The organism is Sphingopyxis sp. A083 (assembly GCF_001468495.1).
Taxonomy (GTDB): Bacteria; Pseudomonadota; Alphaproteobacteria; order Sphingomonadales; family Sphingomonadaceae; genus Sphingopyxis; species Sphingopyxis terrae.
Genome location: NZ_LNSK01000001.1, coordinates 334,037 through 391,707, shown reverse-complemented (window position 1 = coordinate 391,707; position 57,671 = coordinate 334,037). Strand labels below are relative to the sequence as shown.

Below are 57,671 nucleotides of genomic sequence, written 5' to 3'. Positions count from 1 at the left end.
CGGGCGCCGCTTGACGACGAGTCCGCCCCATGCGCATATCGCCGTGGTTAATCGATCGAGGACCGCATTCCGCATGGCAAGCCGCAAGGCCGCATCGGCGAAGGCCGACTGGCGCACCGTTTTCAGACAAAGCATCGCGCGATCGCTGGTGATCGCCGCGGCACTGGCGCTCGCCGCCTTCACGCTGTTTTTCGCGCTCGCCCTGCTTACCTACGACAGCACCGACGCAGCGCTCAACACCGCAGCGGGCGGCAGCGCCGCCAACTGGATGGGCCATGCGGGCGCCTGGTTCGCCGACCTTGGCCTGTCGGTCGGCGGCGCGCCGATCGCACTGCTCGTCCCGCTGTTCGGCATCATGGCGTGGCGGCTGTGGGCGGCGGAGCCGCAGCCCTATTGGCTGCGTCAGCTCGCCTATTGCTTTGCCGGCATCCTGCTCGTCGGCATGGGCGCCGAGCTTTGGTCGCCGGCGTCGGGTTCGCCGATGCCCGCGGGGTGGGGCGGCCTGCTCGCCCTGCTCGCGGGGAGCGCGATCACCCCGCTGTTTGCGCTGGCGGGCGACCCCGCCGCGGCGCTGATCCGCTTCGGAACGATCCTGCTGCTCATCCTTGTCGGCCTCTGGCTCGCGATGCGCTCGCTGCGGCTCGAAAAGGGCTGGCTCGGGCGGCTCAGACTGCCGGCGGCCGAAGGAAGCCGGGTCGTCGAACCAGCGCGCGCGGCCCCGGCCGATGCGCCGCGCCCCGCCAATCTGGTCGAGCGCGTGATCCGGCCGCGCCCGCGCGCCGAACCCAGCGACCGCGCCCCGCCCGAGATTGCCGACCCGGCGCAGCGCTCGGCGCCGTCGAAGCCGCGCGCGAAGCCGCAGACCGAGCTGTTCACCAATTACCAGCTTCCCTCGATCGACCTGCTTGCCCCGGCCCCCGACACGCCGGCGGGACAGATCGACAAGGCGGCGCTCGAACGCAACGCACGCTTGCTCGAATCGGTGCTCGAGGATTTCCAGGTCAAGGGCGTGATTACTGCGGTCCGCCCCGGTCCGGTCGTCACCATGTACGAGCTCGAGCCCGCGCCCGGAACCAAGGCGAGCCGCGTGTCGAACCTCGCGGACGACATCGCGCGCAACATGTCGGCGCTGTCGGCGCGCATCGCGCCGATCCCGGGGCGCACCGTCATCGGCATCGAATTGCCCAACGCGCACCGCGAGGCCGTCGTGCTGCACGAGATCATCGGCAGCGGGCTGTTTCAGGAACATAGCGGCGCGCTGCCCATCATCCTCGGCAAGAATATCAGCGGCGACGCGGTGATCGCCGACCTCGCGCCGATGCCGCACCTGCTGATCGCCGGCACCACCGGGTCGGGTAAGTCGGTCGGCCTCAATGCGATGATCCTGTCGCTGCTCTATCGCCTCGGTCCCGATCAGGTGAAGATGATCATGATCGATCCCAAGATGCTGGAACTCAGCGTCTATGACGACATCCCGCATCTGCTCGCCCCGGTGGTGACCGAACCCAAGAAGGCGGTGCGCGCGCTCAAATGGGCGGTCGAGCAGATGGAGGATCGCTACCGGATGATGTCGTCGCTCTCGGTGCGCAACCTCGCGTCCTACAACGACAAGGTGCGCGGCGCGCTGGCCAAGGGCAAGTCGCTCGGGCGGCGCGTCCAGACGGGCTACGATCCCGACACCGGCCAGCCGGTCTATGAGGAAGAGACGCTGGATTATCAGCCGCTGCCGCAGATCGTCGTCGTCGTCGACGAGCTGGCCGACCTGATGATGACCGCGGGCAAGGAGGTCGAATTCCTGATCCAGCGCCTGGCGCAAAAGGCGCGCGCGGCGGGCATCCATCTGATCCTCGCGACGCAGCGGCCGTCGGTCGACGTCATCACCGGCGTCATCAAGGCGAACCTGCCGACCCGCATCAGTTTCAACGTGACGTCGAAAATCGACAGCCGCACCATTTTGGGCGAGGCCGGCGCCGAACAACTGCTGGGCAAGGGCGACATGCTTTACGTGCCCGGCGGAAAGCAGATCACGCGCATCCACGGTCCTTTCGTGTCCGACGACGAAGTCCGCGCGGTCGCCGATCATTGGCGCGGCCAGGGGCGCCCCGACTATGTCGAAAGCGTCACCGAGGATCCCGAGGACGGCGGCTTCGCGATGGAAGGCGCACCTGCGGGCGGCGACAGTGCCGAGGACCGCATGTATGCCAAGGCCTGCCAGATCGTGGTCGAAAGCCAGAAGGCATCGACCAGCTGGCTGCAACGCCAGCTGCGCATCGGCTATAACAGCGCGGCGCGCCTGATCGAGCGGATGGAGGACGAAGGGCTGGTCAGCCCGCCGAACCACGTCGGCCGCCGCGACGTGCTGACCGACCAATATGGGCAGCCGCGATAGGGAACCTTTCGCTCCGCCAACGACTTGAACAGCGTCTAAAGGCCGGGTTCAGGGCGGGTTCAATGCCGCCCTGCAACAAGCCGGCATCGACCGAAACAGACAAGAGAGCCCGATGACCCTGACGATCGACCGCCATATCCTGACCCGCGCCGCCGCGCTGGCGCTCGCGCCTGCCGCCGCCCTCGGCCTGACGCTCTCCGCACCCGCCATTGCGCAATCGGCGAGCGCGCTTACCGCGGTGCAATCGCACCTCAAGTCGACCAGTTCGATGACCGCCGACTTCGTGCAGACGGATCGCAACGGTCAGCGGCTGAGCGGACAGCTGACGCTGAAGCGTCCGGGCAAGATCCGCTTCCAGTATCAGAAGGGCGTCCCGCTGCTGATCGTCGGCGACGGCAGCCGCCTGACGATGATCGATTATGAGGTCAAGCAGGTGCAGAGCTGGCCGGTGAAAAATTCGCCGCTCGGCGCGCTGCTCGATCCCGATCGCGATCTCGCCAAATATGCGAAGGTCGTCCCGACCGGAAACAGCGATGTGCTAAGCGTCGAGGTCAAGGATCCCAAGCGCCCCGAATATGGGACGATCACCATGGTGTTCATCCGCGATACGGGGGCGCCGGGCGGATTGCGACTGCGCGGCTGGGTCGCGCTCGATTCGCAGAACAACCGGACGCGGATCGATCTGTCGAACCAGCGCTTCAACGTGCCGGTCGCCGATTCGGCCTTCCGCTGGACCGATCCGCGCCCGAAACAGCGCGGCCGCGTCTGAGGCCAGCGCGACTTTTATGAACAGGGCGCCGTTTCCCAAAGGGGATTCGGCGCCCTTTTTCCGCCCAACCGACGTTCGGCATCGACGAACTGCAAATGTCGCCGACAGCCGCCGATTTTCGTTCAGCTTGGCGACAGGGAAGAGGGGCTATTTCATCTCTCGAAGGCGCCGACACGGCCTCCGGATTTTGGGTTTCCCCCTGTTGCCCCAACCGGATTGCCAGGTGTCTTCATTCAAGAGCGTGACGAACGCTGACCTTGAACCCCCGTTCCACCGCCCCTGGAACGGGGGTTTATGTTTATGCGCGGCGTGTCCGGCGCGTCGGTGCAGGCGGCACCAGCCCGCAACGATTGCAGTGAAGGCTTCGCACCGATAGAGCCGGACTCCATGACCCAAACGAGCATTGCTTCCTGGAACATCAACAGCGTGCGTGCGCGCATCGGCATCGTCGAGAAATTCCTGCGCGAAGAGGCGCCCGACGTCCTCTGCCTGCAGGAAACGAAGGTCGAATGCGGGCTGTTCCCGAAACAGATGTTCGAAGACCTGGGTTATCGTCACATCGTCACCAACGGCCAGCGGATGCACCATGGCGTCGCGATCGTCAGCAAGCTGCCGCTCACCGATGTGCGCAAATATGATTGGCAAGCCAATGGCGAGGCACGCCATGTCGGCGTGACGCTGCCGTCGGGGGTACGGCTGGACAATGTCTATATCCCGGCCGGCGGCGACATCCCCGATCGCGCGCTCAATCCGAAATTCGGGCAGAAGCTGGATTTTCTGGGGCGCATGACCGAATGGGCGGGCGCGCTCGCCGATACGCCGACGGTGCTGACGGGCGATTTCAACGTCGCGCCGCTCGAAAGCGACGTATGGAACCACAAGGCGCTGCTCGACGTCGTCAGCCACACGCCGATCGAGGTCGATACGCTCGCCCGTCTGCAGGCCGCGGCCGGCTGGATCGATCTCGGCCGCCAGTTCGTGGCGCCGCCGACCCCGCTCTACACCTGGTGGAGTTACCGCGCGAAAGATTGGGAAGCGTCGAACCGCGGTCGCCGGCTCGACCATATGTGGGTCACGCCCGACATACGGAACGCGGCGCAGAGCCACCGCGTCGTCCAGCCGGCGCGGAGCTGGGAACGCCCGTCAGACCATATTCCGCTCGTCACGGAGTTCGCATTTTGAGCGACGCGCCGGCCAGCGACCGCGGCGCCCGCCGCGCCGCGCGTGCGATCGACGCGCTGCGCCGCGGCTGGCCCTTTCGGATCGAAGGCGCCGACGGGGCTCTCGATCTGCTGGCCGTCGAAAGCGCGCGCGATGCGGCGCTGGCCGAATTCGGCAGCGCCGACCTGCTGATCTCGGGCGAGCGCGCGGTCACGCTGAAGCTTACCAACCAGCGCGCCGCCGCGACGCCGGGGCCGGTGCGACTGGCGGACGGCGCCGCGAGCGTTGCCGCGGCGCTGGCGATCGCCGACCCGGCGCTCGACCTTGCCAATCCGCTCAAAGGTCCTTTCCGCACGATCGCGAGCGGCGGCGAGGCTGCGGCGGCGACCGCGATGACGATGGCGCGCCACGCGGGCCTGCTCCCCGCCTTTTTCGTGCGCGCGGCCAAGGGGGAAGCCGAAACCGCCTGCTCCACCGCCGACGTCGCCGCCCTGCTCGACCCGTCGCGGCTCGAAATCGCGGCGCGCGCCCGCCTGCCTGTCGCGGCAAGCGAAACCGCCGAGATCGTTGCTTTTCGCAGCCCCGAGGAAGCGTCGGACCATGTCGCGCTGATTATCGGCAAGCGCGACGGCAATCCGCCCGTGGTACGCCTGCACAGCGAATGCCTGACCGGCGACGTGCTCGGCAGTCTCAAATGCGATTGCGGACCGCAACTGCATGCGGCGCTCCACGCAATGGCCGACGCCCCATGGGGGGTGTTGCTCTATCTGCGCCAGGAAGGCCGCGGCATCGGCCTCGTCAACAAGCTGCGCGCCTATGCGCTGCAGGATCAGGGCTATGATACGGTCGATGCCAATCTGCGGCTGGGTTTCCCCGTCGAGGCGCGCGATTTTGCGATCGCCGGCCAGATGCTCGCGCTGCTCAACATCCCGCGCATCCGCCTGATGACCAACAATCCCGAAAAGGTCGCGCGACTGGAAAGGGAGGGCGTCGACGTCGTCGAACGCATCCCGCTCGCGCTGCCGACGAACAAATATAACGAGCAATATCTCGCGACGAAGCGCGACCGAACGGGGCATCAATTGTAAAACATCGTCATTGCGAGGAGCCGAAGGCGACGCGGCAATCCAGAGCAGGCAAAACCGCTCTGGATTGCTTCGCTACGCTCGCAATGACGATGTTTGGGTCGCTGGGTTAGTGCACGAAACGCGCGACCACGTCGCGGTAGCTGCGGCTGACCTTCACCTGCGCGCCCGAACCGAGCACGAGGAAACACTCGCCGTTGGTGTGCGGCTTGACCTGCTTCACCTGGCTGAGGTTGACGATGGTCGAGCGATGCACGCGCTGGAAATTGCGCGGGTCGAGCCGCTTTTCGAGATCCTTCATCGTTTCGCGCAGGATCAGCGAATTGTCGGCGGTGTAGATGCACATATAGTCGCCGGCAGCGTCGATTCGTTCGATGCTGTCGACATCGACGCGGAAAATCTGCCCGCGATCCTTGATGTTGATCATCTTTTCGTAGCGGTCGGCGGCGGGCGCATCGGCCGCCGTTTCGGCATCATATTCCTCGACCGCGTCGGGCGCGACTTCGGCAAGCACCGTCTTCAGCCGCTCAACCTCGGCCACGCCGCGCTTTTCGGCGAGGCGCTGGCGAACGCGGTCGAGCGCATCGGCGAGCCGCTCGGGCTCGACGGGCTTCACCAGATAATCGACCGCCTGCGCCTCGAAGGCGCGGATCGCATGGTCCGAATAGGCGGTGACGAAGACGACGAGCGGGGGCTCGACTTCCATCAGTCCCTGGATCACCGAAAAACCGTCGAATCCGGGCATCTGGATATCAAGGAAGACGAGGTCGGGCTTGTGCGTCTTGATCTTGCGAATGGCCTCCCGGCCGTTCTGCGCGGTGTCGACGACTTCGACATCGCTATGCGCTTCAAGCCGCAGTTGCAGGCCTTGGGTCGCCAATTTCTCGTCATCCACCAGGATGGTTCTGATCGTCATGTGCGTTCGGTTCCAATCGTCGCTTGTCCATCGGGCTGAAACGGAATCTCGATAATCACCGTGAATCCGCCATCGGTGCCCGATTGCACCTCGAACCGTTGCTGGTCGCCATAGGCCTGGGCCAGCCGGTCCCTGATGTTGGCTAAACCCACACCGGTCGATTCCGTTGCAATCCCGGTGGTGGGGTCGACGCCATCGGCTGACAATCCCGTGCCGGTGTCGGACACGGTAATCCGAACATTTTGACCGGCAAGCTGAGCCGTCAGCGTAATGTCGGCTCCTTCTTCCTGCGGTGTCACCGCATATTTGATCGCATTTTCGATCAGCGGCTGAAGCAGCAACGAAGGCAGGCGCGCGCGCTGCGCCGCCGGATCAATCTGGAAATGCGGCCGCAGCCGGTCCTCGAAACGCATCTTCTCGATGTCGAGGTAGAGCTTCAGCGTCTCGACCTCCTGCGCCAGCGTCACCTGTGCGGTCGGTTCGTTGGCGAGCGTGTAGCGCAGAAATGCCGACAGGCGCGACAGCATCGCATTGGCAGGCTCGGTCTGTTTCAGAAGGACGAGGGTCGAGATGCTGTTGAGCGTGTTGAACAGGAAGTGCGGGTTGAGCTGGTAGCGCAGCATCGCGAGCTGCGCCGACGCGGCCTGCGCCTCGAGCCGCAGCACGCGGTCATTCTGTTCCTCGAGCTGCAGGAAATAGTTGATCGCGAAATAGAGCGCCGACCAGGCCGCGAGCGTCGTCGCGTCGATATAGATCGACACCAGCAGCAGGCCGGTAAAGCTCGTCTCGCTGTCGGGCTTCAATATCTGGAAAAGCCAGGCGTCGATGAAGGCCCAGACCGCGGTGGCGAAGGCCAGGAGGCCGAAGCTTGCCCCCCACATCAGGATCGTGCGGCGGTTGATCAGCGCGCGGTAGCAAACCGAAAGCAGCAGCGTCAGCGAAAAACCCGTAACCGCCGAAACAACGACAAGGACAAGGAAATCGAAGGATTGGCCGCCCGCCAGCCCCGACACGACGCGCAGCCCGAACCAGCCGAGCCAGCCGAGGATCTGGAGATTCCAGAAGGCGCGGACCTTGTTGCCGAAAAACGGCCCGGGCGAGGAAAAGCCGAACAGCGGAATCGGGGAAGTCTGGCTTGCCATGTCAGCCGCCGAAATCAGGGGACGAGCGCGTCGTCCGCAAAGTGGGGATCATTCGGCCGCGACCGGTGCCATCCGCACGCGCGCCTGGCCGAGCGGCTGGAGTTCCGAACGATGTTTCCAGACAAGCTCGCCATATTCGAGCGGCCGGCCGTCGTGCGCGGTGATCGTCACCGGGCCGATCGGCTGTTCATCATGCGAATCGACGAGCACCGGGGTCGAGGGAACCCCCGCCCCCCATTTTTCGCCCCACTGGCGCAGCGCGATCATCGCGGGCAGCAGTTCGACGCCCTTCTGGGTAAGCTGATACAGAACCTTGCGGCGATCCTCCGCCATCACTTCGCGCGCCATGATGCCATGATCGACCAGCTTCGACAGCCGGTTCGACAGGATGTTGCGCGCGATATTGAGCTCCTGCTGGAACTCCTCGAAATGGTGGACACCGTTGAAAGCGGCGCGAAGGATCATGAAGGACCATCGTTCGCCCATCGCCTCGAGCGCGAGCGGCAAGGCGCAATTGCCCCCATCAAGATCGTTCAGTTTTTCGCGTAATTTTCCCATAGGCCATGCCCTAACGTAAAATCGCCGCCGTGCCAAAAAAATATAGGGCCTCGGTTGCATTTCGCAACGGACGCACCAGATCGCGAAGCGCAACCTTCCGGTTGTCAAAAAAAGGAGGCTCCCATGTTCCATTTCCGGCTTTCCCCCGGCACCCCGATACTCGCCCTGGCGGGCGCGCTGTCGATCGGCGCCGCGGCGCTCCCCGCTGTTCCCGCCGCCGCCGCTGGCGGCCCTTTCTATTTCGCCGAACTGGCCGACGCGGCGAAGACCGCGCGCTTCGTCGCCCGCGATGTCGTCTGGGTCTGTGAGGGCACGACCTGCACGGCAGGCCGCGGCACCAGCCGTCCGCTGATGATGTGCGCCGCGCTCGCCAAGAAGGCCGGCCGCGTTACGAGCTTCACCGTCGATGGCAAGCCGCTCGAGGACGCCGACCTCGCGCGCTGCAACGGCGAAGGCTGACCCTTCGCCCGCAAGAAGGGCCGCGCCGGCTCTCCCCCCTGCACCGCGCGGCCCTTTTCTTGCCTTGGCGAAGCCCCGTGGCTTCGCTGCTCCACCGATACAAATATATTGCAATTGGCCTCGCATGAACGACATTGGATGCGATGCTGAGGCAGTATGAACTTGTCGAGCGCGTGCGCGCTTATGATCCCGACGTCGACGAGGCGCTGCTGAACCGCGCCTATGTCTTCACCGTACAGAAGCACGGGAGCCAGAAGCGCGCGTCGGGCGACCCCTATTTCAGCCATCCGGTCGAGGTCGCGGGCATCCTGACCGACTTGCATCTCGACAGCGAGACGATCGTCACCGCGCTGCTCCACGACACGCTGGAAGACACGCTGACCACGCCCGAAGAGATCGAGCGGCTGTTCGGCGCCGACGTCGGGCGACTGGTCGACGGCGTCACCAAGCTCAGCAAGATCGAGGCGCAGACCGAGAATGAGCGCGCCGCCGAAAATCTGCGCAAATTCCTGCTAGCCATGTCCGACGATATCCGCGTGCTGCTCGTCAAGCTCGCCGACCGGCTGCACAATATGCGCACGCTGCATTTCATCAAGAATCCGGACAAAAGGCGCCGCATCGCCAAGGAGACGATGGACATCTATGCCCCGCTCGCCGAGCGGATCGGTATGTATGAATATATGCGCGAAATGCAGCTTCTGGCCTTTCGCGAGCTCGAGCCCGAGGCCTATGCGACGATCACCGGCCGGCTCGCCAAACTGACCGCAGGCGGCAAGGACAAGGTCGCCGGGATCAGCCGCGAGTTCAAGGAACTGCTTGCGAAAAGCGGGATCGAGGCGGACGTGTCGGGGCGCGAAAAGCATCCCTATTCGATCTGGCGCAAGATGCAGGAACGCCATGTCAGCTTCGAACAGGTCACCGACATCATCGCCTTTCGCGTCATCACGCGCAGCGATGCCGACTGCTATGCCGCGCTTGGCGTCTTTCACCGCAAGTGGAAAATGGTCCCCGGTCGCTTCAAGGATTATATCTCGACCCCCAAGCGCAACGGCTACAAGTCGCTGCACACGACGATCATGCACAATGAAAATATGCGGATCGAAATCCAGATCCGCAGCGAGGCGATGCACCAGCAGTCCGAATTCGGCTTTGCCGCGCACTGGGCCTACAAGCAGGGCGGCGGCTCACCCGACGGACAGGCGGGGTGGATTCGCGACCTGCTCGAAATCCTCGACCAGACGCACGATCCTGACGAACTGCTCGAGAATACGCGCATCGCAATGTATCAGGACCGCATCTTCGCCTTTACGCCGAAGGGCAGCCTGTTCCAGCTTCCCAAGGGCGCGACGCCGGTTGATTTCGCTTATGCCGTCCACACCGGGCTCGGCGACCGCACCGTCGGTGCCAAGGTCAACGGCCGGCTCGTGCCGCTGCGCACCCAGCTCGTCAACGGCGATACCGTCGAGATCTTGTCATCGGAAAAGCAGACGCCGCAGCCCGCGTGGCTGGGCTTTGCGGTGACGGGCAAGGCGCGCGCCGCGATCCGCCGCCATGTCCGGTCGAAGGAAAAGGTCGAGCTCGCCGCCCTTGGTCGCAAGATGTACGACGAGATCGCCCGCCGCCTGCCCAACAAGGTCGGCGACAAGGCGCGCGCCGCGGCGCGCGAGCGGCTGAAGCTCGAGGATGACAGCGCGCTCTATGTCGCGATCGCGCGGCGGCGATTGTCCGACGACCAGATCCTCGAAGCGCTCGTCCCCGGCATCACCGCCGAGATGAAATCGAAGCCCGGCAAGCTGCGCCAGGGCGCTGCGGTGTCGATCGAGGGGCTGACCCCCGGCGTCGCCTACAAGCTTGCCGACTGCTGCCACCCCGTTCCCGGCGACCGCATCGTCGGCCTCGCGCGGCCCGGCGAGGGGATCGAGGTGCATGTTATCGACTGCCCCAGCCTGGCCGACGGCATCGACGCCGACTGGATCGACCTCAGGTGGCAGGAGGACAGCGAAGGCGGCAATGCGCGGCTGTGCGTCGTCATCCTCAACGAAACCGGCACGCTCGCCGAAATGTCGGGCATCCTCGCCGCCAATTCGGCGAATATCACCAATCTGCGGCTGTCGAACCGCGAGGGCGATTTCCACACCTATGACGTCGTCGTCGAGGTGCGCGACGTTCAGCATGTCATGCGTATCCTGTCCGCACTCCGCGCATCGGACAGCGTCGTGCAGGCCGAGCGGCTCTAGCGAAACGTCAGTTCGGGTAGGCCAAGGGCGGCCGCCACGCCGCCTGATCGACGGTGTCGCTGACCTTGTAGACCAGCCCCTTGCTGTTCAGGAACAGCTTCTCCATTTCGGGCCGGGTGAAGGGGCGCGATCCCACGCGGCCGAACACCGCCATCTGCCCCCCCGTTTCGTCGACCGCCCGGTCGCGGTCGAGCCCCTTCGACAGCGCGAGCGCCGGCGACGGAGTTTTGGCCCAGGCAATCAGTTCGGGCGTCGGCGCGGGCGAGAAGCCATAGAGGCCGGGATTGTCCGGACTGGTAAGCTGAAGCACCTTGATGCCGTTCCGTCCGTCGGCGACATAGGCGAAGAGCGACGCATTGGTCGATGCGACGATCACATCCTCGGCATCGTTGAGCGCCCCCCCGAAGGTCATCGCGGGCCAGACGGCCGGCGCCATCGGCCGCGTCACGTCGACGATCACCAGACCGTCCTGCTTGGCCGCGACGTACATGAAGGTGCGCGCGAGATAGATCTTGCGCGCGTTGGCGAGCCGCACCGTTCCCGCCGGCACCGGTTCCGGCCGGTCCATATGCGTGATGTCGAACAGCTTCACGCCCTCCGCGTCGGTGACCCACAGGTACCGGAACTGCACGGCACTCGCGCGCGCATCGGTCAGCGGTAGCTGCGCCGTCACCTTCGGCTCGAGCGGCGTCGACAGGTCGAGCACGACGAGCCCGGCATCGGTGGTGACATAGGCATAGTCGCCGGCAAGCGTCACGTGGCGGGCACCGGCCAGCACATTATCGGGGTTCCACGTCAGCGCGCGGCTCAGCTTGTTGTTGCGGAATTCGCCGTCTGCCATCGTGTCGATGTCGACCAGGATCAGGCCTTCGACGCTGTCGGTGATGACGGCATAGCGGTAGAGCGGGTGCAGCGCCTGTTCGTGATTTTCGGGGAAATCCTTACGGATATGCTCGTTGCGCGCCATGCTGATCGGCTGGGTCGTGCCGATCGCCATGCAGGTCGCGTTCGTCGTTTTGACATGCGTATCGTGCCCCAGCGGCGAAAAAGGCGCGCGGGTGATGCGTTCGGAGAAGCCCTTGTTGCCGATCGATGCGACGTCATAGACACGAAAGCCGCCCCTGCCTTCGGCGACATACATATATTCGCCGCGCAGTTGCAGGCAGTTGACCCGGCCGCTCGTCCCCTGAACGATATTCGCGAATTCCTCGAGCGCATGGCTTTCGCCCGACCCCTTCTTGTCGAAGGTCTTGCCGCGCACCCAATTTTTGAGCTCGCGATGGTTCTGATCGACGTGCAGGCGCCAATAGTCGGGATAGGCATATTTCTGCAGATAGCTGCCGATCACCGCCTGCGGCTCGTCCCATTCGGTGACGCGCGTCGCCTGGAAGCCGTCCTCCAGCCCCGACCAGACATTGAGCCCGACGAAATTGACGAAATTGGTCCCCATCAGGAGCAGCTGCGACATGATCGCATTATTGTCGTCCGCCTGCGACAGATGGCAGTCGGTGCACTGTTTCGTCTCCTGACGCCGCACCGTATGTGGGAAATGCGGCGCGAAGGCCTGGCTCGAGAAGCCCGCAGCAGAGATCGGCGGCTGCTGGATATAGATGCGTTCGCGGTTGAGGTTCGTCGAGGACAAGACCAGCGCCGATGTCGACCGGATCGGCGCGATGATCCCGCGCGGATTGCTGTCGGCGTCGGGCTCGCCTGGCTTGGTCAGCATGTGCCGGCCGAGCTGGAACATTTCGTCGCGCGCGACCTGTGGGTTGTAGGTCGCGAAGTTGCGCGTCTCCTCCCCTTCGAAGTGGTGCATGCTGGTCTTCCAGTTCGCCTCGATCGGCAAATGGCAGCCGCCGCAGCTCGTCGTCCACGACAGGTGGCAGGTGAAGCAGGCCATCTTGTCGTCGCCGTGCGCGCGATCTTCCCTTGCCACGCCCGGCCCCCATGCAAAGCTGCCGTCGTCGGCGCCGCTGCGCGACATCAGTTTGGCGCGCGCCGCTTTCGCGTTGAAATGCGGCCCCGGCGTCACCGCCTGCTTGACCAGGCTGACCTGCCACTGGAGCTTCGGATCGACGATGGACCGCTGGATCAGCCCCGTGATTTCACCATTGTCGTCATATTGGAATTCGAACCGGCGCCGGCCGTCCGAATTGCGAAGCAGCGCAAGATTGGTCCCTTGCGGCCGTGCCGCGACGTTCGAGGTGAGCAGATTGGGATAGGCATCGGCGGTGCCATGGCAATCCTTGCACCCGATCTCGACCGCGTTCGCGACTTCGCCCTGGATATAGCCATTGCCGTGCGCATCCTGCGCGAAGTGGCAGTCGGCGCACTGCATCCCCTTTTCGGCATGAATGTCCATCATATGGACCGCCTTGCCGGGGTTGATGCCGGGCGGCACGAACTTGCCCTCGACACCGGGTTTGGCGGGATCGGCGCTGGCGAGACACAGGTCGCGCTGCGCCGGGTCACTGTAGCTGGCGCAGCTCTTGCGCCATTTTTCGGGATCCTTGGGATCGACGATGTGCGCCTTGTCGGTGCCATAGGTCGACATATTGCCGTCGGCGTCGAGCAGATTGCCGCTGCGGTCGCGCTTGAAGATGCCGCGGAAGTTCCAGCCATGGCCGTGATAGTCGGCGAACTGGGTGTCCTTGTTGCTGTCGTTCACGTCATAGACGTCGCGCAGAAACTCGACGTCGGCCCACAGGCCGCGCGGGCTCGCGCCTTCGGGATTGCGTTCGAGAACCTTGTGGACTTCGGCGGCGGTCGGATAGCGTTGTTGCTTGTATTTCTTCTGATATTCCTCGTCGCTCATCCCCGGTGGGCGCGGCGCGGTGTTGTCGGGGCCGGGCCATAGCTGCGGCGCGTCCGATTCATAATCCCACATCGTGTAGCCGAGGTAGGAGTTCAGGAAGATATTGGGCTGGTGCATGTGGCAATTCATGCACTGCGCCGTCGGGATCGCGCGGGTGAAGGCGTGGTTGATCGGATGCCCCGATTCGCGCCGCTCCTTCGCGGGTACTGCTTGCGGTCCGGCTTTTGCGGCTTCGGGGTCGATCAGCGCGCCATGGCCATCGGGCGACGGCGCATGTTTCGCCGGATCGCCATGCGCGTCGCCAGCAGCGCCCCCACCATGTCCGCCGCCATGCCCGTCATCATCGGGTTTCCATTTCTTCCCCGCGATCGTCGGATCGATCGTCGCGCTTTCGCCGTCACGGCCATATTGCGCATAGGTCAGGCTGTGCCGCGGTTCGCGGTCGTTGGCATAGATGACATGGCAGCCGGCGCAGCCCGACTGGCGATAATCGCCCGGCTGGTCGTTGGTGCCCATGAACCACATGAAGGGGTCGTTGAGGCGCGTCTTGTGGATGTTGAGCACGGGGATCGCGACACGCAGCCCGGTGCCGGGACCGCGGTTCGACTGTTTGAGGTCGGGACGTCCGGGTTCCTCGAGCCGCTGGATGCTGCCGGTCGGGTTCGGCAGGCCGATTTCGGCGAACTGGGTGTTGATGTTGCGGCCGCCGCGTTCGAAGACGCGGAAGACGTCGCCGGGCGGGATCACGCTCCAGCGCGGCAGCGGGTACATTTTGGCAAGCGCGCCGCGCTTCTTTTCGGCGTCGGTCAAAATCTTGTCGAAGCCGAACTCCGGCTTGCACGCCTCGGCATATTCCTCTTTCGTCAGCCGCGACGAGGGCGACAGGATGCAGGCGGCCTTGCCGTCGCGCGTATAGGCCTCGCCGAAGATGTAATTCTTGTAGGGAACGATGCCGTTGTTGTACGCGGCCCCGCCCCACAGCATCGCGCCGGTCGACATCAGCGACCGCTCGGTCGCCTCGATGATCTCGAGGTGGCATGACCCGCACGCCTCGCGCGCCACGCGGTAGTCGCTCGGGTTGACGAAGCGGATATATTCGGGCGCTTCCTTGTTGAGCAGCGTATAGCTGCGCTTCGGGTTCGCCGATGTGCCACCCCACGCCCCGGGCAGCGTCGGCTGGGGATGCGCGAGTTTCATCGCCGCCAGATTATAGGGATTGTCGTAGCCGAGTTCGGGGCGCCCGAACGCCGCGGGCGATTGCGAATCGCCGCCGTGGCAGTCGGTACAGCCGAGGCGCACCGCAGGCGTCGCGTGCATCGACGGCCGGTCGGTCTGGGTGTGGCAGCTGTAACAGCCCTTCGACTTTGCCTCGACGTCGGCCTCGCTCTGTTTGCGCGGCGCCGGCGGCGTGAAGCGATAGGTGACGGCGACCGGCTTTTCGCCTTCCGACGCGCGCGCGCCCTGCATACCGGCGGTCATCGCCATCAACAGGAAGATCAGGAGGGCGAGGAGCCTGCGCATCATCGTCTAGAAACTCACGATCAGATTGGCGAGGACCGAGACATAAGCCCGGTCGCGCTCGCGATTCTCGAACAGATCCTTGAACCCGTCACCGGGCAGCAGCACCGCGGCGCTGAGGCGGCCGACGATATTCTGCGTCGCCTTGGGTCGCCAGATGCCTGCCACCGACAGATCCCAGCCGATATCCTTGGGGATCGACCCTTCGCTGCGCAGCACCTGCAAACCCGCGGTATTGTCGAACCACAGATGATTGGCGTTCACGCTGACGCGCGTTTCGGGTGACAGGTCGAAATCGGCGCCGGCGCCGACGAATACGGTGCCGGGGTTGTTGAAATTCGACTGCCCCTCTTCTTTCGACGAGCGCAGCGAATTGAGGATGCCGTTGCGACCGCTCAACGAAATGACGCGCCCGCCGCCCGCAAAGGGAATCGTCTGACGAATCCAGTAGCTGGTGTCGGCGCCACCGAAGATCGGATTTTCGAAAATCGCGTCGAAGCCGCCCTCGACATCGTTATAGGGATCGCTGTCGCCGGTGGCGTAGAGGCCCGACAGGCGAAAGCGCATCCAGTCGTGATCGTAGCTGAGTTCGGCGGCGCCGAAGCCCGCGCGGATCTTTGCCGGCTTGCTGGTGAAGAAGCTGTTCCGGTCCTCGCCCAGCGCCGCATAGAAGCTGGCGGTCAGATTGATCCGTCCGATGCGCCCGTCGGCGCTGTAGCCGAGGTAGGTCACGTCATATTCGCGGCCGCGCAGATCGCCGAGAAGCGCCGGGCGCACCGGAAAGCCGTTGTGGTCGATCTGGATGTCGTTCTTTTCGCGGTTGCGATTGTAGGTGACGCTGACCTGGCTCGTCAGCCCGACGAAGGGGAAGTCCTGACGATAGAGGTTCGCGGTGAAGATGAAATCGTCGCGCGGGCTTTGGGTGATGTCGTTGAGCCCGCTGTTGGTGTCCTTTTCGAGCCGCCAGAAGGCCGCGACGTTATATTGAAAGCGGTTATTGTCGCGGTTGCCGAACAGGCGGATGCCAAGTTGGCTGTCGTTGAACAGGAAACCGCGAAAATCGCTCTGGAAGGGCTGGATGCCGATGCGGATCGAGTGGAAGTCGTAACGGTCGCTGTCGTTGCCCAGATGCTTGTCGACGAACAATTCCTGCACCCCCAGGAAATTGTCGTAACGATGGCTCGGCCGCGACGGGCGCACGTCGAGCACGCGCCGTTCGGGCACGTCGACATAGTTGAAATTATAGGCCAGCGTAACGCGATATTCGACGTCGGGCGGCTTGAAGGCGGTCGATCCCTTGATGAGCGCGGCGCCCGCGATCAGCGTCTGCGACAGCACGAAGCTGCGGTTCTTGCCGAACACGTCGAGGCTGCCCGGCCGCTCGGTGGTCTGGACGCCGACCGGAATCGGAAAGGTGCGCGGTTCGAACACCGTGTCCGACACCGCACTGGCGACGAAAAACCAGTCGTCGCCCCTGATCGGCAGCCACGGCACCTTCGACCGGTCGATCGGCCGGTCGCCCTTCAGCGTATTCTGATGATAGGGGTCGAACCAGCGTTCCTTGACCACGCCAAGCGATTCGATGAGGCGCCAGCGGTCGGGCACCGGCAGTTGATCCTCGATCCCCGGAAAGGCCTGCGGCGGCGGCGGACGCAGCGCGCCGACATTGTCCTGCCGCATCTGGTCGGGCAGATCGGGCGTGTAGCCGGGGCGGCGGCGGCCTTCGATAATCTGGGTGACCAGATCGTCCTTCAGTACATCCTTCCAGTCGACCGGCGGCGGCGGCGGGATCAGCGCTTCGCCGTCGGGTGCCGGGATCGCAGCCGGCGCCGCGTCCGGCGCGGCGCCATCGGTCGCGGGCGGTTCGGGCGGCGGCGGGGGTGGCGGCAGCGCCTGACCCGCCGCAGGCGCGCCCTGCGCCGCGAGCGTCGCGATGATCGGCAGCAGGCTGCTTCCAAGCGCGCTCATCGCCTATAGCCCCTGGCAGACATTCTGCTGGCTGGTGTCGAGGAAAGGCGCAAAGGGGCAGCTGATGTAGCGCAGACGCACCGTCTTTCCATCGGACAGCGTGACGACGATATTGTCGGCACGCTTGTCGATCGGGGCGTTACCGATCGTGCCGACGCGCGCGCCGCCGTTATGCGTCCCGAGGAAGCTGATCATATCGTCCTGGTCGATGCCGTCGCCCGACACGCCGATCGCGCCGACAAGCTGCGTCCCGCGATAGATGGGCACCGAACCCGGGAAAATCTGGATACCGTTCTGCAGGCGATTCTGCCCCGCCGCGACGTCGGGCAAGGTCGTGCAGCGTTGCGGCGTGTCGGTCGCGCTGGCGCCCGACACGAAGCCGAGGTGCACGCCGATATTGCCGATGACAAGGGCGGATTGCAGCCCGGTCGAAAAGGGATTGAACTGCGCGATCGGGCGCGACAGCGGGCCATTGGGCCGCCCGACCTCGCCGTCGGGGAAATAGGGGCGCGACAGATTGCCCCCCGACCGGTCGGCAAAGGCAAAGGTGCCGGTCAGCGCGCTCGGATCGTTCAGGAAGCTGCGCACCGCGGGGACGAAATGCTGCACATCGGCGCTGGCGTTCGCGCTGAGTTCCGTCCCGGCGTTGGCGCCAGAGAAAAAGGCCGCGGTGCGCGCCTTCTGCAGCGACACGTCGGTGCCGAAAATCGGCGCGTCGGGCGCGCGCACGATGCCGAGCACGGCGCCATGCGTATCGACGAGGCTGATCGTCACCTGCGCCCGGCTGTCGAGCGGGCGGCGAATCTGCGCGCGCGCGCGGCTCATCACCGCAAAGGCATCTTCGAGCACGGCGCGCACCTCGGCCTGGGTCAGCGGCGCGCTGTTGGTCGATGCATCGGTGCCGGCACGGATCGGGAAGCGGTTGGTGCCGCTGCCATTGGTCAGGACAAAGGCATCGCGGTTGGAAAATTCGGCTGCGGTCGAGGCGCGGATTCCCGACGCTTCGCTGCCATATGCGGTGCCCGCGACGATCGCCGCGGCGGCATAGCCGATGACCGCGACCAGATTGCCGGCCGTGCCGTTCAGACTGGCGAAGCTCGCGCCGCCGCTCGTCTGCAAGCCGCCATAGGTGGCGTCCGAAAAGCGCAGCGTCGTCCCGTCGACGGTGATCTTGTCGGCGGTGATCGCCGCCGGCGCCTCGAACCCGCGCGTCCCGGCGAGCGCGATGAACTCCTCGGCATCATTGTCGATGTCGAGGATGTTGGGATCGCTGCCATAGACGCCGTCGCCCATCACCCCGATGCCGCCGACGAGCACGCCATTTTTGTAAAGCGGCAGACCGCCCGGATCGGCCGCGAGGCCGAGCGGCGAGCGCTTCGGCCCGATCAGCGCGCCGCCGCCCATGGCGCCGAAGCGCGCGGCAAGATCGCTGCACGGAAGCTGGCTGAACTGCACCCCGAACAGCGGCCCGCTTTCCAGCCCCGCAGTCGTCGGCGCGGGCGGGAAATGCTCCTGGACGATCTGGCTCGCGGTACGCGTCGAAAAGGCATTGCCGCCGCTCGACAGATAGGCGCCGGTGATCGCCTTCGCGATCGCGCCCGCTTCTGCAGGGAAGGTGACGTTCTGCGCGTCGATATTGTCGCCGTTGGGCGCCGCCGAGGTCGTCGCGGTGGCGCGCGCGCCGTTCATGCGGAAGACGCCGAGAACATTGCCGACGCGGTCGGTCACCGCGATTACCGACGGCAGGCCGCGCGCCTGCGCCTCGGCAATCGCGCCGGCGAGTACGGTCTGGACGTCGGCGACGCTGAGCGACTGGCTCGCCGGCGGGGTATAGAGGCCGCCGGTCGGGGTGGGAGTCGGCGTCGGCGTGGGAGTCGGCGAGGGGGTCGGCGTGCCGCCGCCTCCGCCGCCGCACGAGGCGAGGAGCAGTGCCGGGCCGGCGACAAGGGCGGCGGTGCGAAAGAGGCGCGATCGGGTCCGCATCGGCTTACCGCAGCGCCTGAATCGCGCGCACCGCGCTGCCGAAGGAGGCTTGGAAGTCGCTGGGCTTATAGGCGTTGGGATCCTTGACCGAGGCATAGGCACGGTCGATGTCGGCGCGGATTCCCGCCGCAGCGCCGATGGTGATCCGCCCCGACGAAACCATCGCGTTGAGCAGCGTGTCGACCCCCATCACCGCCTGCGACGACCCCGCATAGTCGGTGAAGCGGTCGTTTACTGCCTTGCCCGCAATCGCATCGACCATCGCAAAGGCGTCGGTGCCCGAAAAGGCGCGCGCGGCGAAGGCGCTTTTGAGCGCCGCGACCGTCTGCGCCAGATCGGCGGCGGCGCGAACCGCCGCCGGCCGGTCGGTCGCGATCGCGCGGTGGAAGGCGGCGCTGCGCGCGCCGAGCTGTTCGGCAAGCGCGGGCGAGGCCATACGCGCGGCGGCCGAGAGCATGATCAGATTTTCGTCATTATAGGGCGGCATGCCTTCGGGAATGCCCGGCCGCGCCGGATTGTCGACGCTGGTCTTCACCGGCTTCGCCTGATCGTAGATCCGGCGGTGGCAACTGTGGCAGTCGAGGAAATAAAATTCGGGGAACATCCCCTCGGTCCCGCGTTTCGACTGAAACAGCGCGAGGCTGCGTTCGAGCGCGGTCGCCTGCCCCACCGCCCACATCTGCACATGGTCGGTGCGCGCGCCCGCCGCGCCGAACTTACGCCAGCCATAATCGGCATCTTCCTGATGATGCGCCTGGAGCGAGGAGAAGAGGTCGAGCTCGAACGAAATGCGCGGATGCCCCGCCGCCATGATGCGGTGGGTGACGAACTGCCCCTCGCCCGCGGCCCCGAAATGGCAGTCGACGCAAACGCCCGCGCGCACCACCGGATCCTCGAGCCGGCGCAAGCCGGCGCGCAAATTGGCGAGATGCTTCTCGCGCATTTCGCCGCCGGGGCTGGGGTTGTCGCCGACCCCGGCATAGTGGCTCGCGATCCAGCCCCCTGCAGGACCGTGGCAGGATTCGCAGGTGACCCCGTCCTCGATCGGCGCGGTACCGCGGCTCGTCGCCGCATCGCTGTGGCACCCGAGGCACATCGACGCGCGCGCCGGATCGCCGATGCCAAGGTTGCGGGCAATGAACTGGCTGCGGCTGGTGTTGAGCACCGCCCAGGCGCGGCTATGCGCGCCGCCGGGGGTCGAGGGTTCCTGCCAGCGCATCAACTCGTCCTGACGGACAACGACGCCGTCGCCCTCCATCCGGCCGTGGCAGGTCGATCCCGCGCAGGACGCAACACCCAGGAAACGCCCGCCGCTTTCGCCCTGCGAGCGCGCCGGAGGCGCCGAAAGCGTCGCGGCGATCGCAAGCATGGCAAGCAGCAGAGCCAGTGCCGCCACCGCCGCCCACGACCGATCGCCGCGCCCGATGCCAGCGTGCGTCGTCATTCCCACGAGTCCCCTTTTGCCCTGAGGGCCTTTTACCCTAAACGACCCCGAACGCCAGCATCGCGTCGGCGACTTTCTTGAAGCCGGCTATGTTCGCGCCCTTCACATAATCGATATAGCCGCCGCCCTGATCGCCATAGGTCAGGCAGCGTTCGTGGATGCCCGCCATGATATCCTTGAGCATCTGTTGCAGCTCGGCTTCGCTCCAGCTGCGCCGGCCGCTGTTCTGGCTCATTTCGAGGCCCGAAACCGCAACCCCGCCGGCGTTGGCCGCCTTGCCGGGCGCGAACATGATCTTTGCGTCCTTGAAGACATGAACACCGGCAAGGTCGGTCGGCATGTTCGCGCCCTCGCTCACCGCGATGCAGCCGTTTGCCACCAGCATCTTCGCGTCATCGCCATTCAGCTCGTTCTGCGTCGCGCACGGCAGCGCGACGTCGCACGGCACCGCCCACGGCGTTTTGCCAGCGGTAAAGGTGGCGCTCTTGAACTCGGCGCAATAATCCTCGATCCGGCCGCGCCGATGCGTCTTATGCGCCTTTACCCAGTCGATCTTTTCCTGGGTGATGCCGTCGGGATCGTGGATGAAGCCGCCCGAATCGGACAGGGTGAGTACCTTGCCGCCCAGCTGCACGATCTTTTCCGCCGCGTGCGTCGCGACATTGCCCGATCCCGAAATCACCGCGCTCTTGCCGACGAGATCCTGTCCCTTCGCCGCAAGCATGTTCGCGAGGAAATAGACGGCGCCATAGCCCGTCGCCTCGGTCCGGATCAGCGAGCCGCCCCATTCGAGGCCCTTGCCGGTGAGCACCCCTGTAAATTCGTTGGTAATGCGCTTGTACTGGCCGAACATGAAACCGATTTCGCGCCCGCCGACGCCGATGTCGCCCGCCGGCACGTCGACGTCGGCGCCGATGTGGCGATAGAGCTCGGTCATGAAGCTCTGGCAGAAGCGCATGATCTCGCGCACGCTCTTGCCCTTCGGGTTGAAATTCGATCCGCCCTTGCCGCCGCCCATCGGCAGGCCGGTGAGGGCGTTCTTGAACGTCTGTTCGAACGCCAGGAATTTGAGGACGCTTTCGGTCACGCTCGGGTGAAAGCGGATGCCCCCTTTATAGGGGCCGATGGCATTGTTGTTCTGAACGCGCCAGCCGCGCTGGACGCGGATATTGCCGTTGTCGTCCTCCCAGCAGACGCGGAAGGACACGACCCGGTCGGGTTCGGCAATGCGCCGCAATATCTGCTGCGCGTGATATTCTTCCTTGTCGGCGATGAAGTCGAAAATATCCTCGGCGACTTCCTGCACCGCCTGGACGAACTCGGGCTGCCCCGGGTTGCGCCGCTTCACACCTTCCATGAACGTCGGAAAATCGACGTGATCCGCTACCGCCATGCACCCCTCCCACGCAAAGACTTGGGAAAACCGGTGCGACCCCCTGTTTTACGATTTTATCGTTGACCGACCTCGCCCGACAGAGGCTACACCTTTGCCCGCCAAAGGCAATATGGCGCGGCACCGTCGCGCGCGATTTCGCCGCGGCGGATATTCGGGGGATGGAATGAGCGAAACCAAGGGTATGTCGACGACGAACCGTGCGATCCTGATCGCCGCCTTCCTCCTGCTAGCCGGCGCGATCGGCTATGCGATCTGGCGCGATTCCGCCAATAATGCCGCGGCGCCCGCGCCGACGGCCGCAGCGTCACCCGATGCCCAGCTTGCCGCAATCGAGGAACGGACGCGGCGCGAACCGCAGAGCGCCGACGCATGGATGGCGCTCGGCGCCGCGCGTTTCGACCTCGGCGATTATCCCGGCGCCGCCGCAGCTTATGAAAAATCGGTCGCGATCGCGCCCGAGTCGGCCGGGCTATGGTCGGCGCTTGGCGAGGCGCGCGTGATGGCGAGTCCGCGCGATCCGATGCCAGCCGCCGCGGCCGAAGCCTTTGACAAGGCGATCGCGCTCAATCCCAAGGATCCGCGTGCGCGCTATTTCATGGCGGTAAAGAAGGATATCGCCGGCGATCACAAGGGAGCGATCGACGAATGGTTCGCGCTGCTCGCCGACACGCCGCAGGGCGCACCGTGGGAGGCCGACCTGCGCCGCACGATCGAACAGGTCGGCGCGATCAACAAGATCGACGTCGCCCGGCGCCTCGCCGCGACGCAGCCGCGCGCGCTCAAGGCCGACGAGATGCCGGTCGCCGCGCGGGCGATCCCCGGCCCCAGCCGCGCCGATATGGAAGCCGCCTCGCAGCTTCCCAAGGGGCAGCAGGACGCAATGATCGCGGGGATGGTCGACGGGCTGGAGGCCAAGTTGAAAGCGAATCCGGCGGACGTCGACCGCTGGATCATGCTGATGCGCAGCCGCATGACGCTCGGCGAAACCGCAAAGGCGGCGCAGGCACTGAAGGACGCCCTCGCCGCCAATCCGGGGGCGGCACCGCGGCTGAAGGCGCAGGCGCAGATGCTGGGCGTGCCGGGGGCTTAGGCGTCGGAACAACCTGTGCGCCCCCGCCTTCGCGGGGATACGCCAATAACAAAAGAGGCAGGAATTACCCCGCCATCAGCGCTGCATTGCCGCCCGCTGCGGTGATGTCGGTCGAGATCGATTTTTCCTCGGCGAAGCGGTGCAGATAATGCGGCCCCCCGGCCTTCGGCCCCGTGCCCGACAGGCCGCGGCCGCCGAAGGGCTGCGATCCGACGATCGCGCCGATCTGGTTGCGGTTGACATAGACATTGCCGACCGCCGCGCGCGCCGCGACATGCGCCGCGACGCCGTCGATGCGGGTGTGAACGCCCAGTGTCAGGCCATAGCCCGAAGCGTTGATCGCGTCGATCAGCGCGTCGAGCTCGCCGCCCTTCCACGTCGCGACATGCAGCACCGGGCCGAAAATCTCGCGCTTGAGGTCGGTGACATGGTCGAGGCGGATCATTGTCGGCGGCACGAAGGTACCGCCCGCCGGCCAATCGGTGCGCGCCGCCTGTGCAATCACCCGGCCCGCGGCGCGCGCTTCGGCGATATAAGCCGCGATGTTCGCTTGCGCCTCGGCATCGATGATCGGACCGACATCGGTCGCGAGAATAGCGGGGTCGCCGATATTGAGTTCGGCCATCGCGCCCGCGACCATGTCGATCATGGTTTCGGCGACATCTTCCTGCACGCAAAGCACGCGAAGCGCCGAACAGCGCTGACCCGCCGACTGGAACGCGCTGGCGACGGCATCGCGCGCCACCTGTTCGGGAAGTGCGGTCGAATCGACGATCATCGCGTTGGCACCGCCGGTTTCGGCGATCAGCGTCGCGATCGGACCGTCGCGCCCCGCAAGGCTGCGGTTGATCGCGCGCGCAACCTCGGTCGATCCGGTGAAGGCAACGCCGATGATATCGTCATGACCGGTCAGCGCCGCGCCCACCGTTTCGCCGCGACCGGGGAGAAACGCCAACACATCGGCGGGCACCCCCGCCTCGAGCAGCAGCTCTATCGCGGCATGCGCTATCAGCGGCGTCTGTTCAGCGGGCTTCGCCAGCACGGCGTTACCAGCGGCGAGTGCCGCCGACACCTGCCCCAGAAAGATCGCCAGCGGGAAATTCCACGGGCTGATGGCAACGAAGACGCCCTTGCCTTCGAGGATCAGTTCGTTGCGTTCGCCGGTCGGGCCGGGCAGCGCGATGGGGTAGGTGAAATCGGCGCGCGCCTGGGCGGCATAATAGCGCAGGAAATCGACCGCCTCGCGCACTTCGGCCACCGCATCGACGAGCGTCTTGCCCGCCTCGTCGATCGCCAGCCCCAGAAAGAGAGCATCGCGCTCCTCGAGCAGATCGGCCGCGCGTTCGAGCCGTTCGGCGCGGAAGGAGCCACCGGCAAGGCTCCAGTCGCCCTGCGCCGCACGCGCGGCGGCGACGGCGGCATCGACCATATCGGCATCGGCCTCGATCACATGACCGACGACAACGCCGGTCGCGGGATTGCGCACCGCTTCGGCGGGGCCGACCCGCGCCATACCCCCGATGATCGGCGCCGCGATACGGCCGCTGTCCCGCGCCCCGGCAATCGCGGCCGCCAGCGCCTCGGGCACGCCGGGTTCGCCAAGGTCGTAGCCGCGCGAATTGCGCCGGACGGGATCGAAAAGCTGGAGCCCGGTCGGGATTTTCGACGGCACGCTCGCGATGCTGCGCGGGTCGACCGCCAGCTCTTCGGCGGTCACGTCGGGGTCCGAAAACTGGTGCACGAAGCTGCTGTTCGCGCCATTTTCGAGCAGGCGGCGGACCAGATAGGCGAGCAGGTCGCGGTGGGTGCCCACGGGCGCATAGACGCGCACCGGGCGCGGCGGCGGCGACAGCGCGACGATCGCATCATGCGCGCCTTCGCCCATGCCGTGCAGCCGCTGCAGTTCGTAATCGGCGCCGTCGAACAGCTCGGCGATAAAGGCCAGCGTCATCGCATTGTGCGTCGCAAAGGCCGGGAAGATGCAATCCTGATGCTCGCGCAATATCTGCGCGCACGCCATATAGTTGAGGTCGGTGTGGTTCTTTGCGGTGAAGACCGGAAAATCGCCCAGCCCCATCGTCTGCGCACGCTTGATCTCGGTATCCCAATAGGCGCCCTTGACCAGCCGCATCGACAGCGTGACGCCCCGCGCGCGCGCCTTGGCGGCAACCCAGCGGATCGCCTCGCTCGCGCGCTTCTGATAGGCCTGGATCACGATGCCGAGCCCGGTCCAGCCGTCGGCGAGCCCCGCGTCGATCAGCGCGCCATAAACGTCGAGATGCGGCTCGAGCCGGTCGCTTTCCTCGGCATCGATCATCAGCGGAATGTTGACGCCGCGCGCGGCGCGGGCGAGCGCGATGACATCGGGGATCAATTCTTCGCGAACGCGGTCGGCCTGCAGATATTCGTAATGCGGGTGAAGCGCCGACAGCTTGATCGAAATGCCGTGGTTGGCAAACGGGTCGCCCGGCTTCGCATCGCGGCCGATGCGCGCGATCGCCGCGGCGTAGCTGTCATAATAGCGCCGCGCATCCTCTGCGGTGCGCGCCGCTTCGCCGAGCATGTCGAAGCTGGCGAGTTCGCCCTTGTCCTTGTCGGCACGCCGCACCGCGGCGTCGATCGTTTCGCCCATCACGAACTGCTGGCCGAGCAGCTTCATCGCCGCGAGCGCCGCCTGGCGGATCACCGGCTCGCCCGAGCGGCGGATCATCGACTTGAGCAGGGTGAGCGGGTTCGCCTTGCTCCCCATCGCGCCCAGCATCAGCGTCGCCGACCCGAGCGAAAGGCCGCGCGCCGACAGCGCGACGACCAGCGGACTATCCTCATCCTCACCCTCGCGCCAATGGCGTCCGGCGATCTTGTCGCGGATCAGCGCATTGGCGGTCGCGCTATCGGGGACGCGCAGCAGCGCTTCGGCAAGGCACATCAGCACGACGCCTTCCTCGGTCGACAGGCGGTAGCGGTTCATGAGCTGCGCGACGAGCGTCTCGCGCTCGCCCTCGGCCTTCGCCTTGCGGATGAGCGCGAGTCCGCGCCGCGTCACCGCGTCGAGGGTGGCGGGCGAGCGGGCAAGCTGGGTCCGCAGATCGGCGACGATGTCGGCTTCGGAGCGGCGGGCGAGGGCGCGGATGGCGGCGCGGTCGGTCGGCTGGGTCATGGCGCATGATAGCATGCGGCGAAAAGGCAATCCGCCTTCAATCGCGCTCGACCGATTATCTTTTGACCTATTATCGGCGTCATATTAGGCAATCCGCATGGCAAATACGAAAATCTTGGTCGATCTGGACGAGTTCGATCGCAAGATCATCGCGATATTGGGCCGCGACGGGCGGATGACCTACACCGAACTGGCGCAGCGCGTCGGCCTGTCGAAGACGCCGTGCCAGCAGCGCGTCAAGCGGCTGGTCGACAGCGGGCTGATCACCGGCTTTCGCGCGATCGTCGACCCCGCCAAGCTGGGGCTCGACCATGTCGCCTTTACCGAGGTCAAGCTGTCCGACACGCGCGAGGAGGCGCTACGCCGCTTCAACGACGCGGTGCGCCGGATTCCCGAGGTGGAGGAATGCCACATGATCGCGAGCAGCTTCGATTATCTCCTGAAAGTGCGCACTCCCGATATCCGCCGCTATCGCATCGTGCTGGGCGAGAAAATCTCCAGCTTGCCGCATGTCGCTAGCACCTCGACCTTCGTCGCGATGGAAACGATCTGCGAATCGGCCCGCTGAGCCGCCGAATGTCGTTGGAGCCGCTGAAGCTCAAACCGCTGCGCTATCGCAGCCAACGGATGTCCTCCTGCAACTGCCAGCAATTTCCGATGGGCCGGAACAGCAATTGCCCATCCGAATCGGGATGTGTCCCGGGCGGGAGCGGTTTGCCCTCGGGGCCGATGATATTCCCCAGATCGTCACCGCCTTCCGACTGGCCATCATAGTGGACGCGCGCCCAATCGACCGAGAAATCGTCACTCTGGCTCTGGTTGAACTGGATATCGAGATACTCGTCCTCATCCCCGGGGGACCGGGGCTTGGCGGGCTTGTAATAGAAGTCGACCTGCCGGACCGGAAAATCCTCGTAGGAATTCGCGGGCACGTCGCGCGACGAAATTACCCTGCCCTGAGGGTCCAGCACGGCAGACGTGATGGTGGGCGCGCTATATTTGCGCCGGACGGCCGGTGATATCGCAATGGCCGTGAAAAGTTGCTGAAAGTCGCGATTAGCACAGGCGCGCTCGGCCATCTCCAGCGCGTTGCGATCTTGCTCGTCGAGTGATGTCGGTGCCGCAGTGCCCCGCGTATACTGCGCGGGCACCACCCTTCCCTGTTTCGGATGCGTATCGGCGCCATTTGCGCCATCGCAGGCCGCCAATGTGATCACTGCCATGATGCACAAGGCGAGCGCGTTCGTAACAGACTTGGGTCGCAAATCGGAACTCCCGTCAATTTCGTCGACATTACCCCGCCGATGATAGCGCACGAACGCGCGGGATGTACCGGTACGCGATTGCCTCCTCTCGCCTTCGGGGATGCTGGAGTAGGCTGACGCCCTTGAGATTATCAGCGCGAGGGATCATGGCCACCGACGATCATCTGAGCCGCCTTGAACGATTGACGCGGCTGCGCGAAGCCGGGGCGCTCAGCGCGGAGGAGTTCGACCGGGAAAAGGCGCAGCTTCTGCAATGGCATGAAGCGACAGTAACGACAGCAAGCTCGCCGGAAGACCCGGAAAACAAGGCCATGCCGGCCCAAGATGGCGAAGGGAGGGCGCCCGGCAAACGACGGTGGCCGTTTGCGGCACTCGCGGGACTGACGCTGCTGGGCGGGAGTGGATGGGCGCTGGCGCATTGGGGCGGCGCGACATCGTCCGTGGCCATGGCGGATGCGGCGCCGGGGGTCGCTCGCAAAGCGTCGGCCACCCAGTCGCCACCAACGGCCAAGCCTGCTCCGTCGGCCATTCGCAGCCTGCCGGAAGAGAAGCAGATGGATCTGGCGTTTGATGCCGTCTTCGGACTCGGCGAGCGGGAAATGCGCGTGACCGAAGACGCTGTCTATACCTATGCGAAGGGCAAACTCGTCTGGGCTTCATTCGGCCCCGTCCTGATTGTCGAAGGGAACGGCGAGCCTTATCCTGCGGGCCTCGGGACGCTCGGCATCTTCTATCTGCGCGAAATGCACGGTGCCAAATTCGCAGAAACCGGTCGATGGCCTGACGCCGTGACGGGCAGCATAATGGGCAATCCGCCGCAGTGGAAAATCCGGCGCGACATCCTCGATGGGCTCGTCATCGAATCCACCGCGGGCGGTGTTTGGCAGGGCTATGTCTGCGACGCCAAGACGCTGACCGAATTGACCCCGACCGGCCCGAGGTCTCTCGTGACCTTCGATTCCCATTATGACAGCAGCGGTGCCACCGAAGACGGTGGGCAGACCTATGATGGCACGATCGTCAACGTCGTGCGCAATCGCTCGTTCGATGTCCGCTTCGACGGCAGCCGGCTCATCACCCAGCATTTCGTCCGCAAAGGCACGCACTATGTCAGCTTGCCAGCCGCTGACGGCGAGGAGAGCAAAAGCGCGATCCCGACCTGCTGATCGCCGGGCCTGGCAGTATGGCGGGGCATCGATGGAAATTTGCACCTCCGGAGGCTCCGGCGCGCGCGAAAGCCCGATGGACCGAAGGGAACCGGTACATCGCAGCGCTTCGCCGGTGGGGGAAACAGGAACATTGATTGGTCCGACATTCGAAGCGCGGAGGAAATATATGGCGGGCAGGGTCACGCGGGCTGAAGGCGGCGCCCAAGCAGGTCCGGCTACGCGGGAATGCTTTGAAGGGCTGTCGCGAGGCGCGCTGGCAGGAATCGGCCTGTCGGCAATTCTGCTCTGTGTCGCCATGCCCTTGTCCGCCAGCGCAAAGCCCGGTGCGCAGTACGGCGTCGGCGAGATCGTCCAGCCCGCCACGGGCACCGACCGAGCGGTCTATGCCCCGATTGCGCCTTCGGCCATCCTGCCGCACTTTCTGGGCGACTGGGCTACCCGTTCGGGCAACTGCGTGGGCCAATCCTACAAGAACCGCATGGGATTGAAGCCCGATCTCGCAATTATCGCGGGAGAGGCGCTCACCGTCCGGACGGTTTACGTCGATACCGGCACGTCGCATGATCGCGACGATGATGCGCCGCCCCGTGCCGCAGATTATGCCGATGCGCGCGACATGCTCGCCAGTCTTGTTCGACCCGGAAGCGAGGCCGTCCACTTTGTCCATTTCCGCTTTTCGGAAGCCAGCGGTCGCCTGATCGTCGAGGAAGTAGGCAAACCCAGACGCGCCTATGTCCGATGCTCGATGTGATGTCTGTGCGATTTTGGGGCTAGCATGGCCCCCGACAGGCAGGGCGATTGCTCAACCGCGGTCGGGCTGTAAGGTCGGGGGTTCGGCCGTGCGTTTGGCAAGATAATCGGACACACTATCCAGAAGAGGACTGGCCGGATCGAGATTGCGTCCATAGAGCACCCATCGCGCGGCCTTGTCGGCGCCGCCAGCGGCATCGCGCTCGCCCAGCCACAGCGCCGCCAGCGCCGCACCGCCGCAGCTCGACGCATCGCCAATCTTGCAGCCTGCCGCAAACCAACCGAGCCCTGTATGCAGCTGCGTCGGCGCGCGATAGCCGATCAGGTACATAAGGCCGGCATTGTAGCAGGAGCGCCCGCTGCCAAGATTGCATCCCCGAACATAGAGGCCGAGGGCGTCGCGCTTGTGTCCCGCCGCCCTGATTCCGTCACTGGCAAGAATGCCGAGCGAACGACATCCCTCTCCCTCGCCGCCGTCGCAAGCCTGGCGATAGAGGCGCGCCGCTTGTTTCTTTCCCGCAGCCCCCGGATCGGCACGCTCGGCAAGATAGCCCAGGTTCTTGCACGCAATCATCTCGCCCTTGTCGCACGCCATTTTGAACAGGCCCTTGCCGATCGCGAAATCTTCCGGATTCCAGTCGTTCTGCACATATTCAAGCGCGAGGTTGCTGCACGCCTTCGCCGAACCGAGTCGGCACGCACGGTGATAATAGTCGAAACCCGCAAGCCGGTCAGGTGGACCGCCCGTGCCGTTCAGCGCCATCAGGCCAGCATTGAAACAATTGAGCGCGCGGCCGCCCCGCTCGCAGCCGAGGATAAAGAAGCGCCGGGCCGCTTCGAAGTCCTTCGCCGTACCCTCGCCCTGATGCAGCATTTCGGCCAGATCGCCGCACCCGTCCGCTTCCCAGGCTTCGCATGCCCGCCGCAACAGGACGAGCGCACGCGGAAGATCCTGCACCCCCGACAGAGCTGACCGGTAATAGCCAGCAGCGGCGACGCAACCGCGCTGAAAGCCGCCTTCGCACGCCCGGTCGAAGCTGGCGAGAGCCGTCGTCCGGCGCGTCTTGTCAGCATCAGTTTTGAACAAGTCTTCGTTCAGCAGCCCCGCATTATAACAGCTCTTCATATTTCCCATGGCGCAGGAGCGATCGAACGCAGCCAGCGCGATCACCGTCTCGCCCGCAATCAGCGCATCACGCCCGCGATCATAGTCGTAGCCGCCGATTTCGGAGGGGACGGTAACGGGAACGGGCGGACGCTCGGCGAGCGCCCGCCCGGAGGGAAGAAGAAACAGCAGGGCGAGCCCCATCGCCAGTCGCGCAATCATCGAGGACCTTTCCCTGCAGCTTGCCCCGCTGGATAAGCCACGGCTTTCGCTGCGACAAAGGCGTCGACGTACCAGTTCATCGTCGGGGCCGACGATCCGTCCCGTGCCTAGAAGGCCTGTTTGAGATTGACGGTCACCCCTTGGTCGGAACCCGCGCCGGTTGCCTGGCGATTATTATATTCGACGTCGAACGACGTCCGCTCGCCGATCGCCATTTCGAGGCCGAGGCCGAGCAGCAGCCGACTGCGCGCGTAGCCCGCGAGCGGAACGGCGTTGAACGGCCCGCCGGTCTGGTCGAAATAGGCGACCAGCGCGTCGCCCTGCCGTTCGACGTCGCGCTGATATTCGACGCGCACGCGCGGCAGGAAATAGCCGTTCTCGACCGCGATGCGATAATCAAGCCGCGCGCCGAGGCCGAGCGACGTGAACGCCACATCCTGATCGAGGAAGCGCAGGTCGAACAGCGAGCCGCTGCTTTCCACATAACCATCGAGCCGGCCGCGCTGCGCGTCGATGCGCACATAGGGAGTGACGCGCAGATCGCCCGTCTCGATATCGGCGCCGGCCGATATCGCGCCGAACCACTGCCGCCCCTTGCGCGACGAATTGACCAGCGCGCTCGTCGCGGTGACGTAGCGCCGCAGGTCGAAATCCAGCCACTGATAGCCGCCGAGCCAGTCGACGAAGAAGCCGCCGCCCAGCAGATGGCTACCGTAGAGCGCAATCGTCTTGGCCTCGCCCCGGCTTTGCGACCCGTTGCGCCCGACATCGGTCGTATCGCGGCCGATCCCGACCCCGATGCCGATCGCGAAATCCGGACCGAAACGATAGTCGGCGCCGAGCGTGATGCCTTCGGATTCGAAGCGCTCCGACGGCCGGCCGGTCGAGGGGTCGCGATCGCCATAGCGGATCGCGCCGCCCGCCCAGATCGCGAGCGGTGCGTCGATCGGGCCGCTCGACGCCGACGCGTTTTGCCCGTCGTCCGCATCCGCCGCCGTCCCGGTCCCCGCCCCGAAGCCTGCGCCGGCACCAAGCGGCGGCTGCCCTGTCCGGCCGGGGATGGCCCGCCCTCCGCCGGCCGGATCACTGCTCGCACACAGGCTGTTGGTCCAGGCCGTCAGCGTGTCGAGGCAGGGATCGGACGCGCTGATCCGCAGCCCGTTGCGGAATCCGCCGCCTCCGCCATGGCGGAGCCCTTCGAGCCGGCGGGAAAAATTGCCCACCTGAACGTCGGCGAAGCGCCGCGCCGAGGCGACCTGCGCCTGCACCAGACCGCGCACCTCGGGATCGTTCGCCGGATTGGGCCGTGCGGTCACGGCGAGCACATAGCTCACCGAAACGGTCGACGCCGTTCCGCCGGTGCTGTCAGTGACCAGAATGGTGAAGCTGGCGTTGCCCGAGCCGGTCGGCGTACCGCTAATAAGCCCCGCCGGACTTATGGTAATGCCCGCGGGCAGGCTGCCCGCCGACACCGCGAAACTGTAGGGCGCAACACCGCCCGCCGCGGTCAGTTGCTGGCTGTAGGCGATCCCCTGCACCGCGTTCGGCAACGACGCCGGCGTGATCGTGAGTGCTGCATTGGCGACGGTTAGCGTCAGCGCGGCCACGCTCGTCTGGCCATTGGCATCGGTCGCGGTCACACCGATCGCAAAATCGCCCGACACGGTGGGCGTTCCGCTGAATGTCCCGTCGCCTGCAAGCGCGATCCCGGCGGGAAGCGTTCCGCTCGCGAGCGCATAGGAATAAGGCCCGACCCCGCCCGTCGCCGACAGAAGCGCCGAGTAGGGCGCCCCCGCGGTGGCCGGGGGGAGTGCCGCAGGCGTCACGAGGATCGTCGGCGCCGCCACGGTCAGGCTGTAGCTTCCCTGCGCGGTGAAGGGCGCGCCGGCGCCGGTGGCGCCGTCATCTCTCGCCGTCACCGAAAAGGCGAAGCTGCCGACCGCCGTCGGCGTCCCCGCGATCACGCCCGTCGCCGGATCGATCGCGACGCCGGCGGGCAGGTTCCCGCTGACCGCATAGCGGTAGGGACCGACGCCGCCGGTCGCGCTGATCTGTTGACTGAAGGGGGCGGCATAGGCGGCGGCAAAGCTTGCCGAAGGCGGCGCGAGGGCGAGCGTCGGCCCCGCCACCGCCAGCGTGAATGCCTGCGACCTGGTAAACGGACCTGTTCCCGTCGAGGCATCGGTGCCCGAAACGGTCAGGACGAAGCTGCCCGCCTGAGTCGGCGTTCCCGATATGCCGACGCTGCCGGCATCGCTTGTCGAAACGGTCAAACCGGCGGGCAGCCCGGTGACCTGATAGGCCGAGAAAGGCTGGGCGCCGCCGGAAAAAAGGAAGCGCCGGTCAAAGTGCGTTCCGACAATGGCCGCCAGCGACCCGTCGGCGGCGATGGAAATCGTAGGCGCCGAAACCTGGATGGTCGCAGTTGCGGGCGCCGAAGTGCCCCCGGCATTGCTGGCCGTATAGGCAAAGCTGTCGGGTCCGGCATATCCCGCCGCGGGCGTGTAGTGGATCGCCGTCCCCGACACGCTCGCCGTGCCGTGCGACGGAGCGTTCGTGATCGCGACGCTTGCCGGCGTCCCTCCGCTGATAGCGAGGGCGATGGCCGTATCGACGCTGCCATAGGCAACGGTCGCCGACACCGCTCCGGCGACGGGCGTCTCTTCGACGATCGTCAGTGTATAGGCCTGCGACGTCGAATAGGGTCCGGTTCCGCCCGAACTGTCGGTCGCCGTGACGGTGAAGGAAAAGCTTCCGAAGGCGCCAGGCGTGCCCGTAAGCTGCCCCGTTGGCGAAAGCGTAACGCCCGCCGGTAGCGCACCGCCGGTAACGGCATAGCTGTAGGGCGCGGTGCCGCCGGTCGCCGCAAGGATCGTCGCGCTGTAGGCGGCCCCCACCTGGCCCTGCGGCAGGCTGGTCGCGGGCAATGTCAGCGCCGGAGCGGCGACGACCAACGTATAGGCCTGCGCACCGGCCTGACCATTCGCGTCGGTCGCGGTGATGGTGAAGCCGAAGCCGCCGCCGACGGTCGGCGTCCCCGAAAGCCCCCCGCCGCCCGACAGCGTCAGTCCCGTCGGCAAGGCGCCTGCGGTCACCGTATAGGCATAGCCGCCGACCCCACCCGACGCTGTGAGCGTCTGGCTGTAGCTGGCGGCGACCGTCGCGCCGGCAAGCGCCGCCGGTCCGATGGCGATCGTCGGAGCGGGCACCGACAGGCTGTAGTTCGCCGATACGGCAAACGGTGCCCCCGGACCGGTCGATCCGGTGTCGGTTGCCATCACCGTGATCGGATAGACGCCCGGCGCACTGGGCGTGCCGGTCAGCATATTGCCGCCGAACGCCAGTCCGGCGGGGAGCGTCCCGATGACCGAATAGCTGAACGGGCCAACCCCGCCGCTTGCTGCAAAGGCTTGCGAGAAGGCCGCGCCATAAGGCGCCGTGAGCGTCCCCGCGCCGGGCGCGAGCGACAGCGTCGGCGCATCGACCGTCAGCACGAAGGGTTGGCTGGCGGTGAAAGGGCCATTGCCCGTCGAACTGTCGATGGCCGATACCGTGAGGCTGAAGCTGCCCGATTGGGTCGGGGTGCCCGCGATCGTCACGCTGCTCGCATCCGAACCCGTGATCGCGACGCCCGCGGGCAGATTGTTCACCTGATAGCTGCCGAACGGCTGCGCGCCGCCGCTGAAGCTGAACGTCTGGCTGTAGGCCGTGCCGACGGTCGCGGCGAGCGGTCCGGTGGCCGCGACGCCGATCGCCGGGTCGGCGATAGTCAGACTGACGGTCGCCGGCGCCGAGGTGCCACTGGCGTTCGCGGCGCTGTAGGTAAAGCTGTCGGGGCCTGCATAGCCCGCAACGGGCTGGTAAGAGATCGTGGTTCCGGACGCCGTCGCGGTGCCGTGTGACGGCGGGGTAACGATCGCGACGCTCGTCGCCGCGCCGCCCGAAAGGCTGAGCGTGACGCCTGTCGCCCCGCTGCCATAGCCGATCGTTGCCGAAACGGCATTGGCGACGGGGGGCGCCACAGCGATGTCGATCGCATAATCGTTGAACGCCGAATAGGGACCGCTTCCCGTCGAACTGTCGGTGGCGGTAATCCGGAAGCTGAAGCTGCCCGCCGCGGTGGGGGTTCCCGAAAGCGAGCCAGTTGCGGGGTCGAGCGTAACCCCGCCGGGCAGGCTGCCGCCGGTCACCGCATAGCCATAGGGCGCGGTGCCGCCGCTCGCCGCGGTGATCGTAGCGCTGTAGGCTGTACCGACCTGCCCCGCCGCCAGCGGGGTCGCCGGCAGGACGATGGTCGGCGGCGCGATCGACAGGCTGTAAGGCGTCGAACCCGAAAATGGCCCCGGTGCCGCGCTGCTGTCGGTCGCGGTGACCGTGAAGTTGAAGGTGCCGCCTGCGGTCGGCGTTCCTGACAACAGGCCGCCAGGCGCCAGCGTCAGCCCCGATGGCAGCGCGCCCGCCGTCACCGAAAAGCCATAGGGTCCGGTGCCCCCGGTCGCCGAGACCGTCTGGCTGTACGGGGCCGCGACCTGTCCTCCGGTAAGCGCGCCGGGTGACAGCGTAACCGGAACATCGTCGTTGGTGATGGCGATGAACGCCGTCGGTATGGCGATCGTCGCGTTGACGGCGCTGAACAGGCCGAGCGAGAAGGCCTCGTTTGTTTCGGGAACGGTGTCGCCGACGACGGGAATCGCGATCGTCCGGCTGGTCTGCCCCGGCGTGAAGGTCAGCGTTCCCGACACCGCGCCGTAATCCGATGGCTGCATCGCCGAACCATTTGCCGTGGCGTAGTTTACCGTCACCGTCTGGCCGCTTGCCGTGTCGAGCGTGACCGTGACGATGGCATTGGACGAACCGCTGTTCCCTTCCACGATCGACACATCGGACGTGGAAATCGCCGGCAGCGGATCGTCGTTGGTGATCGTGCCGACCCCCTGCCCGTCGATGACGACCGCGTTGACGACATTGGTGACGTTCGCGAAAAATGTCTCGCTCGCTTCGTTCAGCGTGTCGCCGTTGACCGTCACCGTAAAGCTTGCGCTGCTCGCGCCCGCCGGGATCGTCTGGCCGGCCAGGCTGCGAGCGACATAGTCGCTCCCCGCGGCGGCAGTGCCGTTGGCGGTCGCGATATCGAAGGAGACGCCACCCGGTCCCGCTGGCGCCGACAGGCTGACCGTAAACGAAAAATTGGTTGTGCCACTATTGCCTTCGGCCGCGGTCACATCATTGATGCTCAGCGACGGAAGATCGTCGTTGAGGATCGTGCCCGTCGCGCTGTTCGGCGCGCCGACGACATAGCCGCCACCGGCGGCGAGCGACAGGATGACCGTTTCGTCGGTTTCGATGGACGCATCGGCGGTCGGATTGACCGTGACGGTCCCCGACATACTGCCCGCCGCGATGACGAGCGGCGACGCGATGGTGGCATAGTCGGTGCCGTTAGTGGCCGTTCCGCCGACCGTATAATTGATCGACACGCTCGACGACGGCGCCTGGGAGAGCGTTACGGTGTAGACAAGATTCGGTGCACCATCCTCGGCCACTGTGGCTGGCGATACGGCGATCGTCGCGGTCGGCACATCGTCGTTGAGGATCGTGCCCGTGGCGCTCGACGGCGCGCCGACCGTATAGCCGGTGCCAGCGGCCACGCTCAGCGTAACCGTCTCGTCTGGCTCGATGATGCTGTCGGTGGTCGGGTTGATCGTGATGCTGGCCGTCGTCGACCCCGCTGGAATCGTCACGCTGGCGACATTGCCCGTATAATCGACGCCAGCGGTTGCGGTGCCGCCGGTCGTGATATTGACCGTCGTCGGCGACGACAGGTTCGCACTGCGAGTGACGGTATAGGTCAGGTTGGTCGCGCCGTCCTCGCTGACCGAGGCCGGCGAGACCGCGATCGAAACGCTGGGTGCCGACACGACATTGATGGTCAGTGTCTCGAGCTCGAAATATTGGCCGGGCCCGCTGCTGCTGTCGGTGACGCGAAGCTGGACGTTCGCGCTTCCCGACGAAGCAGGCGTTCCGGTAATCAGGCCGCCTGTCGAAAGGCTGAGCCCGAAAGGCATGGGGGTGCCGGGAGGTTCGGTGGCATAGATATAGGGCGCGACCCCGCCATTGGTCGCGAGCTGGGCTGATGCCGCCGCGCCCTGAACCAGCGTTACCGTTCCCGTTGCCAGCGAGAGCGACGGATTGCCGATCGTTCCGCTATAGCTCTTCACCGCAGTTGCGCCGAGCGAGTCCTGCGCGGTGACACTGAACGTATAATTTCCGCGGCGCGATGGCGTGCCGGAGAGTATGCCGCTGGACGACAGATTCAAGCCGGGGATCAGCGTCCCGCCGGACACGCTAAAGCTATAGGGCGCGGTGCCGCCCGTTGCACTCAGCGCCTGATTAAGTGCGGTCCCCGCGTTCAGCGAAGGAAGCGACGCGGGGGTCACGACAATGGACGACGTCGGCGCGCTGATGGTGATGGTGACCTGGATCCAGAATCCGTCATTGTCCTGAATGTCGAATACATCCTGCGTCGCCGCATCGCCGTTGTGGCTGTATGTGAGGATCGATGCAGTCGAGCTCGGCGGGACAAAGCGTTCCGATGTCGTCGCCGTTCCGTGGGACGGCCCGTTTCGCGTCACCGCGACGCCGTTTCCCAAACCTATATGCGTATTGTCACAAGATGTGAGGTCAACCTCGACCACCCCGCCAGACGCAACGGTTGCGGTGCGCGGCGAACAATAAGGCGACGTGTGCTGCGCCTGAGCGGCTCCGCCGAATGCGAGGCCCCCGACGGTTATCATCACCAGGAGCGTCCAGCGCATCCACGGCCGACGCAGCGTCAAAAATCCCATCGCCCCCATCCCCCGTACATTCGGAACGGCGGTTCTGGGCGTCGGACCAGCGGGGCGCCAGCGCAGCAATGCACCGGTACGTTTCGGCGTCTCGAACAAAAATGGGGACGGAGATTGCTCTCCGCCCCCAGGTCGTCGTCTCGTCGACGATCAGAATTTGACCACGGCACCTGCATAGAAACGGCGACCGTAGAGATCGAACACCGGCGATGTTTCGAGCCCCGTCGGCGTACCGAATGGCGAGCCGGGAATATATTGCGGCTTCTTGTCGAAGATATTGTCGACGCCGACATAGAAATCGAACTTCTTGTCTTCACCCGGCTGCCAGCGAAGCTGGGCATTGTGGAGCATGAAGCCGTCGATCTTGTTCAGCGCCTGAACGGCGGGATTGGCGTTGAAATAGTCCTTAATATAGTCGCCGCCACCATGGTAATTGGCCTGCCAGCTAATGCTGAAGCCGCCGGTGCGATACGTCAGACGCGAGGTCAGGTTGTGCCGCGGATTGCCGAACGTACCCGCATAGTTGATCACGTCATCGGCCGGGTCACCCTGTTGCTTCGACGCGATCAGATAGGTGTAATTGAGGCTGAACCCCAGGCTGTCGTCGGCGCTGAGGCCGAGCGGCATATTATACCGGACGCCGACGTCGACGCCTTCCGACCAAAGGCCCGCAACGTTTAGCAACTGCCCGTCGACGCGGGTAACGAACCCCGTCGTCGCATCGCGCGTCACATTGTCGCAGTAGATCGGCAGGCCGGTCAACACGCACTGGCTGATCGAGTAGGAGCGCCCGAGCGTGCTGATCGCGCCTTCGACCTTGATATTATAATAGTCGACGGTCAGCAGCAGGTTCCGCACGAAGCTGGGCTGATAGACCATGCCGAGCGTGTAGGTTTTGGCCGTTTCCTCACGCAGCGCGGTGTTGCCGCCGATAAACCCGTTGATACCCTGAAGATCGGCGAGCGAATATTTGAAGATGCCGTTGGCGGTAATCGCCGCCTGCACCGCCGGAATGGCGCGGCAGGCCGCCCCGTAATCGCCCCCCGTCGATGCCGTGATCCCGTCGCAAGGATCGCTGACGGACGCGAAGGTTTCCGACGGCGCGGTGAACAATTCGCTGATATTCGGCGCGCGGTTCGCTTCGGCATAGACGCCGCGGAAACGCAGCCCGGGCAGCGGCGACCATTCGGCACCCGCATTCCAGCTGAACGTCGAACCCACCGTCGAATAGTCCGACAGGCGTGCCGCCCCGATCAGCCCGAGATATTCGAAGAAAGGCTTACCCGACAGCAGCGGTACATTCACTTCGCCGTAAAATTCGAGAACGTCGAAATCGCCGCGCGTGTCGGGGATGACGTTCCCCGAGTTACCGCCCGTATTGGTCAGGATGTCGAGGTCACTGACGCTACTTTCCTTGCGATATTCGACCCCGAGTGCCAGGCCGACGTCGCCGGCGGGCAGCGCGAAGATCGGACCTGAAATATTCGCCGACCACACCTGTTGCTTGTTGGTGATGAGCTCCGATTTCGGAACAACCGATTTCACATAGTTGGCGGCGCGGGGATCGGCGGTGTTGTAACCGAAGATGTCCAGCGGAATGCACCCCTCAGCCCGGGCCGCGGCGTCGGCGCAAACGATATCCACGCCCACGACATTGCCTGGCCCGACGCGGATCGCGTTCAGCGCGTTGCGGTAGCGGTTATTGTCGATATCTTCGCTGGCATTATAGTCCCGCAGGTGCCCGTAGACATAGCTTGCGTCCCATTTGAAACGGCCCAGTTCGCCCTTCAAACCGGCGACAACGCGCCAGGTGTCGCGGCTGACGACGTTCGAGCGATCGAACACATCGTTCTGGCGACGACGGCCGTTGATCGCATCGACGTCGTTCGTCGGATCGGCATCCGAATTGGCAGCAGCGATCGCCGCGGCGACTGCCGCGGGGATGAACGGGTTGGTGATCGGAATGCCATAGGGATCGATATCGCGATAATAGACATCGCTCAGAATATCGAGCGCGAAGGGTTCGAGGCGCGAACGCGACTTCACCTTCGCATAGGTGACTTCGGCAAAGGCGGTGACATTGTCGGTGAGATCGAAATTGCCGACCCCGCTCGCAAGATAACGCTCGAGCGGAACCGAAATATAGCGCTCGCTGTTCCGGTTGAAGCCATATTGGCCGGTGTCGAAGCCGGCGAGATAGGCAACCGAATTGTCGGGATTGAACGAGAAGGTGTTGCGACCGCCCGGCAGGATGTTGACCGCCTGCCCCGACGCGTTGACCGTACGGAACTGGCCCTGCGGCGCATAGGACGAAAAGGCCCCGAGACCGCAGACCGTTCCTGAACAGTCCTGCGCGGAAATCGCGCGGTCGCGCGAGCGCAGTCCCATGTCCTTGTCGTAGGAAAAGTTCAGCAGGATATTGCCGCGGTCTTCGGCACCGAAGCTTGTGCCGGCGGTGATGCTGGCGAGATAGCGCCCATTGTCGCCATGTTCGGTGATGCCATATTGGCCGCGTACGGAGACGCCGTTGAACTTGTCCTTCAGGATGAAGTTTACAACGCCCGCAATCGCATCCGAGCCATAAACGGCCGAAGAACCGCCGGTGACGATTTCGACGCGATCGATGAAGTCGGTCGGGATATTGTTGAGGTCGACTGCAGAGTCGCCTGCAAAGCCCGAAATGAAGCGCCGGCCGTTGACGAGCACCAGCGTGCGGCTGGAGCCGAGATCGCGCAGATTGACCGTCGCGATGCCGGTGCCCGAGGTCAGGAAGTTGGTGTTCGTCCGGGTAATCCCGATTGCCGTTTGCGGCATTTCGTTGAGGATGTCAGAGATGTTCGGCGCGCCATCGAGCGCAATGTCCGCGCTGCCCACGACAGCGAGCGGAACCGGGCTCGCGGCTTCGTCGGTACGTGCGATGCGCGACCCCGTAACGACCAGTTCGGTCGTGCCAGCATCGGTTCCGTCATCTGCCTCCTGCGCGAAAGCAGAGGGCGCCAGCGCCATAGCCGCAACGGCAATCGGAGCCGTTGCGAGCCTCAAGCGAATGATGCGCGATTTTGCCAATTTTTTTCCCCTTGTTTATTTCGGACCATGCCAGCCAAAATCGCGATCGGTGCTTTACACTCGAACCACGAGATAATGGATGATGGACGACCTAGAGGGGACAGACAGTGCATGGCAATGAAGCCGATGTACCGGTTCTTGTACCGGTTATATTTGGTGATGCGAAATCACTTTTCCAACATAGGCATTGTTAGATCTGATATTTTGAAGACTGATTCAATTTAGCAGAGCCATTTGACATGGCGTTTTGAACCGGTTCCTATATTTGATAGCCAGCGAAATCACTCTTGGTTAGCATCGAACCGTGATCAGGCATCCCGGTCCGGTCACAAAGCGGGTTCCGCCTGCTGCACGGCGCCCGGGCTCCAGGATGGTCTCTCATCTTTGGATTCCGGGCGTCGGCTATCTTACGGCTCTTTCGGAGAACGCTCCGATCGAAAGCGCCTCTCGCAGAGGGCGTCGCCATGTACCGGTTCAATGGGACACGATGACAAACCGTCAGAACTCGGCAAGGGTGGCTGCGGTAGGGAAAGGAATATGCAATGGCGTCGCGCCCCGACGACATCGCGGCCTATTCGGGTGCGGAGACGCTCTCGAAATATGGTGCGAGCCGCGTTACAGCTTCGCGCCGCGTCGTCGCGCCCAGCATCCGAAGCAATTGCGACACATGATTGCGCACGGTGAAATGCGAAAGGCCGAGCTCGCGGGCGATTGCCTTGTTCGAAAGCCCCTGCACGAGCAGCGCCGCAACGTCCTGCTGTCGCCCGGTCAGCGCGGGCAATCCGCCGGCAGCCGACCGTCCTGTCGGCGGGGCAGCGCGATCGATCCGCACGGCAGCCGGAAGAATCTGCAATTTCGCGCCTTCGGGCAACAGCGCGGCAACCCGGCGTATAAATTGGAAATCATCCGTCTCGACGAGAAAACGGACCGCCTCGCTCGCGGGCGGTCCCGCTGCCGCCCGCCCCGGCGCGCACGCGCTGTCGGGCACGCGGCCGCCGACCGAGGCCGCTACGCCATTGCGCACGGCGGCGGTCCCCGACATTGCCGATACTGGCTGCATATCGCTCATGCCGTCTGAACTAAGTGGTTGCCGGACCGTGCTGGATACTATTTCCTATGGACGGCGCGCGGCGTCGGATCATCGGCACCGGCTTTCTGCCAATGGCTACTGGCGACCGACGAACGGCACGCAGCATCGCGCGGGGACAAGGGGCCAACATCATGAGCGATCATGAAAATGCCGGAGGGACCCACGCACGCGACACGCTTCCTCGCAGTCTCAAGCGTGCGACGATCTGGCTCATCATTGGCTATTGGTTCGCGATGTTTCTCGTCGACAGCCTGTTCAGCGTCGTCCTCAACATCGATCCGATCGAATCGGCGCCTTACAAGCTCTATGTCTATGCCATCATCGGGGCGCTCGGTTACCGATTGGCGATCTTCCTTTTCCATCGACGGAGCGGGAACTTCCTTCCCAAAGCGCTGTGGGGGATCGCGTTTGCCGCAATCATGGCGCCGGTCGCCGCGGCGCTTGATTTCATCAACGGTATGATCTGCCTCTATCCCCAGCCGATAAAGTTCGATCCCGGCTATACCGGCATCGTCCTGATAACCAGCTTCTGCCAGATATTGGGATGGTGTGCGCTTCACACGGCCATGTTCTACAGCTTCGAGGTCGGAGATCGTGAACGACGCCTCGCTGCGGTGCGCGAGGAAGCCCTCGAAGCGAAAATGAAGGCCCTCCGCTATCAGATAAGCCCGCATTTCATGTTCAATACGTTGAACTCCATTGCCGGCCTGATCGAGGAAGGCGCTGCGACGCAGGCCGAACGGATGGTATTGTCACTATCGACCTTCCTGCGTTCGACACTGGAACTCGACCCCGTCCACGATGTCCCGCTACGCGAAGAGATCGCCCTTCAGCGCGAGTATCTGGGCATCGAAGGCACACGCTTTTCGGATCGCATGGCCGTCAGCATCGCCATTGACGATGAAGCGGGCGGCGCGCTGGTCCCCAGCCTGATCCTGCAGCCACTGATCGAAAATGCGGTCAAGCACGGCGTCGGGCGATCGGCCGGCCCAGTCGAAATTGCGGTCAGCGCTACGCGGCGCGACGAAGCACTGGAGATTGTCGTCGAAAACGACGTCGCGGCGGATGACGGACGACCCCGGCCGCCGGGCATGGGTATGGGCCTGAAGAATGTCGCGGATCGCTTGCGCGCGCGCTTTCGCGAGCAAGGGTCGCTATCGTCAGAGATCACGGCGGATGGTCGCTTTCGCGCGGCAATCGCGCTGCCTTGGCGGCCCGCATGACCGAAATGTCGGTTCTGGTCATCGACGACGAGCCGCTGGCGCGCAGGCGTATTCTGCGCCTCCTCTCCAGATATCCGTGGGTCGGACGCGTGGACGAAGCCGCCAATGTCGCGCAAGCGGTGGCGATTGTCGCGGCACGCCCCCCCGACATCATGCTGCTCGACATCCAGATGCCGGGCGGCGACGGCTTTGACATATTAGCGGCAGTTGCCGAGGCTCCCCCAGCCGTCGTCTTCGTCACTGCGTTCGACCATCATGCGCTGCGCGCGTTCGAAAACAATGCCGTCGATTATGTGACCAAGCCAATCGAACCGGGACGATTCCATCTGGCCATCGAGCGCGCCCGCGCGGCGGCGGGCGCGCGCCTGCAGTCGGACCGCATCGCCGAACTGCAGGAAACGCTGCATGCGCTCAAGCAGGCGCTCGGCCGGGAAAACCGCAAAAACGGCGAGTTTTGGGTTCGCACCCATGGCGAATATCTGCGCATTCCGGCCGACGACATCATCCGCTTCCAGGCCGATCGCGACTATGTGCGCCTGCACATCGCCGATGGCGACTATCTCTATCAAGAGAGCCTCGCCTCTCTCGAACGCCGGCTCGATCCTGCGCGGTTCCTGCGCATCCATCGCAGCACGATCGTGCAACGCTCCGCAATCGAACGCATCAAGCAGATGCCGTTCGCCTCCCTCGTCGCGGTGCTGACCGACGGCTCCGAAGTGCGCGTCGGCCGCACCTACACCGCCGCCATTCGCAGCGCCCTCAGCGCCTGACCCGAAACCGGCGGGGCGTCACATGACCGAGGCGTCGTAAACCAGCCCGACCTCGCGTCCGTCGCTGTCCGTCGCGACCAGCGCCGTCCAATCCTCTCCGGCCTCCGGTCCCAGACTGACGAACTGGCTGTCGCCGACGGCGGTGATCCGATATTCGCCCGGGGCGGTCCTGCAGCGAGCCGCGGCAAAGGCCCGGTCACGCGACTTGATCTGCTGCGGATCGGCAGTGCCGGGCTCACCCATCGGAAGGATCGCGTGGACCAGCTTTTGCGCATCGGCGGGCGACGGGCATAGATACAGCCGGTTGCCCTGTCGATCGATCAACCGACCGCCCGGCGCATGGAGTTGCATCCATCGCGCAAAATCGGTGCGGGGAAACTGATCGTTGACCCCTTCGTCGACCAGTCCGAACACCACGGCACCGTCGGGGCGGTTCGCACGATAGAGCAGTTGCGTCCCGCCGGAGGTTCCGATCAGGCGCCGCCCCAGAATCTCCACGATCTGCAACGGGCCGCTCTTCTGTTCGCACCCCGTTGCTTTCAGCCCGTCGAAAAAACGGTAGATGTCGAAGCCTCCCGCGGCGATCGCAGTGTAATAATCTTCGAACAGGCGCCGGCCCGCGGCCTCGTCCGGGCAGATCACCGTACTTTCTTCGGCAGGAATATCCCGCTGCTTCGGCAGTGGTTCGGCGGCCGCCGATGCGGTCTGCGCCAAAAGAAACGCGGCGATCGACAGGATCGGGAGGGCAAAGATTCGGGTCATGCAGGCAATTTGGCGGCGAGCGAGCGCGGGGCGAAGCGAAACGATGTACCGGTGCACGCCAACGCTTGTTGGCGGCGGTCTGCGGCGCGATCACCATTGCTGCGACGACAGTTCGCCGGAAAGCGCCCGACTCCCGGACCGCTCGCGAGCGATCGCCCCAAGGCTGAACATGGCGCAACGTCGATATCATGTGGGAATAGCCGTGCTCGGCCTGGCGGCGGCTGCACCCGGCCAGGCCGTTCTGGCAAGCGGCGTCATGCCGATCCTTGCCCTGCCGCAAAGCTATGAATCGCATGCGGCCTGTGTCGCGGCGCTCGAAGAGGTCTATGCCGAAGATCTGAAACAGGTACTGGCGCGGACGACGGACGCCGACGGTCGCACCGTGGAACGCACCCTGTCGACCAAGGGGATCGAGCGCATCGACGATAATCGGACGCGCTACGACGCGCTGCTTTGGTTCCACAATGGCGGGCTTCGGATCGATCTGCAGCAAACCGAAACGAGCCACAGTTTCGAGCATCGCATCCGGACCTGCGACGGCGCGGTCATGACCATGTCGGGCGAAGTCGGCTACACGCTCAGTACCTTTGATCCGATTGACTCGCCACCGCCGCAGCAAGCGCAACCGAGCGCCCCCCATGAACCGGAGCGACCATGAACGACCCGCAAAATACGTCGCCCGGAAAGAAGCGTGCCCGCATCCTGTCGGCGCTGTTCGTCGGGCTGTTTGTGCTGTGGCAAATTGCCGCAACCGAGTGGCGTGTCTACAAGTTGCGGGCGGCCGGATTTGGTCAGGTGGTCGTCGACAGTACCCGCGATCACGCTTATTTTCCGCTGGCGGGAGCGCTGATTGGCGCAGCAGTTTTCATCAGCGCGGGGGCGATGATCAAAAGACTGTTCTTCAAGAAAAAATATTGAACATCCTTCCAGCAGGCAGACGGCCGCGCTGGATTGCGCAACGATCGTCGTCCGCCGACTACCGTCGGGGCGGCCTCGCCTGTCGTCAGTGGAGGGCGCCCTCTGTACTGTCGCGCTGCGCGAGCCAATCGACCACCGCGCGCTTTCCCGTACGGGCATAGGGCGTGAGCAGATCATCGCTCATCAAATCGAGATATGTCCGAAAGGTTCGTCCTTGCGCATTGCGGATGTCCGGTCGCGCACCCGCCTTCAGCAGATCCAGCGCAATCCATGGTTGATTTGTCTGCGCGGCGATATGCAGCGCCGTATTGCCGACATGATCGGGTCGGTCGAGATCGGCCCCGGCGACGATCAGAACCCCGACCTGATCGCGCCGTCCCGCCAGAATAGCCGTTTCCAGAGGCGAATGCCCTGTCGCACGGTCGGGAAGGTCAGGATCGACGCCATATGTAAGCAACCGTCGCAAGGCCGACGGATTGCAAGCGCGGATGACCGCTTCAATAGACACGCCGCGCGCGCAATTGCTCGCTTCGCGGCCATAGGGCGACGCGGCACAGGCCGAGCTGAACAAAATTAGTGCGACCCAGCCGACAAGCCGTGCATGCGTTCGCGTGCTTTTCGGACTGCAGGCATCCATCGCCCGACGCTAACATCTCGATCCCGATCACCGGGACAGTCTTACGACACCGGTACATTTTCGATCACTTCCCTGGCCGGGCAGGCATGGGCCAAGGCGGCGGCGGGCGGTCCACCCGGAAATGCACTGGTACGCACGCTTGCTTGGCTGCGATCGATATTTCCTGCCTTAACATGCCGAAATGAAATGGATTCCGTCGATCCTGCTCGCGAGCTTGTTCACACCGGTCGCCGCGGCGTCCGACCAATCCGAAGCACGATGGGGCGCAATAGCGCTTGGCGGCGTCGGCTTTGGTGCGGTCCGTGGCCGACAGAGCGAAGGCTCCGCTACGGCAGGCGCGATCCGTCAATGCGAGGAAAGCGGCGGCGCAGGCGAATGTCGGGTGCGCCTGACCTGTCGAAACCAATGCGCCGCTTATGCGTCGGGGGACGACCGGCAAGTCGGAATCGCTTATGCCGCGACCATGGCCGCTGCGAACCGATTGGCGATGCGCAGTTGCAATGAGGCGGCGCAGCATTGCCAGATACAATATGCGGCGTGCAGCACCGCATCATCCTTCAACTGACACCCTCCGCTAAAGGACGCACGGTCCAGCGTTTGCTCGGGTAGCAGCTATTCAACGTCGATTCGTCCTGTAGAAGGCAGGCGGGAATCGATGATGGTTACAATCCGGCAATCAAGGGATTGCGCCGCACAGTCTTTTGCGACCACCTTCGCAGGATCGTTCGACCAAGCCGTCCAGAGCACATGTACGGCTCCGGTTGCGTCGACGGATAGCGCCACCTTGCTGTTCGAGGACCAGGACGCGACCTCGCACTCATCTTTGGTTTCGGCGTGACAGGAAGCCAGTGCCGCCTTTTTCGCGCTGTCCATATCCTTCGCGCCGGACACCGACCACACCGAATTGCGCCACGGTGCCTTGCCGCCCTTGGTCCAGCTTTGCGCGGTAAACCAGGGCTTGCCGAAGGCCTCGGGATCGTACCGCAAGGCCTGCTCCGCAACCAGGTCGAAAAAGCCGGCCTCCCGGCATCGCTTGTACGTTTTTCGGCAGAAATCGAGCGCGCGTTTCTGGGCAGCCGCGACCGAGGATGCGCTGGCCGCGCCACCCATCACGCCATCGCCCATCGTCAGGGCAATATAGACGTCGGAACCAGCCAGCTTGACGCTGCAAGTCTTGCCGCTGTCGTCCTGGCACCGCGCAACCACATCGGACGCCGCCTTATCCGGCGAAGGTCGCCCGCCCACGATCCAGACCTCGCGCGTCGGCGCCGCATCGGCTCCGCCATCAGGCCAGGCGAGCGCCCCGTAACGGCGATGCGGATCGTTCACAGGGCCATAGATTCGGGGCGATTCGGGCACATTCTGACCGGAGGGCGCGATCAAGGCTGGTGCCGTGGCCCACTGGATTTCCTCGCACTCGTCGTTAGCTTCCTTGCAATATTTCGCCATGGCCTTTTCGGCTTTGCCTTTATCCGCTCCGGACATGGCATAAAGATCGCCCTCGACCCCGCGTGAGATCACAAGCGCGCCATTGGCACCGCCGGCGGCCGTCGTGCACCCCGATCCCATCGCCGCATTGCAGGCCGCCAGCGCCGCCCGATCGGCGCGCGTTCGATTCGAATAGCCGGTGACGAGCCAAGCCCAGCTTGAATCGCGATGCCAGGCGGCCGCATAGTAATTGTCATAAGCCGACCTCGTCGGCTGTTGCGGCTCTTCCTCGGCGCCGCCATCGTCGTAGCCGGGGATCGGCGCGCACCCTTGCCATCCGCCCGTCCCGCCGCCGATCGGGAAAAATCCGTCGGGACAGCCACCTTCCGCATGGGCCGCCGGAGACATGAAACCGAAAAGGATCGCCGCGCATAGCGTAGGAAAAATCCGGCCGATCAAAGGTTTCCAGTCCACGACGCGCGTCATCACTACTGAATCTTTCATTCTGAAAATCAAGATTGGATAGCGGATCGTGCCGGCAAGGCGACGGCTGCGGTGTACCAGTACAGATGCCGGTGATAGCGACATGGCCGATCGGGCGAGGCCTGACGGTTCGCCAATACCGATACAATCGATGCCGAGATCGGCGTCGGCAGCAAGGTTAGATGGGATGAATGGAGGCCCGAGCCGGAATCGAACCGGCGTATACGGATTTGCAGTCCGCTGCGTCACCACTCCGCCATCGGGCCTCGCGCCGAACGCCGCGGCCGCTGTGTCGCGGGCCGGGCCGGGTGTTGGACGGCGCCGCTAGTGCGGGGCTTTGGCGGGCTTGTCAAGGATTCGCCAAGGCCCACTCCATTTCGCACGCATTTTCGCGCAATGCGGGGTTGGCGCCACTCCCGCGGCCAGCTATGCGCGACGCAGCGCCGCGCGATGCTGTATTAGTATTGCAACACAGCATCGGTTCGGCTAGAACGGCCCCAAGCTTCAGGGCCCCAGAATCGGAAAACAGGCTGATGGCGACGAAATTGAACGAAGTGACTGCTGCGGACATGCGGGCTGCGATGATCGACAGCCAGCTGAGGACCAATGACGTGATCGACCCGGCGGTCGTCGCGGCGATGGGCAGCGTGGCGCGCGAGGCGCATGTTCCCGCGGCGTTGGCGAGCGTCGCCTATATGGACCGCGCGATCGCGCTGGGTCACGGCCGCGCGCTCAATGCGCCGCTCGTCACCGGCCGCCTGCTGGTCGCCGCCGATATCCGGCCGGGCCAGCGCGTGCTGCTCATCGGTGCGGCGACGGGCTACACCGCCGCGCTGCTCGCGGCGCTCGGTGCCTCGGTCGTCGCGGTCGAGGAGCAGGCCGATCTGCTTGCTGCCGCCCGCGCCGCAACCGACAATCCGGCGATTCGCTGGGTCGAAGGCCCGCTCGCTGCCGGTGCCCCCGGCGAAGCGCCCTTCGACCGCATCCTGATCGACGGCGCGATCGAACAGCTTCCCGACGCGTTGGCAGCGCAGCTCGCCGAAGGCGGCAAGCTGGTCGCGGCGCGCCGCGAAGGCAGCGTCACCCGGCTTGTCCAGGGCGTCAAGACCGCCGGCACACTTGCGCTGCGCGCCTTTGCCGACATGGATGTCGCGGCGCTGCCGGGTTTCGAGGCCCCCACGGGTTTTCGATTCTGAGAGCCTTCCCTCCCTTCAGGCTGAACCAAATCATGCACGACATCGACACGAAAATGACCGGACGACGCGCCTGCTGGCTGGCGGGCATGGCGCTCGGCGCGCTGGCGCTGTCGTCGCAGGCGCAGGCCGAGACGCTGCAGGGTGCGCTCGCCAAAGCCTATGAGAATAATCCGACGCTGACGGCGGCGCGCGCCGGACAGCGCGCGAACGACGAGAATGTTCCGATCCAGAAGGCGTCGGGCTTGCCCTCGGTCGGTGCCAGCGTCGATTATCAGGAAAATCTGGTCATCCCGGGCAACAGCTTCGTGTCGCCGGGCCGCGTCCTGTCCGCGGGCAGCCAACTCAGCGTGCCGATCTATCAGGGCGGCGCGGTGCGCAACGCGGTGAAGGCGGCCGAATATCGCGTCGAAGCCGGGCAATCCGATCTGCGCGCAACCGAAGCGAGCATTTTCTCGCAAGTCGTGGGCGCCTATATGGACGTGATCCGCGACCAAGCGATCGTCCAGCTCAACCAGAAGAATGTCGCGGTCCTCAAGACCAATTTGCAGGCATCGAGCGACCGGTTCGAGATCGGCGATCTGACGCGCACCGACGTCGCCCAGTCGCAGGCCCGGCTTGCGCTGGCCGAGGGCGACCTGCGCGGCGCCGAAGCCAATCTGATTCGCAGCCGCGAAAATTATGTGAAGCTGGTCGGCGATGCGCCGGTCGACCTCCAGCCGCCGCCGGCGCTGCCCAATCTCCCGCAATCGGTTGAGGATGCGGTCGCGATCGCGCTCAACAACAATCCCGATATCGAAGCAGCAAACCAGCGCATCAACGCATCGCGCGCCGACATCGGCGCTGCGCGGGCCGCCCGCATGCCCAAGCTGTCGGCGACACTAGGCGGCGGCTACAACAATAATCTTCATTCGATTCCCGCCGGCAACACCGTGGCCGAGAATACGACTAAGAGCGCCGCCGCCGGCCTGTCGCTGACGCTGCCGATCTTTCAGGGCGGCCGCCCGTCGGCGCAGGTGCGCCAGGCGCAATCGCGCAGCAGCCAGGCGATCGAAACCTATGTTGCCACCGAACGCGACGTGATCGCGCAGACGCGCGGCGCTTATGCCGCGTGGCAGGCGAACGAGCGCGTCATCGCCGCGACCGAGCAGGCGGTGGGCGCGAACGCCCTGTCGCTCGAGGGGGTGCGTGCCGAAAACAGCGTCGGCACGCGCTCGATCCTCGACATATTGAATGCCGAACAGGAATATCTGAACGCGCAGGTCCAGCTCGTCTCGGCCAAACGCAACAGCTATGTCGCGGCTTTCTCGGTCCTCGCCGCGATGGGCAAGGCCGAAGCGCGCGACCTGGGAATCGAGGGCGGCGCGCTCTATGATCCGGCGGTAAATTATCGCCGTGTTCGCGGTCAGATCTGGGATTGGGCCGACGATCCGAAGCCGCAGCAGCAGGCCACCGATACGCGCAGCATCCCCGCCGCCGATGCCAGGGTGCCTGCCGTAGAGCCGCTTCCCCAACAATAAGGCTTGGCAAGCCCGCCCGCGCGCCGGTATGAACATGGTTAACCGGTATTTCCGGCGGAACTGAGGGGGCAAGCATGGGCGACATGTCGCGGGAGCCATCGATGGAAGACATTTTGTCGTCGATCCGGCGCGTCATCGCGCGTGACGAGGCCCCTGGCGCGCGCGCGCAGCGTGCGGCGGCGCCGAGCGAGGATATTCTCGACCTCAACGAAGAGGAAGACGACGCCGTCGCCGAATCGACCCTTGACGACAGCGGCGCCGCGACCGGGCAGGAAGAGCTGGTGTCGGTCGCCAGCGCCGATGCCGCGCGCCAGTCGCTCGAAGCGCTCACCGCAGCGATGGCGCCAGCCGCCGCGGCGGCCGCCGCGACGGTGCCCGCCGGGGGACGCAGCCTCGAGGATGTCGTCGTCGATGCGATGCGGCCGATGCTCAAGCAATGGCTCGACGCCAATCTGCCGGCGATGGTCGAATCGATGGTGGCGCGCGAAATCAGCCGCATCACCGGCAAGCGCCTCTAAGGCTCAGGCCACCCAATCCTCCAGCAGATAGCGCGCGATCGCCAGCGGCGGCGGTGCCATGAAGCTCGCGCCCATGTCGCCGGCGAGCGCCGCGCGCACCTCCGCACGGTCGACCCACATCGCCGCTTCGAGTTCGGTCGTGTCGATCGTCAGCGCTGCGCCGCGCGCGACCGCGCGGCACCCGATCATCAGCGACGAGGGGAACGGCCAGGGCTGGCTCGCCACATAAGATACATCGGACACGGCGATGCCCGCTTCTTCGAACAATTCGCGCGCCACCGCTTCCTCAAGCGATTCGCCCGGCTCGACGAAGCCCGCGAGCGCCGAAAAGAAGCCGGGCGGGAAGCCGGGTTGGCGGCCGAGCAGCACGCGGCCCTCATATTCGGCGAGCATGATGACAACGGGGTCGACGCGCGGGAAATGTTCCGCCCCGCACGAAGCGCAGCGGCGACCCCAGCCGCCCCGGAACAATTCGGTCGGCGAACCGCAAACGGCGCAGAACCGGTGCCGCGCGTGCCAGTCGACGAGGCTGCGCGCACCGCCATAGAGCGCCGCTTCTTCGGGCGATAGCATCGGGAGCAGCCGCATCACGGTGCGCGAACGCGCATCGACGCGCGCCCCGCCATGCGCCTCGCGCACGAAGCGCGGCGCGCCGCTGTCGTCGATCCCTAGCAGCAACAACGCACGCTCGTCGGCCGGATCAAGCGCTTCCCACATCAGCCCGCCGCCGCTGCCCGGCACCGGATCGATGCCATCAAGCAGCAGGCAGGTCGCGCGCGGATCGGCGATCGCCGCCGCGAAAGCCTCGGGATCGGTGCGGAGTCGGTCGGCACGGTCAAGCCGCGCCCCGGTAAAGCCGAGCGGCAGCGGCATCAGGCCATCACATCCTTGTAGAAGGCCTTGCCGAAGTCGCGTTGGAAGGGCAGCGCTTCCGACGGCATATATTGCGTATAGCCGCCGACGCGATAGCCGCGGCGGCGATCGACAAAGGCGATGGTGCCCGCTGCGCCGCCCCAGCCGTAAACTCCCTCGCCGGTCGGCGATCCGGCGAGCGACACGCGTCCGCCAGCGCCGAAGCCCTCACCGTCGATGAACGTATTCTTGCGATCGACCGAATCGGCAAGCAGGTTCGACATGCCGAGCCGCGCGGTTTCGGGCTTCATGATCCGCACGCCGCCGGTTTCGCCCTCGCCGAGCAGCATGGCGAGGAACCGGTCGTAATCGCGCGCCGTCGAAACGAGACCGCCGCCGCCATAGGGCATCGGCGGCGGGTCGAGGTAGATCGAGCTCGTCGCGGGATCGATCGGCAGCAGCACGCCGCCCAGCGGCGCATAGTTGGTCGACAGCCGCGCTTCTTCGTCGCCGGTGACGCGAAAACCGGTGCTCGCCATCCCCAGCGGATCGAAAATGCGCGCCTTCAGAAAGGCGTCGAAGGGCTGACCCGAGGCGACCTCGATCACGCGGCCCATCAGGTCGAGCCCGACCGAATAGCTCCAGCGGGTGCCGGGTTCATAGACGAGCGGCAGCGTCGCGAGCCGGTCGGCGAAAACCTCCAGACTCGGCGCGGGCGTGGTCGGCGGGAAGCCCGGAATCGGCAGACGGCTGACCTGTCCGCCCAATATCCCCGCCTCGTTATAGGCGTCGCGCAGCGGCCCCTTCTGAACGATATTGTAGCCGAGCCCGGCGGTGTGGGTGAGGAGCTGGCGGACCGTGATCGGCCCCTTCGAGGGATGAACGTCGGTGATCGACCCGTCGGGGGTGTTCTGCACCTTCATCGATGCGAAGGCCGGCAGGAAATCGGCGATCGGCTGGTCGAGGGTCATCTTGCCATCCTCGATCAGCAGCATGGCCGCCATGCCGGTGACGGGCTTGGTCATCGAATAGAGCCGCCAGATCGTGTCCGGGGCCACAGCGCGCTGCGAATCCATCGCCTGCTTGCCCGCGCCCAGATAGTCGGGCGGCGCCTGATCCTTGCCGATCGCAGCGATAGCGCCGGCGAGCTCGCGGCGGTCCACGAATCCCTTGATGAAGGCGTAGGTCGCCGGATAGAGCGCCTCGGCATTGGTCCAGGCGAAGGCGGCGCGCGGCAACAGCGTCGCGCTGCCCCCCAGCGCCAGGCTGCCGAGCAGCGCGCGGCGCGAAATCATCATCGTCATCGGTCACTCTCCCGCATCTTGTCGACCAGTTTGCGATACAGCGTCGGCAGACCCGCCGCGTCAAGCGCCGAAATCGGCCACCACTCACCTTCCCCTGCGGCATCCTCGACTCCGCGCCGGACGAGCGTCAATGTGAGGTCGAAATGGGTGAAGCCGTGCCGCACGGAGACGGCTCCGTCATCGGATGCGGGCGGTTCGTCCCACGCGCCGCCGGGCAATGCCCGCATCCCGCCGAGCATCCCCTTATCGGGGCGCCGTACCAGCCACAGCCGCGCATCCGATTCGATCCACCAGGCGCGTCCGTGGCGCTGCGGCTTCGCCTTTTTGGGCGGCTTGACCGGCAATGACTCGGCGGTGCCAGCCGCAAATGCGGCGCAATCGGCGACGACGGGACAGCGGGTGCAGGCGGGGCTGCGCGGCGTGCAGATCGTTGCGCCCAGATCCATGAGAGCCTGCGCGAAGTCGCCGGGGCGATCGCGCGGAACGAGCGGCGCCAGCGCGGCACGGATCGCGCGCTTTGCGGCCGGCAGCGGCGTGGCGACCAGCCGGTGGCGCGCAATCACCCGCTCGATATTGGCGTCGACGACAACCGCGGGGCGGCCGAAGGCGATCGCCGCGACCGCCGCCGCAGTGTAATCGCCGACGCCCGGCAAGGCGCGCAACCCGGTCTCGCTATCCGGAAAAAGGCCGTCATGATCGGCGACCACCGCGCGCGCGCAGGCGAGCAGGTTGCGAGCGCGGGCATAATATCCGAGGCCCGCCCACGCCGCCATGACGTCCGCGTCATCGGCCGCCGCGAGATCGGCGACGCTCGGCCAACGCTCGGTAAAGCGGGCGAAATAGCCCGCGACCGCGGCAACGGTCGTCTGTTGCAGCATCACTTCGGCGAGCCAGATGCGGTAGGGATCGGGCGTCACCGCGCTGCCCGGCGCGATGCGCCAAGGGAGGTTGCGCGCCGCGCGGTCGTACCAGGCGAGCAGCCGCGGCGCGAAGTCGGCGGCGGAGAGATCGGGGTCTGGCATCTGGACGCTCACCCCCCGCCTATGGCATGGCGGCGGCGATGGCGAAAGCAGGCTCCGGCGATGGCGACAAGCCCCCCAAGGCGGGCGCGAAGAAGGCGACCAAAAAGGCGCCGGCGCGCAGCTATGAGCGGCCGCGCGGCGGCGAAGCGCGCGCGATCGCCGATATGGTTCCAGAAATCGGCCGGACCGCCTTTCGCAAATTCGGCTTCATCCAGTCGTCGGTCGTCAGCCGCTGGCGCGAAATCGTCGGCGACCGGCTCGCCGATGTCACCCAGCCCGCGATGATCCGCTTTCCCGCCGGACAAAAGGCGGGTGGAACGCTGCACCTGACGATCAGCGGCGCGCACGCACCCATGCTGCAGCATGTCGCCCCCGACATCGTCGCGGCGGTCAATCGCTTCTTCGGCTATGCCGCGATCGCGAGCGTCCGCATGACGCATGGGCAGGTCACGCCCGCCCCCGCCCCCGTTCAGCAGCCGGCAATGCTGAAGCCGGTACCCGCCGAACTGGGGGATAGCCTGCGCGACATCGGCGATCCGGAGCTCAGGACCGTGCTCGAACGCATGGCCGCCGGGCTCGCCAGCGCGCCGAAACTCCCGCGCATCAGTTGAAGGAAGACGGCACGTCCATGCCCAAGATATCCGGTCGCACCCTGTCCCGCCGCACCGCCATCGGCGCCCTGTCGATCGCCGCGCTGTCGCTGGTCGCCGCCGCGCCCGCCGCTCCGGCGCCGGCCTGGTCGTCGAAGATCAGCACCAGCGCGATTGGCGCCTATATCGTCGGAAACCCCGCCGCCAAGGTGCGTCTGGTCGAATATTTCAGCTATACGTGCAGCCATTGCGGCGAATTTGCGCGCGACGGCGACGTCCCGCTCAAGACCCAATATATCGACAAGGGACTGGTGGTCTTCGAATATCGCAACCTCGTCCGCGACCCCGTCGACCTGACCGCAGCGCTGCTGGCGCGCTGCGGCGGCGCCAAGGCCTTCGCGGCCAACCACCACGCCATCTTCATGGCGCAACCGGTCTGGCTGGCGAAAGTGCAAAAGGCGCCCGAGGCGATGGTCAAGAGCTGGTATGTCGGCACCGAGAGCGAACGCGCGCGCAAGATCGCGGCCGACACCGGGCTCGGCGCGCTGATGTCGAAGCGCGGCTACACCCAGGCGCAGATGAACGCCTGTTTCGATAGCGAGGTCACGCGCGCCGAACTCGAAGGCATGACCAATATCGGCCTGGGTGCCGACCATGTGCGCGGCACGCCGGCCTTCTTCATCAACGGACGCCATGTCGATGTGACCGTCTGGTCCGCGATCAAAACGCAACTCGACGCGGCGCTGAAGGCCTCGTAAAAGCCCGTTCACGCGAATTATCCGGAGACTATCCCCAATGACCAGATTGCCCCTTCGCCCGATCCTTCTCGCCTCGATCGGCGCCCTTGCGCTCGCCGGCTGCGGCAAGGGCACGACCGACCAGTCGAAGGAACAGGCGGTCGTCGCCAAGGTCGCGGCACCCGCAGGCAAGCAATGGTCGACAACGGTCACCAAGACCGCCGAGGGCGGCTATCTGATGGGTAACCCCGACGCGCCGATCAAGATCATCGAATATGCGTCGCTGACCTGCTCGCACTGCGCCGATTTCTCGAAGGAAAGCCACGAAGAGATCAAGCGCGACTTCATCGACAGCGGCCGTGTCAGCCTGGAAGTGCGCAACTTCATCCGCGATCCGCTCGACGCGATGGCCGCGGCGGTCGCGCATTGCAGCCCGGTCGATCGCTATTTCCCGCTACAGGAAAATGTCTTTGCCTCGCAAGCCGAACTGTTCGCCGGCGCGCAGGCCAATCCCAAGGGCGGCGAAGCCGCGATGGCGCTGCCCCCCGCGCAGCGCTTTCCCGCGCTCGCCAAAGCCTGGAAGCTTGAAGAGTTCTTCCAGTCGCGCGGCGTAACCGCCGACCAGATCAACGCCTGCCTGTCGAACGTCGACAATATCAGCAAGCTTGAGCAGATGACCAACAAGGGCATCGAACAGTTCAAGATCCAGGGCACGCCGACCTTCGTCATCAACGGCCAGGTCGCCGAAGGCATCACCACCTGGGGCCCGCTGCGCGACCGCCTGCGCACCATGGGCGCCCGCTAAAGGCAATAGTCCTCCCCGCCGCCCGCGACGGGGAGGCGGCACCCCTTGCGACTCGACCGCCCACGCGCCATGACGGTGTCAGGGGGATATGTGACAGCAAGGTTGCACCGGCTCCGATTCGCTGACCTGCACGAGGTGGCTTCGTGCAGATAAGACGCCTGCGCCTGACCGGTTTCAAAAGCTTCGTCGAGCCAACCGAATTGCGGATCGAACCCGGGCTGACCGGCGTCGTCGGTCCGAACGGCTGCGGCAAATCAAACCTGCTCGAAGCGATCCGCTGGGTGATGGGCGAATCGAGCCCCAAATCCATGCGCGGCGGCGGGATGGAGGATGTGATCTTCGCCGGCACATCGCAGCGCCCGCCGCGCGATTTTGCCGAGGTTGCCATCCATTGCGATACCGAAGGCAATGTCGTCGCGGGCCTGTCCGACGCGAGCGAAGGGCATGAACTCGAGATCATCCGCCGTATCGAACGCGGCGCGGGCAGCGCCTATCGCGCCAACGGACGCGACGTCCGCGCCAAGGATGTCGCGCTGATCTTTGCCGACGCCGCGACCGGCGCGCACAGCCCCGCCCTCGTCAGTCAGGGCAAGATCGCGAACGTCATAGCCGCCAAGCCGACCGACCGCCGCGCGATGCTGGAGGAAGCGGCGGGCATCGCTGGTTTGCACGTCCGCCGCAAGGATGCCGAGCAAAAGCTGCGCGCGACCGAAACCAACCTCAATCGCCTGTCCGAAATCGTCGCCGACATGGAAGTGCGCGCAAATGCGCTGCGCCGTCAGGCGCGGGCGGCGGAAAAATATCGCAAGCTCAGCGACGATATCCGTATCGCCGAAGGCCGGCTGATCTACGCGCGCTGGCGCGATGCCGCCGCCGCCGCCGATCGGGCGCGCCGCGACGCCGATGCCGCCGAAGCTGCCGTGAGGGCCGCGCAGTCCGAACTCGAAACCGTTTCCGCCGCGCAGGTCGAAGTGGCGACGCGCGTCGGTAGCGCGCGCGCCGAGGCGCAGGCACAGCGCGATGCACTCGCCGAGGCGACCGCGACGCTTGTCCGCCTGCAGGGCGAGGAACGTGCCGCGCGGCAACGGCTCGACGATCTGGCGGCGCAGCAGGCGCGGCTCGCCGAGGACCGGGCGCGCGAGGGCGAATTGGCGCGCGACGCCCATGCCGCCCTGACCGCGCTCGACGCCGAAGCGAAGCGCCTGACGCAGGACATTGCCGCGCACGACGCGGGCAAGGCGGCGCTGGTCGAGGCGCATCAGGCGGCGCAGGCACGCCTCCGCGATGCCGAGGTCGCACTCGCGCAGGCA

42 protein-coding genes and 1 tRNA gene (1 of these 43 cut by a window edge) are annotated in these 57,671 nt (G+C 65.3%); 22 read left to right on the top strand and 21 right to left on the bottom strand.

Going from position 1 to position 57,671, the window contains the following annotated elements:
- The first annotated feature begins 73 nt into the window (after positions 1-73).
- The 4 genes from ATE59_RS01895 to ribA all read left to right on the top strand — a co-directional run bounded on the left by ATE59_RS01895 (position 74) and on the right by ribA (position 5,407).
- Positions 74-2,389 (top strand): FtsK/SpoIIIE family DNA translocase, encoded by a 2,316-nt coding sequence (locus ATE59_RS01895; RefSeq protein ID WP_058811040.1) that lies wholly within the window; start codon positions 74-76, stop codon positions 2,387-2,389.
- Between the two features lie 112 nt (positions 2,390-2,501).
- A complete protein-coding gene (locus ATE59_RS01890; RefSeq protein WP_058811039.1) occupies positions 2,502-3,158 on the top strand; it encodes a LolA family protein in 657 nt (218 codons plus the stop codon).
- 387 nt (positions 3,159-3,545) lie between these two features.
- The gene (locus ATE59_RS01885; RefSeq protein WP_003046544.1) at positions 3,546-4,340 is read left to right on the top strand and encodes an exodeoxyribonuclease III; all 795 of its coding nucleotides are present in this window, start codon (positions 3,546-3,548) and stop codon (positions 4,338-4,340) included.
- A complete protein-coding gene (gene ribA, locus ATE59_RS01880) occupies positions 4,337-5,407 on the top strand; it encodes a GTP cyclohydrolase II (protein ID WP_058811038.1) in 1,071 nt (356 codons plus the stop codon). The genes ATE59_RS01885 and ribA overlap by 4 nt, the downstream gene beginning before the upstream one ends.
- Before the next feature lie 106 nt (positions 5,408-5,513).
- Here the strand turns inward: ribA and ATE59_RS01875 are convergent, their stop codons facing one another.
- From ATE59_RS01875 to ATE59_RS01865, 3 genes are read right to left on the bottom strand one after another with little or no spacing between them, the layout of a single operon-like run.
- On the bottom strand, positions 5,514-6,320 hold the full coding sequence (locus tag ATE59_RS01875; protein WP_003046549.1) for a LytR/AlgR family response regulator transcription factor: 807 nt from the start codon (positions 6,318-6,320) through the stop codon (positions 5,514-5,516).
- Positions 6,317-7,462 carry a sensor histidine kinase gene (locus ATE59_RS01870; protein WP_058811037.1) on the bottom strand — a complete coding sequence of 382 codons (1,146 nt, stop codon included), beginning with the start codon at positions 7,460-7,462 and terminating at the stop codon, positions 6,317-6,319. The genes ATE59_RS01875 and ATE59_RS01870 overlap by 4 nt, the downstream gene beginning before the upstream one ends.
- Positions 7,463-7,510: 48 nt before the next feature.
- On the bottom strand, positions 7,511-8,020 hold the full coding sequence (locus ATE59_RS01865; RefSeq protein ID WP_003046553.1) for a winged helix-turn-helix transcriptional regulator: 510 nt from the start codon (positions 8,018-8,020) through the stop codon (positions 7,511-7,513).
- Positions 8,021-8,143: 123 nt separating this feature from the next.
- Between ATE59_RS01865 and ATE59_RS01860 the strand changes: the two genes are divergently transcribed.
- Both ATE59_RS01860 and ATE59_RS01855 read left to right on the top strand, forming a co-directional pair.
- The gene (locus ATE59_RS01860) at positions 8,144-8,479 is read left to right on the top strand and encodes a CC_3452 family protein (protein ID WP_058811036.1); all 336 of its coding nucleotides are present in this window, start codon (positions 8,144-8,146) and stop codon (positions 8,477-8,479) included.
- 143 nt (positions 8,480-8,622) lie between these two features.
- Positions 8,623-10,716, top strand: coding sequence for a RelA/SpoT family protein (locus ATE59_RS01855; RefSeq protein WP_058811283.1), 2,094 nt, complete (start codon positions 8,623-8,625; stop codon positions 10,714-10,716).
- A 7-nt stretch (positions 10,717-10,723) separates the two neighbouring features.
- Here the strand turns inward: ATE59_RS01855 and ATE59_RS01850 are convergent, their stop codons facing one another.
- From ATE59_RS01850 to gdhA, 5 genes are read right to left on the bottom strand one after another with little or no spacing between them, the layout of a single operon-like run.
- Complete coding sequence (locus ATE59_RS01850; RefSeq protein ID WP_443029271.1) at positions 10,724-15,055, bottom strand: hypothetical protein; 4,332 nt, start codon at positions 15,053-15,055, stop codon at positions 10,724-10,726.
- Positions 15,056-15,058: 3 nt separating this feature from the next.
- Complete coding sequence (locus ATE59_RS01845; protein ID WP_231737147.1) at positions 15,059-17,017, bottom strand: hypothetical protein; 1,959 nt, start codon at positions 17,015-17,017, stop codon at positions 15,059-15,061.
- A 3-nt stretch (positions 17,018-17,020) separates the two neighbouring features.
- Positions 17,021-19,000, bottom strand: coding sequence for a heme-binding protein (locus tag ATE59_RS01840; RefSeq protein WP_058811035.1), 1,980 nt, complete (start codon positions 18,998-19,000; stop codon positions 17,021-17,023).
- 4 nt (positions 19,001-19,004) lie between these two features.
- Positions 19,005-20,444: a multiheme c-type cytochrome gene (locus ATE59_RS01835; protein ID WP_003046568.1), complete on the bottom strand. Its 1,440-nt coding sequence runs from the start codon at positions 20,442-20,444 to the stop codon at positions 19,005-19,007.
- A gap of 37 nt (positions 20,445-20,481) precedes the next feature.
- The gene (gene gdhA / locus ATE59_RS01830; protein WP_003046570.1) at positions 20,482-21,837 is read right to left on the bottom strand and encodes an NADP-specific glutamate dehydrogenase; all 1,356 of its coding nucleotides are present in this window, start codon (positions 21,835-21,837) and stop codon (positions 20,482-20,484) included.
- A 166-nt stretch (positions 21,838-22,003) separates the two neighbouring features.
- On the opposite strand from gdhA, the gene ATE59_RS01825 reads away from it, so the two are divergent.
- A complete protein-coding gene (locus ATE59_RS01825) occupies positions 22,004-22,930 on the top strand; it encodes a tetratricopeptide repeat protein (RefSeq protein ID WP_197409122.1) in 927 nt (308 codons plus the stop codon).
- 64 nt (positions 22,931-22,994) lie between these two features.
- On the opposite strand, the gene putA is transcribed toward ATE59_RS01825, so the two are convergent.
- On the bottom strand, positions 22,995-26,087 hold the full coding sequence (gene putA / locus ATE59_RS01820; RefSeq protein WP_231737146.1) for a bifunctional proline dehydrogenase/L-glutamate gamma-semialdehyde dehydrogenase PutA: 3,093 nt from the start codon (positions 26,085-26,087) through the stop codon (positions 22,995-22,997).
- Between the two features lie 97 nt (positions 26,088-26,184).
- Here putA and ATE59_RS01815 point away from each other — a divergent pair, with 97 nt between their 5' ends.
- Positions 26,185-26,655 (top strand): Lrp/AsnC family transcriptional regulator, encoded by a 471-nt coding sequence (locus ATE59_RS01815; RefSeq protein ID WP_003046580.1) that lies wholly within the window; start codon positions 26,185-26,187, stop codon positions 26,653-26,655.
- 43 nt (positions 26,656-26,698) lie between these two features.
- Here the strand turns inward: ATE59_RS01815 and ATE59_RS01810 are convergent, their stop codons facing one another.
- A complete protein-coding gene (locus ATE59_RS01810; protein ID WP_003046583.1) occupies positions 26,699-27,310 on the bottom strand; it encodes a hypothetical protein in 612 nt (203 codons plus the stop codon).
- Between the two features lie 188 nt (positions 27,311-27,498).
- Between ATE59_RS01810 and ATE59_RS01805 the strand changes: the two genes are divergently transcribed.
- Both ATE59_RS01805 and ATE59_RS01800 read left to right on the top strand, forming a co-directional pair.
- Positions 27,499-28,518 (top strand): SHOCT domain-containing protein, encoded by a 1,020-nt coding sequence (locus tag ATE59_RS01805; protein WP_058811032.1) that lies wholly within the window; start codon positions 27,499-27,501, stop codon positions 28,516-28,518.
- Positions 28,519-28,549: 31 nt separating this feature from the next.
- Entirely contained in the window at positions 28,550-29,272 is a 723-nt protein-coding gene (locus ATE59_RS01800; RefSeq protein WP_156416689.1) for a hypothetical protein, read from the top strand.
- A gap of 51 nt (positions 29,273-29,323) precedes the next feature.
- On the opposite strand, the gene ATE59_RS01795 is transcribed toward ATE59_RS01800, so the two are convergent.
- The 4 genes from ATE59_RS01795 to ATE59_RS01780 all read right to left on the bottom strand — a co-directional run bounded on the left by ATE59_RS01795 (position 29,324) and on the right by ATE59_RS01780 (position 41,569).
- A complete protein-coding gene (locus ATE59_RS01795) occupies positions 29,324-30,598 on the bottom strand; it encodes a tetratricopeptide repeat protein (protein WP_058811030.1) in 1,275 nt (424 codons plus the stop codon).
- A gap of 107 nt (positions 30,599-30,705) precedes the next feature.
- A complete protein-coding gene (locus ATE59_RS01790; protein ID WP_156416688.1) occupies positions 30,706-37,413 on the bottom strand; it encodes a putative Ig domain-containing protein in 6,708 nt (2,235 codons plus the stop codon).
- Positions 37,414-37,593: 180 nt separating this feature from the next.
- Positions 37,594-40,449, bottom strand: coding sequence for a TonB-dependent receptor plug domain-containing protein (locus tag ATE59_RS01785; protein ID WP_058811028.1), 2,856 nt, complete (start codon positions 40,447-40,449; stop codon positions 37,594-37,596).
- Between the two features lie 631 nt (positions 40,450-41,080).
- Complete coding sequence (locus tag ATE59_RS01780) at positions 41,081-41,569, bottom strand: LuxR C-terminal-related transcriptional regulator (RefSeq protein ID WP_197409121.1); 489 nt, start codon at positions 41,567-41,569, stop codon at positions 41,081-41,083.
- Positions 41,570-41,730: 161 nt separating this feature from the next.
- On the opposite strand from ATE59_RS01780, the gene ATE59_RS01775 reads away from it, so the two are divergent.
- Complete coding sequence (locus ATE59_RS01775) at positions 41,731-42,822, top strand: sensor histidine kinase (RefSeq protein WP_058811279.1); 1,092 nt, start codon at positions 41,731-41,733, stop codon at positions 42,820-42,822.
- Complete coding sequence (locus tag ATE59_RS01770; protein WP_058811026.1) at positions 42,819-43,592, top strand: LytR/AlgR family response regulator transcription factor; 774 nt, start codon at positions 42,819-42,821, stop codon at positions 43,590-43,592. Before ATE59_RS01775 ends, ATE59_RS01770 begins: the two co-directional genes overlap by 4 nt.
- 18 nt (positions 43,593-43,610) lie before the next feature.
- Here the strand turns inward: ATE59_RS01770 and ATE59_RS01765 are convergent, their stop codons facing one another.
- Positions 43,611-44,354, bottom strand: coding sequence for a hypothetical protein (locus tag ATE59_RS01765; protein ID WP_058811025.1), 744 nt, complete (start codon positions 44,352-44,354; stop codon positions 43,611-43,613).
- Between ATE59_RS01765 and ATE59_RS01760 the strand changes: the two genes are divergently transcribed.
- Together ATE59_RS01760 and ATE59_RS01755 are read left to right on the top strand one after the other, a co-directional pair.
- Positions 44,353-45,012 carry a hypothetical protein gene (locus ATE59_RS01760; RefSeq protein ID WP_156416687.1) on the top strand — a complete coding sequence of 220 codons (660 nt, stop codon included), beginning with the start codon at positions 44,353-44,355 and terminating at the stop codon, positions 45,010-45,012. The genes ATE59_RS01765 and ATE59_RS01760 overlap by 2 nt on opposite strands.
- Complete coding sequence (locus ATE59_RS01755) at positions 45,009-45,272, top strand: hypothetical protein (protein WP_058811023.1); 264 nt, start codon at positions 45,009-45,011, stop codon at positions 45,270-45,272. Before ATE59_RS01760 ends, ATE59_RS01755 begins: the two co-directional genes overlap by 4 nt.
- A gap of 85 nt (positions 45,273-45,357) precedes the next feature.
- Here ATE59_RS01755 and ATE59_RS01750 read toward each other — a convergent pair whose 3' ends face one another.
- A complete protein-coding gene (locus ATE59_RS01750; RefSeq protein ID WP_058811022.1) occupies positions 45,358-45,909 on the bottom strand; it encodes an ankyrin repeat domain-containing protein in 552 nt (183 codons plus the stop codon).
- A gap of 181 nt (positions 45,910-46,090) precedes the next feature.
- Here ATE59_RS01750 and ATE59_RS01745 point away from each other — a divergent pair, with 181 nt between their 5' ends.
- On the top strand, positions 46,091-46,474 hold the full coding sequence (locus ATE59_RS01745) for a DUF4189 domain-containing protein (RefSeq protein ID WP_058811021.1): 384 nt from the start codon (positions 46,091-46,093) through the stop codon (positions 46,472-46,474).
- Positions 46,475-46,521: 47 nt separating this feature from the next.
- Here the strand turns inward: ATE59_RS01745 and ATE59_RS01740 are convergent, their stop codons facing one another.
- On the bottom strand, positions 46,522-47,925 hold the full coding sequence (locus tag ATE59_RS01740) for a DUF4189 domain-containing protein (protein WP_156416686.1): 1,404 nt from the start codon (positions 47,923-47,925) through the stop codon (positions 46,522-46,524).
- An 87-nt stretch (positions 47,926-48,012) separates the two neighbouring features.
- Positions 48,013-48,086: transfer RNA gene (locus tag ATE59_RS01735), tRNA-Cys, on the bottom strand.
- A gap of 267 nt (positions 48,087-48,353) precedes the next feature.
- Here ATE59_RS01735 and ATE59_RS01730 point away from each other — a divergent pair.
- The 3 genes from ATE59_RS01730 (at position 48,354) to ATE59_RS01720 (ending at position 51,051) form a co-directional block, all read left to right on the top strand.
- On the top strand, positions 48,354-49,016 hold the full coding sequence (locus ATE59_RS01730; protein ID WP_003046629.1) for a protein-L-isoaspartate O-methyltransferase family protein: 663 nt from the start codon (positions 48,354-48,356) through the stop codon (positions 49,014-49,016).
- 53 nt (positions 49,017-49,069) lie between these two features.
- Complete coding sequence (locus tag ATE59_RS01725) at positions 49,070-50,533, top strand: TolC family outer membrane protein (RefSeq protein ID WP_231737145.1); 1,464 nt, start codon at positions 49,070-49,072, stop codon at positions 50,531-50,533.
- 101 nt (positions 50,534-50,634) lie between these two features.
- Complete coding sequence (locus ATE59_RS01720) at positions 50,635-51,051, top strand: DUF2497 domain-containing protein (protein ID WP_331458647.1); 417 nt, start codon at positions 50,635-50,637, stop codon at positions 51,049-51,051.
- Positions 51,052-51,054: 3 nt separating this feature from the next.
- On the opposite strand, the gene nudC is transcribed toward ATE59_RS01720, so the two are convergent.
- The 3 genes from nudC to ATE59_RS01705 are packed head-to-tail and all read right to left on the bottom strand — an operon-like array spanning position 51,055 to position 54,229.
- Positions 51,055-51,924: an NAD(+) diphosphatase gene (nudC, locus tag ATE59_RS01715; RefSeq protein WP_058811017.1), complete on the bottom strand. Its 870-nt coding sequence runs from the start codon at positions 51,922-51,924 to the stop codon at positions 51,055-51,057.
- Positions 51,924-53,207, bottom strand: coding sequence for a serine hydrolase domain-containing protein (locus ATE59_RS01710; protein ID WP_058811016.1), 1,284 nt, complete (start codon positions 53,205-53,207; stop codon positions 51,924-51,926). The genes nudC and ATE59_RS01710 overlap by 1 nt, the downstream gene beginning before the upstream one ends.
- Positions 53,204-54,229, bottom strand: coding sequence for an A/G-specific adenine glycosylase (locus ATE59_RS01705; RefSeq protein ID WP_058811278.1), 1,026 nt, complete (start codon positions 54,227-54,229; stop codon positions 53,204-53,206). The genes ATE59_RS01710 and ATE59_RS01705 overlap by 4 nt, the downstream gene beginning before the upstream one ends.
- A gap of 38 nt (positions 54,230-54,267) precedes the next feature.
- Here ATE59_RS01705 and ATE59_RS01700 point away from each other — a divergent pair, with 38 nt between their 5' ends.
- From ATE59_RS01700 to smc, 4 genes are all read left to right on the top strand, one after another.
- Entirely contained in the window at positions 54,268-54,840 is a 573-nt protein-coding gene (locus ATE59_RS01700; protein ID WP_058811277.1) for a DUF721 domain-containing protein, read from the top strand.
- 17 nt (positions 54,841-54,857) lie between these two features.
- Positions 54,858-55,577 carry a DsbA family protein gene (locus ATE59_RS01695; protein WP_058811015.1) on the top strand — a complete coding sequence of 240 codons (720 nt, stop codon included), beginning with the start codon at positions 54,858-54,860 and terminating at the stop codon, positions 55,575-55,577.
- A 37-nt stretch (positions 55,578-55,614) separates the two neighbouring features.
- Complete coding sequence (locus ATE59_RS01690) at positions 55,615-56,361, top strand: thioredoxin domain-containing protein (RefSeq protein ID WP_058811014.1); 747 nt, start codon at positions 55,615-55,617, stop codon at positions 56,359-56,361.
- Between the two features lie 143 nt (positions 56,362-56,504).
- Positions 56,505-57,671 carry the 5' portion of a chromosome segregation protein SMC gene (gene smc / locus ATE59_RS01685; protein WP_058811013.1) on the top strand. The gene runs 2,277 nt beyond the window's last position, so 1,167 of the gene's 3,444 nt are visible here — the first part of the coding sequence; its start codon is at positions 56,505-56,507; its stop codon lies off the right edge, out of view.

Excerpts from the sequence above, each read along its gene's own strand:
- ATE59_RS01865 (WP_003046553.1), bottom strand. The coding sequence starts at position 8,020 with ATGGGAAAATTACGCGAAAAACTGAACGATCTTGATGGGGGCAATTGC.
- ATE59_RS01730 (WP_003046629.1), top strand. The coding sequence starts at position 48,354 with ATGGCGACGAAATTGAACGAAGTGACTGCTGCGGACATGCGGGCTGCG.
- ATE59_RS01690 (WP_058811014.1), top strand. The coding sequence starts at position 55,615 with ATGACCAGATTGCCCCTTCGCCCGATCCTTCTCGCCTCGATCGGCGCC.
- ATE59_RS01750 (WP_058811022.1), bottom strand. The coding sequence starts at position 45,909 with ATGGATGCCTGCAGTCCGAAAAGCACGCGAACGCATGCACGGCTTGTC.
- ATE59_RS01860 (WP_058811036.1), top strand. The coding sequence starts at position 8,144 with ATGTTCCATTTCCGGCTTTCCCCCGGCACCCCGATACTCGCCCTGGCG.
- ATE59_RS01780 (WP_197409121.1), bottom strand. The coding sequence starts at position 41,569 with ATGCAGCCAGTATCGGCAATGTCGGGGACCGCCGCCGTGCGCAATGGC.
- ATE59_RS01770 (WP_058811026.1), top strand. The coding sequence starts at position 42,819 with ATGACCGAAATGTCGGTTCTGGTCATCGACGACGAGCCGCTGGCGCGC.
- ATE59_RS01815 (WP_003046580.1), top strand. The coding sequence starts at position 26,185 with ATGGCAAATACGAAAATCTTGGTCGATCTGGACGAGTTCGATCGCAAG.
- ATE59_RS01840 (WP_058811035.1), bottom strand. The coding sequence starts at position 19,000 with ATGCGGACCCGATCGCGCCTCTTTCGCACCGCCGCCCTTGTCGCCGGC.
- ATE59_RS01700 (WP_058811277.1), top strand. The coding sequence starts at position 54,268 with ATGGCGAAAGCAGGCTCCGGCGATGGCGACAAGCCCCCCAAGGCGGGC.
- ATE59_RS01885 (WP_003046544.1), top strand. The coding sequence starts at position 3,546 with ATGACCCAAACGAGCATTGCTTCCTGGAACATCAACAGCGTGCGTGCG.
- ATE59_RS01725 (WP_231737145.1), top strand. The coding sequence starts at position 49,070 with ATGACCGGACGACGCGCCTGCTGGCTGGCGGGCATGGCGCTCGGCGCG.
- ATE59_RS01805 (WP_058811032.1), top strand. The coding sequence starts at position 27,499 with ATGGCCACCGACGATCATCTGAGCCGCCTTGAACGATTGACGCGGCTG.
- ATE59_RS01695 (WP_058811015.1), top strand. The coding sequence starts at position 54,858 with ATGCCCAAGATATCCGGTCGCACCCTGTCCCGCCGCACCGCCATCGGC.
- ATE59_RS01740 (WP_156416686.1), bottom strand. The coding sequence starts at position 47,925 with ATGTCGCTATCACCGGCATCTGTACTGGTACACCGCAGCCGTCGCCTT.
- ATE59_RS01785 (WP_058811028.1), bottom strand. The coding sequence starts at position 40,449 with ATGGCGCTGGCGCCCTCTGCTTTCGCGCAGGAGGCAGATGACGGAACC.
- ATE59_RS01845 (WP_231737147.1), bottom strand. The coding sequence starts at position 17,017 with ATGAGCGCGCTTGGAAGCAGCCTGCTGCCGATCATCGCGACGCTCGCG.
- ATE59_RS01825 (WP_197409122.1), top strand. The coding sequence starts at position 22,004 with ATGAGCGAAACCAAGGGTATGTCGACGACGAACCGTGCGATCCTGATC.
- ATE59_RS01895 (WP_058811040.1), top strand. The coding sequence starts at position 74 with ATGGCAAGCCGCAAGGCCGCATCGGCGAAGGCCGACTGGCGCACCGTT.
- ATE59_RS01890 (WP_058811039.1), top strand. The coding sequence starts at position 2,502 with ATGACCCTGACGATCGACCGCCATATCCTGACCCGCGCCGCCGCGCTG.
- ATE59_RS01765 (WP_058811025.1), bottom strand. The coding sequence starts at position 44,354 with ATGACCCGAATCTTTGCCCTCCCGATCCTGTCGATCGCCGCGTTTCTT.
- ATE59_RS01800 (WP_156416689.1), top strand. The coding sequence starts at position 28,550 with ATGGAAATTTGCACCTCCGGAGGCTCCGGCGCGCGCGAAAGCCCGATG.
- ATE59_RS01755 (WP_058811023.1), top strand. The coding sequence starts at position 45,009 with ATGAACGACCCGCAAAATACGTCGCCCGGAAAGAAGCGTGCCCGCATC.
- ATE59_RS01775 (WP_058811279.1), top strand. The coding sequence starts at position 41,731 with ATGAGCGATCATGAAAATGCCGGAGGGACCCACGCACGCGACACGCTT.
- ATE59_RS01850 (WP_443029271.1), bottom strand. The coding sequence starts at position 15,055 with ATGATGCGCAGGCTCCTCGCCCTCCTGATCTTCCTGTTGATGGCGATG.
- ATE59_RS01870 (WP_058811037.1), bottom strand. The coding sequence starts at position 7,462 with ATGGCAAGCCAGACTTCCCCGATTCCGCTGTTCGGCTTTTCCTCGCCC.
- ATE59_RS01760 (WP_156416687.1), top strand. The coding sequence starts at position 44,353 with ATGCAGGCAATTTGGCGGCGAGCGAGCGCGGGGCGAAGCGAAACGATG.
- ATE59_RS01745 (WP_058811021.1), top strand. The coding sequence starts at position 46,091 with ATGAAATGGATTCCGTCGATCCTGCTCGCGAGCTTGTTCACACCGGTC.
- nudC (WP_058811017.1), bottom strand. The coding sequence starts at position 51,924 with ATGCCGCTGCCGCTCGGCTTTACCGGGGCGCGGCTTGACCGTGCCGAC.
- ATE59_RS01795 (WP_058811030.1), bottom strand. The coding sequence starts at position 30,598 with ATGATTGCGCGACTGGCGATGGGGCTCGCCCTGCTGTTTCTTCTTCCC.
- ATE59_RS01835 (WP_003046568.1), bottom strand. The coding sequence starts at position 20,444 with ATGACGACGCACGCTGGCATCGGGCGCGGCGATCGGTCGTGGGCGGCG.
- ATE59_RS01855 (WP_058811283.1), top strand. The coding sequence starts at position 8,623 with ATGCTGAGGCAGTATGAACTTGTCGAGCGCGTGCGCGCTTATGATCCC.
- ATE59_RS01810 (WP_003046583.1), bottom strand. The coding sequence starts at position 27,310 with ATGGCAGTGATCACATTGGCGGCCTGCGATGGCGCAAATGGCGCCGAT.
- ATE59_RS01705 (WP_058811278.1), bottom strand. The coding sequence starts at position 54,229 with ATGCCAGACCCCGATCTCTCCGCCGCCGACTTCGCGCCGCGGCTGCTC.
- ATE59_RS01790 (WP_156416688.1), bottom strand. The coding sequence starts at position 37,413 with ATGCGCTGGACGCTCCTGGTGATGATAACCGTCGGGGGCCTCGCATTC.
- ATE59_RS01720 (WP_331458647.1), top strand. The coding sequence starts at position 50,635 with ATGGAAGACATTTTGTCGTCGATCCGGCGCGTCATCGCGCGTGACGAG.
- ATE59_RS01875 (WP_003046549.1), bottom strand. The coding sequence starts at position 6,320 with ATGACGATCAGAACCATCCTGGTGGATGACGAGAAATTGGCGACCCAA.
- putA (WP_231737146.1), bottom strand. The coding sequence starts at position 26,087 with ATGACCCAGCCGACCGACCGCGCCGCCATCCGCGCCCTCGCCCGCCGC.
- gdhA (WP_003046570.1), bottom strand. The coding sequence starts at position 21,837 with ATGGCGGTAGCGGATCACGTCGATTTTCCGACGTTCATGGAAGGTGTG.
- ATE59_RS01710 (WP_058811016.1), bottom strand. The coding sequence starts at position 53,207 with ATGACGATGATGATTTCGCGCCGCGCGCTGCTCGGCAGCCTGGCGCTG.